The 54456-nt window shown below is 64.6% G+C and carries 62 protein-coding genes (2 of these 62 running past the window's edge); 29 read left to right on the forward strand and 33 right to left on the reverse strand.

The genetic code is table 11. The features are described from left to right. Positions 1-560, reverse strand: partial view of a replication-associated recombination protein A gene (locus JF290_RS15680; protein ID WP_199025840.1) — the beginning only. It extends 754 nt beyond the left edge of the window; only the first 560 of its 1314 coding nucleotides appear in the window; its start codon is at positions 558-560; its stop codon lies off the left edge, out of view. A 3-nt stretch (positions 561-563) separates the two neighbouring features. Beyond that, complete coding sequence (locus JF290_RS15685) at positions 564-1943, reverse strand: trypsin-like peptidase domain-containing protein (RefSeq protein WP_199025841.1); 1380 nt, start codon at positions 1941-1943, stop codon at positions 564-566. 132 nt (positions 1944-2075) lie between these two features. Between JF290_RS15685 and JF290_RS15690 the strand changes: the two genes are divergently transcribed. Together JF290_RS15690 and JF290_RS15695 are read left to right on the forward strand one after the other, a co-directional pair. After that, positions 2076-2285, forward strand: a complete 210-nt coding sequence (locus JF290_RS15690; RefSeq protein ID WP_199025842.1) for a hypothetical protein — start codon at positions 2076-2078, stop codon at positions 2283-2285. Beyond that, positions 2282-2743 carry a host attachment family protein gene (locus tag JF290_RS15695; protein ID WP_199025843.1) on the forward strand — a complete coding sequence of 154 codons (462 nt, stop codon included), beginning with the start codon at positions 2282-2284 and terminating at the stop codon, positions 2741-2743. The genes JF290_RS15690 and JF290_RS15695 overlap by 4 nt, the downstream gene beginning before the upstream one ends. Before the next feature lie 94 nt (positions 2744-2837). On the opposite strand, the gene rplQ is transcribed toward JF290_RS15695, so the two are convergent. The 9 genes from rplQ to JF290_RS15740 all read right to left on the reverse strand — a co-directional run bounded on the left by rplQ (position 2838) and on the right by JF290_RS15740 (position 9293). Continuing rightward, positions 2838-3257, reverse strand: a complete 420-nt coding sequence (gene rplQ, locus JF290_RS15700) for a 50S ribosomal protein L17 (RefSeq protein ID WP_199025844.1) — start codon at positions 3255-3257, stop codon at positions 2838-2840. 151 nt (positions 3258-3408) lie between these two features. After that, positions 3409-4425 carry a DNA-directed RNA polymerase subunit alpha gene (locus JF290_RS15705; RefSeq protein WP_199025845.1) on the reverse strand — a complete coding sequence of 339 codons (1017 nt, stop codon included), beginning with the start codon at positions 4423-4425 and terminating at the stop codon, positions 3409-3411. 114 nt (positions 4426-4539) lie between these two features. Further along, positions 4540-4929, reverse strand: a complete 390-nt coding sequence (gene rpsK / locus JF290_RS15710; protein WP_199025846.1) for a 30S ribosomal protein S11 — start codon at positions 4927-4929, stop codon at positions 4540-4542. 15 nt (positions 4930-4944) lie between these two features. Then, positions 4945-5313, reverse strand: a complete 369-nt coding sequence (gene rpsM, locus JF290_RS15715) for a 30S ribosomal protein S13 (RefSeq protein WP_199025847.1) — start codon at positions 5311-5313, stop codon at positions 4945-4947. Between the two features lie 159 nt (positions 5314-5472). Continuing rightward, on the reverse strand, positions 5473-5823 hold the full coding sequence (locus tag JF290_RS15720; protein WP_199025848.1) for an alpha/beta hydrolase: 351 nt from the start codon (positions 5821-5823) through the stop codon (positions 5473-5475). A 73-nt stretch (positions 5824-5896) separates the two neighbouring features. Beyond that, positions 5897-6538, reverse strand: a complete 642-nt coding sequence (locus JF290_RS15725; RefSeq protein WP_199025849.1) for an adenylate kinase — start codon at positions 6536-6538, stop codon at positions 5897-5899. Further along, positions 6535-7902 carry a preprotein translocase subunit SecY gene (gene secY, locus JF290_RS15730; protein WP_199025850.1) on the reverse strand — a complete coding sequence of 456 codons (1368 nt, stop codon included), beginning with the start codon at positions 7900-7902 and terminating at the stop codon, positions 6535-6537. The genes JF290_RS15725 and secY overlap by 4 nt, the downstream gene beginning before the upstream one ends. 110 nt (positions 7903-8012) lie before the next feature. Further along, positions 8013-8486, reverse strand: coding sequence for a 50S ribosomal protein L15 (gene rplO, locus JF290_RS15735; RefSeq protein WP_199025851.1), 474 nt, complete (start codon positions 8484-8486; stop codon positions 8013-8015). A gap of 369 nt (positions 8487-8855) precedes the next feature. After that, the gene (locus tag JF290_RS15740; protein WP_199025852.1) at positions 8856-9293 is read right to left on the reverse strand and encodes a GFA family protein; all 438 of its coding nucleotides are present in this window, start codon (positions 9291-9293) and stop codon (positions 8856-8858) included. Between the two features lie 198 nt (positions 9294-9491). Here JF290_RS15740 and JF290_RS15745 point away from each other — a divergent pair, with 198 nt between their 5' ends. The 13 genes from JF290_RS15745 to JF290_RS15805 all read left to right on the forward strand — a co-directional run bounded on the left by JF290_RS15745 (position 9492) and on the right by JF290_RS15805 (position 20054). Continuing rightward, entirely contained in the window at positions 9492-10361 is an 870-nt protein-coding gene (locus JF290_RS15745; protein ID WP_199025853.1) for a branched-chain amino acid aminotransferase, read from the forward strand. 59 nt (positions 10362-10420) lie between these two features. Continuing rightward, positions 10421-10876: a universal stress protein gene (locus JF290_RS15750; protein WP_199025854.1), complete on the forward strand. Its 456-nt coding sequence runs from the start codon at positions 10421-10423 to the stop codon at positions 10874-10876. A 1-nt stretch (position 10877) separates the two neighbouring features. Then, entirely contained in the window at positions 10878-11477 is a 600-nt protein-coding gene (locus tag JF290_RS15755; RefSeq protein ID WP_199025855.1) for a 2-hydroxychromene-2-carboxylate isomerase, read from the forward strand. A gap of 69 nt (positions 11478-11546) precedes the next feature. Beyond that, positions 11547-12110: a NifU family protein gene (locus JF290_RS15760; protein ID WP_199025856.1), complete on the forward strand. Its 564-nt coding sequence runs from the start codon at positions 11547-11549 to the stop codon at positions 12108-12110. Further along, entirely contained in the window at positions 12100-12684 is a 585-nt protein-coding gene (gene tsaB, locus JF290_RS15765; RefSeq protein ID WP_199025857.1) for a tRNA (adenosine(37)-N6)-threonylcarbamoyltransferase complex dimerization subunit type 1 TsaB, read from the forward strand. Before JF290_RS15760 ends, tsaB begins: the two co-directional genes overlap by 11 nt. Before the next feature lie 14 nt (positions 12685-12698). Further along, positions 12699-13097 carry a GNAT family N-acetyltransferase gene (locus tag JF290_RS15770; RefSeq protein ID WP_199025858.1) on the forward strand — a complete coding sequence of 133 codons (399 nt, stop codon included), beginning with the start codon at positions 12699-12701 and terminating at the stop codon, positions 13095-13097. Between the two features lie 158 nt (positions 13098-13255). Then, positions 13256-14254: a BMP family lipoprotein gene (locus JF290_RS15775; protein WP_199025859.1), complete on the forward strand. Its 999-nt coding sequence runs from the start codon at positions 13256-13258 to the stop codon at positions 14252-14254. Positions 14255-14318: 64 nt separating this feature from the next. Next, positions 14319-14609, forward strand: a complete 291-nt coding sequence (locus JF290_RS15780; RefSeq protein ID WP_199025860.1) for a hypothetical protein — start codon at positions 14319-14321, stop codon at positions 14607-14609. 9 nt (positions 14610-14618) lie between these two features. Further along, a complete protein-coding gene (locus JF290_RS15785) occupies positions 14619-16148 on the forward strand; it encodes an ABC transporter ATP-binding protein (RefSeq protein ID WP_199025861.1) in 1530 nt (509 codons plus the stop codon). A gap of 1 nt (position 16149) precedes the next feature. Continuing rightward, positions 16150-17319 (forward strand): ABC transporter permease, encoded by a 1170-nt coding sequence (locus JF290_RS15790; protein ID WP_199025862.1) that lies wholly within the window; start codon positions 16150-16152, stop codon positions 17317-17319. Beyond that, positions 17319-18284: an ABC transporter permease gene (locus tag JF290_RS15795; protein WP_199025863.1), complete on the forward strand. Its 966-nt coding sequence runs from the start codon at positions 17319-17321 to the stop codon at positions 18282-18284. The genes JF290_RS15790 and JF290_RS15795 overlap by 1 nt, the downstream gene beginning before the upstream one ends. 88 nt (positions 18285-18372) lie before the next feature. Then, positions 18373-19293, forward strand: coding sequence for a sulfite exporter TauE/SafE family protein (locus tag JF290_RS15800; protein WP_199025864.1), 921 nt, complete (start codon positions 18373-18375; stop codon positions 19291-19293). 2 nt (positions 19294-19295) lie between these two features. Then, positions 19296-20054 carry a TIGR02186 family protein gene (locus JF290_RS15805; protein WP_199025865.1) on the forward strand — a complete coding sequence of 253 codons (759 nt, stop codon included), beginning with the start codon at positions 19296-19298 and terminating at the stop codon, positions 20052-20054. Between the two features lie 2 nt (positions 20055-20056). On the opposite strand, the gene JF290_RS15810 is transcribed toward JF290_RS15805, so the two are convergent. The 7 genes from JF290_RS15810 to JF290_RS15840 form a co-directional block, all read right to left on the reverse strand. Further along, complete coding sequence (locus JF290_RS15810; RefSeq protein WP_199025866.1) at positions 20057-20794, reverse strand: SDR family oxidoreductase; 738 nt, start codon at positions 20792-20794, stop codon at positions 20057-20059. After that, positions 20791-22320, reverse strand: coding sequence for an ATP-dependent DNA helicase (locus tag JF290_RS15815; RefSeq protein ID WP_199025867.1), 1530 nt, complete (start codon positions 22318-22320; stop codon positions 20791-20793). The genes JF290_RS15810 and JF290_RS15815 overlap by 4 nt, the downstream gene beginning before the upstream one ends. A 60-nt stretch (positions 22321-22380) precedes the next feature. Then, positions 22381-23016: an acyl-homoserine-lactone synthase gene (locus JF290_RS15820; RefSeq protein WP_199025868.1), complete on the reverse strand. Its 636-nt coding sequence runs from the start codon at positions 23014-23016 to the stop codon at positions 22381-22383. An 82-nt stretch (positions 23017-23098) separates the two neighbouring features. Beyond that, positions 23099-23818 carry a helix-turn-helix transcriptional regulator gene (locus JF290_RS15825; RefSeq protein WP_199025869.1) on the reverse strand — a complete coding sequence of 240 codons (720 nt, stop codon included), beginning with the start codon at positions 23816-23818 and terminating at the stop codon, positions 23099-23101. Beyond that, positions 23757-23975 carry a hypothetical protein gene (locus JF290_RS15830; protein WP_199025870.1) on the reverse strand — a complete coding sequence of 73 codons (219 nt, stop codon included), beginning with the start codon at positions 23973-23975 and terminating at the stop codon, positions 23757-23759. The genes JF290_RS15825 and JF290_RS15830 overlap by 62 nt, the downstream gene beginning before the upstream one ends. Positions 23976-24189: 214 nt before the next feature. After that, positions 24190-25476 carry a crotonyl-CoA carboxylase/reductase gene (gene ccrA, locus JF290_RS15835; RefSeq protein ID WP_199025871.1) on the reverse strand — a complete coding sequence of 429 codons (1287 nt, stop codon included), beginning with the start codon at positions 25474-25476 and terminating at the stop codon, positions 24190-24192. A gap of 109 nt (positions 25477-25585) precedes the next feature. Then, entirely contained in the window at positions 25586-27001 is a 1416-nt protein-coding gene (locus JF290_RS15840; RefSeq protein WP_199025872.1) for a 1-acyl-sn-glycerol-3-phosphate acyltransferase, read from the reverse strand. 44 nt (positions 27002-27045) lie between these two features. Here JF290_RS15840 and JF290_RS15845 point away from each other — a divergent pair, with 44 nt between their 5' ends. The 4 genes from JF290_RS15845 to deoD all read left to right on the forward strand — a co-directional run bounded on the left by JF290_RS15845 (position 27046) and on the right by deoD (position 30877). After that, a complete protein-coding gene (locus JF290_RS15845) occupies positions 27046-27657 on the forward strand; it encodes a GNAT family N-acetyltransferase (RefSeq protein WP_199025873.1) in 612 nt (203 codons plus the stop codon). Positions 27658-27757: 100 nt separating this feature from the next. Continuing rightward, a complete protein-coding gene (locus tag JF290_RS15850) occupies positions 27758-29725 on the forward strand; it encodes a protein meaA (protein WP_199025874.1) in 1968 nt (655 codons plus the stop codon). Positions 29726-29833: 108 nt separating this feature from the next. Continuing rightward, positions 29834-30154 (forward strand): H-NS histone family protein, encoded by a 321-nt coding sequence (locus tag JF290_RS15855; protein ID WP_199025875.1) that lies wholly within the window; start codon positions 29834-29836, stop codon positions 30152-30154. Positions 30155-30172: 18 nt separating this feature from the next. Continuing rightward, positions 30173-30877, forward strand: a complete 705-nt coding sequence (gene deoD / locus JF290_RS15860) for a purine-nucleoside phosphorylase (protein ID WP_199025876.1) — start codon at positions 30173-30175, stop codon at positions 30875-30877. A 62-nt stretch (positions 30878-30939) separates the two neighbouring features. On the opposite strand, the gene JF290_RS15865 is transcribed toward deoD, so the two are convergent. Continuing rightward, complete coding sequence (locus tag JF290_RS15865; protein ID WP_199025877.1) at positions 30940-31788, reverse strand: urea carboxylase-associated family protein; 849 nt, start codon at positions 31786-31788, stop codon at positions 30940-30942. 287 nt (positions 31789-32075) lie between these two features. Next, a complete protein-coding gene (locus JF290_RS15870) occupies positions 32076-33260 on the reverse strand; it encodes a type III PLP-dependent enzyme (RefSeq protein WP_227362053.1) in 1185 nt (394 codons plus the stop codon). 366 nt (positions 33261-33626) lie between these two features. Here JF290_RS15870 and JF290_RS15875 point away from each other — a divergent pair, with 366 nt between their 5' ends. Together JF290_RS15875 and JF290_RS15880 are read left to right on the forward strand one after the other, a co-directional pair. Next, positions 33627-33851 carry an adenylate/guanylate cyclase domain-containing protein gene (locus tag JF290_RS15875; RefSeq protein WP_199025879.1) on the forward strand — a complete coding sequence of 75 codons (225 nt, stop codon included), beginning with the start codon at positions 33627-33629 and terminating at the stop codon, positions 33849-33851. Positions 33852-33877: 26 nt separating this feature from the next. Continuing rightward, positions 33878-34336 (forward strand): hypothetical protein, encoded by a 459-nt coding sequence (locus tag JF290_RS15880; RefSeq protein WP_199025880.1) that lies wholly within the window; start codon positions 33878-33880, stop codon positions 34334-34336. 437 nt (positions 34337-34773) lie between these two features. Here JF290_RS15880 and JF290_RS15885 read toward each other — a convergent pair whose 3' ends face one another. The 12 genes from JF290_RS15885 to JF290_RS15940 all read right to left on the reverse strand — a co-directional run bounded on the left by JF290_RS15885 (position 34774) and on the right by JF290_RS15940 (position 44253). After that, positions 34774-34923, reverse strand: coding sequence for a hypothetical protein (locus tag JF290_RS15885; RefSeq protein ID WP_199025881.1), 150 nt, complete (start codon positions 34921-34923; stop codon positions 34774-34776). 119 nt (positions 34924-35042) lie between these two features. Further along, a complete protein-coding gene (locus JF290_RS15890; protein ID WP_199025882.1) occupies positions 35043-35759 on the reverse strand; it encodes a ZIP family metal transporter in 717 nt (238 codons plus the stop codon). Between the two features lie 23 nt (positions 35760-35782). Next, positions 35783-36562 (reverse strand): succinate dehydrogenase iron-sulfur subunit, encoded by a 780-nt coding sequence (locus tag JF290_RS15895; RefSeq protein ID WP_199025883.1) that lies wholly within the window; start codon positions 36560-36562, stop codon positions 35783-35785. A gap of 184 nt (positions 36563-36746) precedes the next feature. Continuing rightward, a complete protein-coding gene (locus JF290_RS15900; RefSeq protein WP_233155448.1) occupies positions 36747-37979 on the reverse strand; it encodes a glycosyltransferase family protein in 1233 nt (410 codons plus the stop codon). A gap of 57 nt (positions 37980-38036) precedes the next feature. Further along, on the reverse strand, positions 38037-39842 hold the full coding sequence (gene sdhA, locus JF290_RS15905) for a succinate dehydrogenase flavoprotein subunit (protein WP_199025885.1): 1806 nt from the start codon (positions 39840-39842) through the stop codon (positions 38037-38039). A gap of 49 nt (positions 39843-39891) precedes the next feature. Then, on the reverse strand, positions 39892-40263 hold the full coding sequence (gene sdhD, locus JF290_RS15910) for a succinate dehydrogenase, hydrophobic membrane anchor protein (RefSeq protein WP_199025886.1): 372 nt from the start codon (positions 40261-40263) through the stop codon (positions 39892-39894). A 10-nt stretch (positions 40264-40273) separates the two neighbouring features. Beyond that, positions 40274-40660: a succinate dehydrogenase, cytochrome b556 subunit gene (gene sdhC, locus JF290_RS15915; RefSeq protein ID WP_199025887.1), complete on the reverse strand. Its 387-nt coding sequence runs from the start codon at positions 40658-40660 to the stop codon at positions 40274-40276. Positions 40661-40861: 201 nt separating this feature from the next. Continuing rightward, a complete protein-coding gene (locus JF290_RS15920; protein ID WP_199025888.1) occupies positions 40862-41527 on the reverse strand; it encodes a DUF1194 domain-containing protein in 666 nt (221 codons plus the stop codon). Between the two features lie 48 nt (positions 41528-41575). Then, positions 41576-42622 carry a MaoC family dehydratase gene (locus tag JF290_RS15925; RefSeq protein ID WP_199025889.1) on the reverse strand — a complete coding sequence of 349 codons (1047 nt, stop codon included), beginning with the start codon at positions 42620-42622 and terminating at the stop codon, positions 41576-41578. Then, the gene (locus tag JF290_RS15930; RefSeq protein ID WP_199025890.1) at positions 42623-42829 is read right to left on the reverse strand and encodes a DUF1737 domain-containing protein; all 207 of its coding nucleotides are present in this window, start codon (positions 42827-42829) and stop codon (positions 42623-42625) included. Continuing rightward, positions 42826-43389 (reverse strand): NnrU family protein, encoded by a 564-nt coding sequence (locus JF290_RS15935; RefSeq protein ID WP_199025891.1) that lies wholly within the window; start codon positions 43387-43389, stop codon positions 42826-42828. Before JF290_RS15935 ends, JF290_RS15930 begins: the two co-directional genes overlap by 4 nt. A 6-nt stretch (positions 43390-43395) precedes the next feature. Further along, positions 43396-44253 (reverse strand): HpcH/HpaI aldolase/citrate lyase family protein, encoded by an 858-nt coding sequence (locus JF290_RS15940; RefSeq protein ID WP_199025892.1) that lies wholly within the window; start codon positions 44251-44253, stop codon positions 43396-43398. Between the two features lie 311 nt (positions 44254-44564). On the opposite strand from JF290_RS15940, the gene JF290_RS15945 reads away from it, so the two are divergent. Further along, complete coding sequence (locus JF290_RS15945; protein WP_199025893.1) at positions 44565-44885, forward strand: hypothetical protein; 321 nt, start codon at positions 44565-44567, stop codon at positions 44883-44885. On the opposite strand, the gene JF290_RS15950 is transcribed toward JF290_RS15945, so the two are convergent. Further along, on the reverse strand, positions 44886-45641 hold the full coding sequence (locus JF290_RS15950; RefSeq protein ID WP_199025894.1) for a sulfite exporter TauE/SafE family protein: 756 nt from the start codon (positions 45639-45641) through the stop codon (positions 44886-44888). Between the two features lie 158 nt (positions 45642-45799). Between JF290_RS15950 and mdh the strand changes: the two genes are divergently transcribed. From mdh to odhB, 7 genes are all read left to right on the forward strand, one after another. Continuing rightward, positions 45800-46762, forward strand: coding sequence for a malate dehydrogenase (gene mdh / locus JF290_RS15955; protein ID WP_199025895.1), 963 nt, complete (start codon positions 45800-45802; stop codon positions 46760-46762). 235 nt (positions 46763-46997) lie between these two features. After that, on the forward strand, positions 46998-47756 hold the full coding sequence (locus tag JF290_RS15960; RefSeq protein ID WP_199025896.1) for a VPLPA-CTERM sorting domain-containing protein: 759 nt from the start codon (positions 46998-47000) through the stop codon (positions 47754-47756). 242 nt (positions 47757-47998) lie between these two features. Next, positions 47999-49192 carry an ADP-forming succinate--CoA ligase subunit beta gene (gene sucC, locus JF290_RS15965; protein WP_199025897.1) on the forward strand — a complete coding sequence of 398 codons (1194 nt, stop codon included), beginning with the start codon at positions 47999-48001 and terminating at the stop codon, positions 49190-49192. Positions 49193-49250: 58 nt separating this feature from the next. Then, positions 49251-50132 (forward strand): succinate--CoA ligase subunit alpha, encoded by an 882-nt coding sequence (sucD, locus tag JF290_RS15970; protein WP_199025898.1) that lies wholly within the window; start codon positions 49251-49253, stop codon positions 50130-50132. Between the two features lie 4 nt (positions 50133-50136). After that, positions 50137-50679: a DUF805 domain-containing protein gene (locus JF290_RS15975; RefSeq protein WP_199025899.1), complete on the forward strand. Its 543-nt coding sequence runs from the start codon at positions 50137-50139 to the stop codon at positions 50677-50679. Then, positions 50676-53633: a 2-oxoglutarate dehydrogenase E1 component gene (locus JF290_RS15980; RefSeq protein WP_199025900.1), complete on the forward strand. Its 2958-nt coding sequence runs from the start codon at positions 50676-50678 to the stop codon at positions 53631-53633. The genes JF290_RS15975 and JF290_RS15980 overlap by 4 nt, the downstream gene beginning before the upstream one ends. Positions 53634-53636: 3 nt before the next feature. Beyond that, positions 53637-54456: the 5' portion of a 2-oxoglutarate dehydrogenase complex dihydrolipoyllysine-residue succinyltransferase gene (odhB, locus tag JF290_RS15985; protein WP_199025901.1), read on the forward strand. Its footprint extends 752 nt past the window's final position; 820 of the gene's 1572 nt are visible here — the first part of the coding sequence; the start codon lies at positions 53637-53639; its stop codon lies off the right edge, out of view.

Here is a 54456-nt window from a genome sequence, read left to right on the forward strand (position 1 = left end):
CCCAGTTCGCGTTCGGCGCGCTGGGTCAGCAGCTCCAGGTCCTTCGGTGCCAGCCGTTCCAGCACCAGAACCTGCGCCCGGCTGAGGAGCGCGGCGTTCAGCTCGAAACTTGGGTTCTCCGTGGTGGCCCCCACCAGAAGGATCGTGCCGTCCTCCATATGCGGCAGAAAGCCGTCCTGCTGGGCCTTGTTGAAGCGGTGGATCTCGTCGACGAAGAGCAGGGTGCCCTGTCCGTTCTGCCGCCGGATTCGCGCCGCCTCGAACACCTTCTTCAGGTCCGGAACGCCGGTGAAAATGGCACTGATCTGAACGAAATGCAGGTCGGTCGCATCCGCCAGAAGCCGCGCGATGGTGGTCTTGCCGACACCGGGCGGCCCCCAGAGGATCAGTGAGCCGAGACTGCCCGCCGCCAGCATCGCGCCCAGCGGCGCGTCGGGCCCGAGCACCTGGTCCTGACCGATCACCTCGTCCAGCGATTTCGGGCGCAACCGGTCCGCGAGCGGGCGGTTGCGGGCCGGCTCCTCGCCGCCCTTCGCGCCGCTGTCGAACAGGTCGGCCATCGCTCAGAGCCGGAAGCGCAGGCTGAGCCGCTGGCCGCGGCGCAGCAGGTCGAGCCGCAGGCTGCGTCCGGGCCGCGTGAGCGCGCGCACCACGTCGGCGCTGCGGGTCATCGTGTCACCGTTGATCTGCTGGATCACGTCGCCCGTCTGAACCCCGACCCGGCGGCCGAGCGGGCCGGGATCGGTGACGATCACGCCCTCGGTGGCGAGCGGCAGGCCGAAACGCGCGATCACCGCGGGGTTGGCCCGCGCAACGATCAGTTCGGGCACCACGGTGCCCTGGCCGAGCCGTGTTTCCTCGGCCGGTGGCTCGTCCGGCGCGGCGATCATGGCGACCTCGCTTTCGGCCTCTTCGGCGTCGCGCATCCAGGTGACGCGGGCGGCGTTATCGATGCCCGCCACGGTCATGCGGAAGATCATCTCCTGCGGCGAATTCACCGGCTGCCCGTCGACATGGGTGATGACATCCCCCACGCCCATGCCGGCCTTGGCGAAAGGGCTGGCCGGGTGCAGGTCGGATATCACGATGCCGTCAGGCACCGAGAGGCCGAGCGACTCGGCCAGATCGGAGTTGACCGGCTGGCCCGACATGCCTGCCCAGGGCCGCTCGAACAACTCGCGGCCTTCGCGCGCCTGCTTGACGAATTCGGCCACGAGGTTGGCGGGGATGGCGAACCCGATGCCGTTCGAGCCACCCGAGCGGCTGAGGATCGAGGTGTTGATGCCGACCAGCGCACCGTTCACATCGATCAGCGCACCGCCGGAATTGCCCGGGTTGATCGCCGCGTCGGTCTGAATGAAATAGCCGCGCGCCTGCCCCGTCGCCGCCCCCGACCGCGCCAGGCCCGAGACGATGCCGCTGGTCACGGTCTGCCCGATGCCGAACGGGTTTCCGATGGCGAGCACCAGTTCGCCGACCTGGACCTGATCGGAATTGCGCAAGGACAGAAACGGCAGGTCCTCGGCCCCTTCGAGCTGCAGGATCGCAAGGTCCGCTTCCTCGTCCCCCAGCAATACGCGGGCGTTGTATTCGCGTCGATCGGTCAGGACGACGTTGATCTCGGTCGCGGTGCCGACCACGTGATAATTGGACACGACAATACCGTCCGGAGACAGGATGACGCCTGACCCGAGCGAGTTCTGGACCCGCGGCTGCGGTGTGCCGAAACCGCGAAAGAAATCCTCGAAGAAGGGATCGTTCATGAAGGGCGTGCGCTGCGCCTGGATGACCCGGCGGGCATAGATGTTGACCACGGCGGGTGCGGCTTCCTGCACGAGGGGAACGAAGCTGAGCGCGATCTCGGCCTGACTCTGCGGCACGCGGGTTTCTGCCGAAAGCGGCGAAGCCAGCAGGAGCGCGACGAGATACAGACGAATGAGCATGGAAATCCTCCGGGATTGGCCCTGATTGGCGCGGCGCCGCGCAGAATGCAAGCGGCAGGGGGCAAGTGCAAGCGGCGGAACTTTCACCTGCCCCGCCCGTTGAGGTGGTACATCCAAGCAAAGGAGATCGAGATGGCGGAACGTCAACGCTCCACCGATGGAGTCCGTGAAACCCGAGAGTATCTGGACGGGGACCAGACACCCGCGCAGCAAGGCCGTTCCGGCGGCAACCTCGAACGTGCAGTCGGGACCCGCGACCTGCTGAAACGTGCCGAACAGGACCGACCGGGCGCGACCCGCGTGCGCGGGTCCGACCGGCGCTCGCAGGGAGACGCGTCATGAGCAAGGCGAAATTGACACGGGACACATGGGTCGTGGTAACCGACAGCGAGAAGGCGCTGTTCCTGCGCAACCTGACCGATCATGCTGATCCGAACCTCGAGATCATCGGGTCCGAAACACAGGACAACCCGTCGGACCAAGCCCAATCGGCCAACCGGCCGGGACGCAAGCAGGACACCGGTCCGGGGCAGAAATCGGCAATGGAGGATACCGACTGGCACCAGTTGGCCAAGGAACGGTTTGCCGCTGATCTGTCTGATATCCTTTACAAAAAAGCTTATGCGGGCGAATTTGACCGGGTCGTTCTGGTCGCTTCGCCGGAGGTTCTGGGCAACCTGCGGCAGGACATGCACAAGGAAGTTCTGGCGCGCGTCGTGGCCGAAGTACCGAAAACACTCACCAATCACACCGTGCGCGACATCGAGAAACTGGTGAAACAGGAGCTGGACGCCGCTTGAGGCACGGCAGACGTCAACCGGACAACGCAAAAACGGCGCCGCGAGGATATCGCGGCGCCGTTTGTCCTGGCGTCGATGCGCGCGCTTGCGAGGATCAGTCCTCGGCGGCCTCGGCCGCTTCGAGGCGGGCCTTGTCGGCGGCGCCCTTGGCGTCGCGGTCGCGGTCGACGAATTCGATGATCGCCATCGGCGCCATGTCGCCATAGCGGAATCCGGCTTTCAAAACACGGACATAGCCGCCCTGACGGTCCTTGTAGCGCGGGCCGAGAACGTCGAACAGCTTGGCGACGTCCTTCTCTTCCTTCAGCTTGGACGCGGCCTGGCGGCGGGCGTGCAGGTCACCGCGCTTGGCGAGCGTGATCAGCTTTTCGATGATCGGGCGCAGTTCCTTGGCCTTGGGCAGGGTGGTCTTGATCTGTTCGTGTTCGATCAGCGAACCGGCCATGTTGGAAAACAGGGCCTTGCGGTGTTCATGTGTCCGGTTGAGCCGGCGGTATCCACGTGCGTGACGCATTTTTCTATCTCCTTATGCCCTCTACGGGCGGTTTTGCTTTGTCCGGTTCCCGATGCGTGTCAGGAACTCTCCTTGGGGCGAGATCGCCCGAAAATGCGGTGTGCAGGGCGTACATACGCCGTGCATACCGCGTGCATACGAGGGTACGCCCTTAGAACGCGTCCTCGAATTTCTTGGCGAGATCCTCGATGTTGTCGGGCGGCCAGTCCTCGACATCCATGCCGAGATGCAGGCCCATTCCGGACAGCACTTCCTTGATCTCGTTGAGCGACTTGCGGCCGAAGTTCGGGGTGCGGAGCATCTCGGCTTCGGTCTTCTGGATCAGGTCGCCGATATAGACGATGTTGTCGTTCTTCAGGCAGTTCGCGGACCGCACCGACAGTTCCAGTTCGTCCACCTTCTTGAGCAGAAGCGGGTTGAACTCGAGACCGTCATCGTCGTCCTGGCGGCCAGCGGCCTCGGGCTCGTCGAAGTTGACGAAGATCGACAGCTGGTCCTGCAGGATGCGCGCGGCGAAGGCCACGGCGTCATCCGGCGTCAGCGAACCGTCGGTGTCGATCTTCATGGTCAGCTTGTCATAGTCCAGCACCTGGCCTTCGCGGGTCGGCTGCACGTCGTAGGAGACGCGCTTGACCGGCGAGTAGATCGCATCGATCGGGATCAGGCCGATGGGCGCGTCCTCGGGCTTGTTCTTTTCGGCCGAGACGTAGCCCTTGCCGGTGTTCACGGTGAGTTCCATGAACAGGTCGGCGCCGTCGTCGAGGTGGCAGATCACGTGGTCGCGGTTGAGGATCTCGATGCCCGAGCTTTCGCTGATGTCACCTGCGGTGACGACCGCAGGACCCTTTGCGTGGATCGACAGCCGCTTGGGGCCTTCGACATCCATGCGCAGGCTGACGCCCTTGAGGTTCAGGATGATGTCGGTCACGTCCTCGCGCACACCGGCGACCGAGGAGAATTCATGCAGCACGTTGTCGATCTGCACGCTGGTGATGGCGGCGCCTTGCAGGCTGCTCATCAGGATGCGGCGCAGCGCGTTGCCCAGCGTCAGGCCGAAGCCGCGCTCGAGCGGTTCGGCGACGACGGTCGCCTGACGGGCCGGGTCGTTGCCCGGCTTGACGTCAAGCTGGGTCGGCTTGATCAGCTCTGCCCAATTCTTGTGGATCATGTGTCCCTCCATTCCTGCCCGCATCCATGTCCGAGAAAATGCGTGCGCCCGAGGTTTCAGAATGACGTAGTGGGGCCGCGCGAAATGGCGCAGCCCCAGCAATGGTAAGTCGGATCAGACGCGGCGGCGCTTTGGCGGGCGGCAGCCGTTATGTGCCATCGGCGTCACGTCGCGGATCGACGTGATGTTGAAGCCGACAGCGGCCAGGGCGCGCAATGCGCTCTCGCGGCCGGAGCCGGGGCCCTGCACTTCGACTTCGAGCGTCTTGACGCCGTGTTCCTGGGCCTTCTTGCCGGCATCTTCGGCGGCCATCTGCGCGGCATAGGGGGTCGACTTGCGCGATCCCTTGAAGCCCATGGTGCCGGCGGAGGACCACGCGATCGCGTTGCCCTGCACGTCCGAGATTAGGATCTTGGTGTTGTTGAAGGAGCTGTTCACATGCGCCACACCGGCGGCGATGTTCTTGCGGACCTTCTTCTTCGCTACGCGCTTTTCACGTGCCATGATGTCAGCCCTCCCTTATTTCTTCTTGCCGGCAATGGCCTTTGCGGGGCCTTTGCGGGTGCGAGCGTTGGTGTGGGTGCGCTGACCGCGAACCGGCAGGTTGCGGCGGTGACGCAGGCCGCGGTAGCAGCCGAGGTCCATCAGGCGCTTGATGTTCATCTGGGTTTCACGGCGCAGGTCGCCTTCGACGCTCAGGTTGGCGTCGATGAACTCGCGGATCTGCAGCACTTCGCTGTCGCTGAGTTCGTTGACCCGGCGGGACTGGTCGATACCGACCGCGTCGCAGATCGACTTGGCGGTCGCGTTGCCGATTCCGGTGATGTAGGTGAGAGCGATGGGAACCCGCTTGGCAGTCGGGATATTAACGCCGGCAATACGTGCCACGTGTCACTTTCCTTTTCGTTGCGGACCCGTGATCCCAGGTCCTTTTTTCACAACGCCCGACCGTGGCAGTGTCGCCAGTGGGTCCGACATTTTCGAGGTGGTCATGCGGCAGGAGCGAATCCTGCACATGCAAATGATTCCCTTCCGGGATGGGGGTGGTTATGGCGGTTTGCCGGTGACGTCAAGCCCTTGCGGCGCAGCCCGACCGGATCGTCGGGGAAACAGCCGGCCCTGAAGGAATCCGCCGATGATTTCGGTGAGCTCCGCATGCACCTCCGCCCGGTCGCGGGTGCCGTGATCGGCGCTGATGTTGTCATCCCCGGCAAGCGCGATCACCGCCCAGCCGAGCGGGCTGCATTCCGCGAGAAAAGCGAAATGATAGGTGTCGGGAAGGCTGACATAGCGCACCTGCGCACCGGTCGCCGCCAGCGTGTCGGCGCGCATGCCGGGGGCGATGCTGTCGGGGGCGCCCAGGTTCACGAGCAGCGCCGAGTTGGTCAGGCCGCCCAACCCGCCGGGCTTGACCGCCAGCGGCAGAGCCGGATCGACGGCGACCGTGGCGTTTCACGACGCGGTCACTCCGTCAGTCGAGAACCGCCGCGATCGCGTTCTGGACCTCGGCGATCTCGCCCAGGCCGTTCACCGTCGAAAGCTTGCCCTTGGCATGGTAGTAGCCCAACAGCGGCGACGTCTTCTTGTAGTATTCCATCAGACGCGTGCGCAGCGACTCTTCGTTGTCGTCGGCGCGGCGCTTGAACTCGGTGCCGCCGCAGGCGGTGCACTTGCCATCGGCGGGGATCGGTTTGGTCAGGTCGTTATAGACCTCGCCGCAGGCGCCGCAGGTCGAGCGGGCGGTGATGCGCTGCACCAGCTCGTCGTCGTCGACCTCCATCGCGATCACGGCGTCGAGCGTCTGGCCGGTGCTGGCGAGCAGGTCGTCGAGCGCGTCGGCCTGGGCCAACGTCCGGGGGAACCCGTCGAAGATGAAGCCGCCCGGCGCGCCCTGTTCGAGCTTCTCGCGGATCAGGCCGATCACGATCTCGTCGGTGACGAGCTCGCCGCGGGCCATGACTTCGGCGACGCGCTTGCCCATCTCGGTGCCGCTGTCCTTGGCCTCGCGCAGCATGTCTCCGGTGGAGAGCTGCACCATGCCGCGGGAGTCGACGAGGTGACGGGCCTGCGTGCCCTTGCCGGCGCCCGGCGGTCCCAGCAGGATCAGGTTCATCGGCGCGCCGGGGTCCGCTTGCCCCGCTTCTTGCCGGACTTGCCGCGCAGTTGGGATTTCTCGATCAGGCCCTCGTACTGGTGCGCCAGGAGGTGGCTCTGGGCCTGCTGGATCGTGTCCATCGTGACGCTCACGACGATCAGCACCGAGGTGCCGCCGAAATAGAACGGGATGGCAAACTGGCCGCGCAGGATCTCGGGCAGCAGGCAGACCAGCGCCAGGTAGCCGGAGCCGAGTACGAGCACGCGGTTGACCACGTATTCGAGGTATTCCGCCGTCTTCTTGCCGGGACGGATGCCCGGGATGAAGCCGTTCTGGTTCTTCAGGTTGTCGGCCACGTCATCGGGTTTGAACGCCACGTTGAAAGTGTAGAAATAGGCGAAGAACACGATCATCGTGGTGAAGAACAGCAGGTAGAGCGGCTGTCCGGGGCCGAAATTGGCCAGCAGCCACGACATCACCGGGCCCGACGTGGTGCCCTGGCTGAAGGTCGAGATGGTGACCGGCAGGAGCAGCAGCGAGGAGGCGAAGATCGCGGGGATGACGCCGGCCGGGTTGACCTTGACCGGCAGGTGGCTGGAGCCGCCGTCATAGACCTTCATGCCGACCTGGCGGCGCGGATACTGGATGTGGATCTTCCTCAGAGCGCGTTCCATGAACACGACGAAGGTGATGGTGACGATCACCATGAGGATGACGCCCACGATCACCGCCGGGCTGACGGCGCCGGAGCGTCCGCTCGCGAAGAACTGCGCCAGCGCGGCGGGCACTTCGGCGATGATGCCGACGAAGATGATGAGGCTGATGCCGTTGCCGATGCCGCGCGCGGTGATCTGCTCACCCAGCCACATCAGGAACATGGTGCCGCCGACCAGCGTGATCATGCAGGCGATGCGGAAGAACATGCCCGGATCGGTGGCGAGATCGCCCGCCTCGAGCGACACCGCGAGCCCGTAGGCCTGCACCGTGGCCAGCGCCACCGTGCCGTAGCGGGTGTACTGGTTGATCTTCTTGCGGCCCTGCTCGCCCTCTTTCTTGAGCTGTTCGAGCGAGGGCACCATCGAGGTCAGCAGCTGCACGATGATCGAGGCGCTGATATAGGGCATGATGCCCAGCGCGAAGATCCCCATCCGGCCCAGCGCGCCGCCGGTGAACATGCTGACCATGCCGCCGATGCCCTGGCCCGCCTGCTCCATGAATTCGCGCAGGGCGGCGCCGTCGATGCCCGGAACCGGGATGAATGTGCCGAGGCGATAGACGATGAGAAGGCCGAGGGTGAACAGGATGCGATTGCGCAGGTCGGTCGCCTTGCCAAGCGCCGACCAGCTGGTGTTCGCGGCCATCTGTTCTGCTGCTGATACCATGAATGGGGTCTCTTTCATGCGAGCACCGCCCGAAACCGTTTTCCGGCTCGGGCGGCGTCATGGGAAAACTGAGGGTTATGTAAGCGGCCTGCACGCCGCTCACAACCCGCTTATTCTGCTGCGGTCGCGGTTGTGACCGTCAGTGCGCCGCCCGCTTTCTCGACCGCCTCGACGGCCGACTTGGAGGCGCCGGTGACTTCCAGCGTGATCTTGCTGGTGACATCGCCCTTGGCGAGCACGCGCACGCCATCGAGCTTGCGGCGCACCAGACCGGAGGCGACGAGCGCGTCCTCGGTGATCGGCTGGCCCGCGTCGAGCTTGCCGCCGTCGATGAATTTCTGGATCAGCCCCAGGTTCACGACCGCAAAGGACTTGCGGTTGGGCTTGTTGAAGCCACGCTTGGGCAGGCGCTGGTAGAGCGGCATCTGGCCGCCTTCGTAGCCATTGATCGCAACGCCCGAACGGGATTTCTGACCCTTGATGCCGCGCCCGGCGGTCTTGCCGGTGCCGGACCCCGGACCGCGGCCGACCCGCTTGCGTTTCTTGGTGGCGCCTTCGTTGTCGCGCAGTTCATGCAGTTTCATGTCGCTTCTCCTTTGGCCGGATGCGGCCCCCAGCGACGGGAGCGGCCGAACGCGGCGTTTCATACGGTGAGTCGTGCGGACCCGTCAGGTCCACCGGGGGCGTATAGGCGAGGATGGGCGGCGGTTCAAGCGGGGATGTGGACCGGAGCGGGCGGCAGATCGCGCCCGTCCGTCCGAAGGTCGGCGGGCGCGATCCCTGCCACAAGCGACCCGGACGGTCGGGAGCCACGCAACCCGGGCCGGGGCAGCCACGCCGGCTTTGGACCGCCTTGACGCAGGCGGGCCAGACGCCCGGCATGGACGTTCAAGCAGAATGGCCCGGTGCCGCCTGTCAGGATTGCGGGGCAGCGCCGGGCGGATCAGTCCGGCCTAGTGCCCCTGCGGCCAGACGAAATCGGGGCGCAGGGCCTCGTGCACGGGCTTGCCGTCGTCGGGGCGCGGGACGCCGGTCGCCGGGTCGTAGAAGGCGTGGTAGGTCGTGTCGGGGAAGGAGGGATCGTATCCCATGAGGTTGGGTACGATCACCCTGATGCGGTTCTGCTTGTCGTCGAGCATGATCGGGGTGCCGCAGTCCGCACATGTGCAGAGTTCGAGCGGGCCGTCCGGGTTGTTGGCGTTGAACGGCTGGCGGTTCAGCTTCTCGGGGTGGTCCACCTCGAGATCATCATGCCTGAAGAAGGCGACATGGGTCGTGGGCTGGCCCGTCACGCTCTTGCAGACGGAGCAATGGCAGGTGTGGTTGTCGATCGGGTCGTGATCGGCGTGCGTGTGCACATGGTCACAACCTCCGGAAAAGCTGTGTGACATGACGTCCTCCCGTTCTTGATTGGTGTCGGCGGCGGTGCCGACCATGGCATTAGGGCCGATCCGGACCCGTCTGCCAAGCTAGACATGGGTCTGTGTTGCAGGCGGTGGCGGGCGCGGCAGAGTCGCGCTCTGGTGCGGAACAGGTCTGGACGCCTGACCTAGTCGCGCCTAGTCTCGCGGCAGGGAGGACCTTCAGACATGGCGACCGGCAGCAATATCCGCACCTATTTCAACGGCACCTGGCATGATGGCGACGTGCCGATCATGTCGGCGGCCGATCACGGCGCCTGGCTGGGCAGCGGGGTGTTCGACGGGGCGCGCAGCGTCGACGGCATGACCCCCGACCTCGACAAGCATTGCGCGCGGGTCAACCGCTCGGCCGAGGCGCTGATGGTGACGCCGACGGTCAGCACCGAGGACATGGTCGCGCTGGTGCATGAGGGGCTGGCGGCCTATCCCAAGGATGCCGCCATCTACATCCGCCCGATGTACTGGGGCATCGACGGCGACATGACCGCGATTGTGCCGAATGCGGACAAGACCGGCTTCGCGATCTGCCTCGAGGAGATTCCGCTGGCGCCGCCGACCGCCAGCGCGACGCTGACACGCACCCGGTTCCGCCGCCCGGTGCTGGAGGATGCGGTGGTCAACGCCAAGGCCGGCTGTCTCTATCCCAACAACGCGCGGATGCTGGTCGAGGCGCGCCGCAAGGGATTCAGCAACGCGCTGGTCGCGGATGCGATGGGCAACGTGGCCGAGACCGCCACCGCCAACATCTTCATGGTGAAGGATGGCGAGGTCTTCACCCCGATTCCCAACGGCACCTTTCTGGCCGGGATCACCCGCGCGCGTCACATCGCCAACCTCGAGGCGGACGGGACCGCGGTGCACGAGACCGTGCTGAGCTTCGAGGATTTCGCCGGTGCGGACGAGGTGTTCATGTCGGGCAACATGTCAAAGATCACCCCGGTCACCGCGTTCGACGACACGCAATACCAGGTCGGCCCGGTCACCCGGCGGCTGCGCGAGATGTACTGGGACTGGGCCGCCAGCGACGCCGCGCGCTAAGCGATTGCCAGCGGACCCGGGCTGCGGCAAGATCGCGGCGAAACGGGGGTGGAGCCGATATGCGCAAGTTTCTGGTCGTTCTGGACGACAGCCGCGAATGTCTGAACGCGATGCGGTTCGCCGCGATGCGCGCGGCCAAGACCGGCGGCGGGGTCGCGATCCTGTCGGTGATCCCGCCGGACGAGTTCAACCACTGGATCGGCGTCGGCGAGGTGATGCGCGAGGAGGCGCGGGAGCGGATCCACGCGCATTTCGAGGTCTTCGCCAAGTGGATGCGCGACAAGCAGGGTGTCGATCCCGAGCTGGTGATCCGCGAGGGCGAGGCGGTGCCCGAGATTATCGCGCAGATCAAGGAAGACCCCGATATCGGCGTGCTGGTGCTGGGCGCCGGCACCGACAACAAGGGGCCCGGGCCGCTGGTGACGCAGCTCAGCCGGTCCGCCGGGTCGCTGCCGATCCCGATCACCATCGTGCCGGGCGACCTGAGCAAGGAAAAGCTGGAAGCGATCACCTGAGATGGCGGCGCGGATCGATTTCTGGTTCGATTTCGCATCGACCTATTCCTATCTGTCGGCGATGCGGATCGGGGACGCCGCACGGGATGCGGGCGTCACGGTGACATGGCGGCCCTTCCTGCTGGGGCCGATCTTCGCGGCGCAGGGCTGGACCACCTCGCCGTTCAACCTGTTCCCCGCCAAGGGCCGCTACATGTGGGAGGACATGGCGCGGCTGTGCGCGGCGCGGGGCCTGCCGCTGGTGCAACCGCCCGGCTTTCCGCAGAACGGCCTGCGCGCGGCACGGGTGGCGCTGGCGGCGCTGGAGCACGACGCGGGGCCGGCGTTCTGCCGCGCGGTGTTCGCGGCGCAGTTCGGCGAGGGGGCCGACATCGCACAGGACGCGACCATCGCCGCGTGCCTGGCGCGGGCCGCTCTGCCCGAGTCGCTGCTGGCCGCAGCCGACGATCCGGCGCGCAAGGCGGCCTTGCGCGCGCAGACCGAGGCGGCACAGGCGCTGGGGCTGTTCGGCGCGCCGAGCTTTACCCTGGGCACGGCCATATACTGGGGCGATGACCGGCTCGACATGGCGCTGGCGGCGGCGCGCGCGGACAAAGATTAGAATCGTTCCAAACCTTGACTCGGGCGACGCGCGGGCGCATATCCTGACGTAATCAATCGGAGATACGCCATGTTCATCCAGACCGAATCCACGCCGAACCCCGCGACGCTGAAATTCCTGCCCGGCCAGACCGTGCTGGAGGTGGGAACGGCCGATTTCCCGAGTGCCGACACCGCCGGCAAGTCGCCGCTGGCCAAGCGCATCTTCGCGGTCGAAGGCGTGACGGGCGTGTTCTTCGGCAACGATTTCGTGACCGTGACCAAGGCCGACTCGGTCGATTGGGACCATATCAAGCCCTCGATCCTGGGCGCGGTGATGGAGCATTACCAGTCCGGCCAGCCGGTGATGGACGACGGGCACACCGCCGCGTCGGGCCATGCCGAGCACAGCGGCGAGGATGCCGAAATCGTCGGTCAGATCAAGGAGTTGCTGGACAGTCGCGTGCGCCCCGCCGTGGCGCAGGACGGTGGCGACATCACCTTTCACGGTTTTGATCGCGGCGTGGTCTACCTGCACATGCAGGGCGCCTGCGCGGGCTGCCCCTCCTCGACCCTGACGCTAAAGATGGGCATCGAGAACCTGCTGCGCCACTACATTCCCGAGGTGACCGAGGTACGCCCGGTTGCCGTCTGAACACCTGGTTCTGGGCTTTGACACATCGGCCGCGCATTGCGCGGCCGCTTTGCTGTCGGGCGAGCGGCTTCTGACCGAGCGGCTGGAGCCGATGACCCGGGGGCAGGCCGAACGGCTGATGCCGCTGCTGGAGGACGTGCTGGCCGAGGCGGGCATCGAGTGGGCCGACCTGACCGCGATCGGTGTCGGCGTCGGCCCGGGCAATTTCACCGGTATCCGCATCGGCGTCTCGGCGGCGCGCGGGCTGGCGCTGGGGCTTGGCATTCCGGCGGTCGGCGTGACCGGCTGCGCGGCGCGCGCGCGTCTGGCGCCGGGCGCGACGGTCGGCATCCCGGCCCCGCGCGACCAACTTTATCTGTGCGACGCGGCCGCGCCCGACGCCGTGCCCCGCCTCGTCGATCGCACCGAGGCGGGCGACGTGTTGGCCGAGCCCAGCCCCGCCGGGCTGGCCGAGGCCATCGCCCGGATCGCGGCCGAACGCTGGCGCGACGTGACGGCACCGCCCGCACCGCTCTATGCGCGGGCCGCAGATGCGGCCCCCTCGCGGGACGCGCCCCCGGTGCTGCTGGATTGATGACGCCCGCCCAGATGGCCGAAACCCACGCGGCGGCCTTCGCCGAGGCGCGGCCCTGGAGCGAGGCGGAATTCGCGGCGCTGCTGGCCCAGCCCCATTGCCATGCAATCGGCGATGCACGGAGCTTTGCGTTGATCCGGGTGATCGCGGACGAGGCCGAACTGCTGACCATCGCCACCCGCCCCGACGCGCGGCGGCAAGGGCTGGCGCGGGCCCGGATGGAGGCGTGGCAGGCGCGCGCCCGCGCGACGGGCGCGGACCGCGCGTTCCTCGAGGTCGCGGCGGACAACGTGGCGGCGCTGGCGCTCTACAAGACATGCGGATTCGCCGTCGAGGGACGGCGCAAGGGCTATTACCCGCGCGCCGGGAGCGCGGCGGTCGACGCGATCGTGATGGCACGCGCGCTGACCTGACGGCAGCGGCGCGACTCCGCGGTTGCCGCGGGCAGAAAGCGGTTGACCCTGTGCGGGCTCTGCGGCCTTATTCTGGGCATCACGGCCGACATGCGCGCCGGACCGGGCCGACCGGGAACCTGGCGGCCTGAGACACAAAACCAACCGGGAGACGACACATGACATTGATGAAGACTCTGACGGGCGCGGCCGCGGGCCTGGCCCTGACCACGGGCGCCGCGCTGGCCGAACCGGCGCTGATCTTCGACCTCGGCGGCAAGTTCGACAAGTCCTTCAACGAGGCGGCCTTCAACGGGGCGCAGCGCTGGGTCGAGGAAACCGGCGGCTCGTTCCGCGAGATTGAACTGCAATCGGAAGCCCAGCGCGAGCAGGCGCTGCGCCGCTTCGCCGAGGCCGGGTCGAACCCGGTGATCACCATGGGCTTTGCCATGGCCGATCCGCTGTCGTCGGTGGCGCCGGATTACCCGGACACGAAATTCGTCGCGATCGACGTGACCTGGCTTGAATCACCGAACATTCGCCAGATCGGCTTTGCCGAGCACGAAGGCTCGTACCTGGTCGGGATGATGGCGGCGATGGCGTCCGACTCCGGCACGGTCGGCTTCATCGGCGGCATGGACATCCCGCTGATCCGCCATTTCGGCTGCGGCTATGCGCAGGGTGCCAAGGCGGTCAACCCGGACATCACCGTGATCGCCAACATGACCGGCACCACCCCGGCCGCCTGGAACGACCCGGTGAAGGGCAGCGAACTGACCAAGGCGCAGATCAGCCAGGGCGCCGACGTGATCTATGCCGCCGCCGGCGGCACCGGCGTGGGCGTGCTGCAGACCGCCGCCGACGAGGGCATCCTGTCGATCGGCGTGGACAGCAACCAGAACCACCTGCATCCGGGCCAGGTGCTGACCTCGATGCTCAAGCGGGTGGACGTGGCCGTCTATGACGCGCTGAAGGCGGGCGAGAACGTCGAGACCGGCGTCTTTACCCTGGGCCTGGCCGAGAACGGCGTCGGCTATGCGCTGGACGACAACAACGCGCCGCTGGTCAGCGACGAGATGAAGGCCGCCGTGGACGAGGCGCGCCAGAAGATCATCGACGGCGAGATCGAAGTGGTCAGCTACTACGCCAACGACAGCTGCCCGGCTCTGAGCTTCTAGGTGATGCAGCAACACTCTTCAGCCAGGTGCGCAAGGATCTGGCTGGATTGCCGTGGGGGCTAAGATGCGCAATTTGCTTGCAATATCCGCCTTGCTTTTAGGGTTCGCGTCCGCGGCCGGCAGTCAGGTCATCGAGTTTCAGGCTGACGGTGACGTTGTGATTGTCCGAACGGTTGAGATGTTCGGATCAGCCAAAACGGAATTCATCGGCCAGCCCGGTCAGTATTACCAATGTGTCGCCTTTGACCAGGATGACAAACCTCTCGGTGTAACGACTGCAACAACGGAGCTCGGCGCGATTTTTCAAGACCTTCCGGCTGCCGATGTTGCCAAAGTCGTTTGTCGGAAAGTGTAAGGTAATGCTGTGACGTCCCCGGCGATTGAACTCAAGGGCATCTCGAAGGCCTTTGGCCCGGTGCAGGCCAACAAGGACATCTCGATCCGGGTGATGCCGGGCACGATCCACGGCATCATCGGCGAGAACGGGGCGGGCAAGTCCACCCTGATGAGCATCCTGTACGGCTTTTACAAGGCGGATGCGGGCGAGATCTTCATTTCCGGTCAAAAGACGGAGATTCCCGACAGCCAGGCCGCCATCGCCGCGGGGATCGGCATGGTGTTCCAGCACTTCAAGCTGGTGGAGAATTTCACCGTGCTGGAGAATGTCGTGCTGGGGGCCGAGGACGGGCGGCTTCTGAAGCCGAGCCTCGCCAAGGCGCGGGCCAGCCTGCTGGACCTGGCCGAGGAATACGGACTGAACGTCGATCCGGACGCGCTGATTCAGGATATCGGTGTTGGCAAGCAGCAGCGGGTCGAGATCCTGAAGGCGCTGTATCGGCAGGCGGACATCCTGATCCTGGACGAGCCCACCGGGGTTCTGACGCCCGCCGAAGCGGACCAGCTGTTCCGCATCCTGCACAGGCTGCGCGAAGAGGGCAAGACGATCATCCTGATCACCCACAAGCTGCGCGAGATCATGGATACGACCGACACCGTCAGCGTGATGCGGCGCGGCGAGATGACCGCGACGGTCAAGACCAGCGAAACCAGCCCGGAGCACCTGGCCGAGCTGATGGTCGGGCGCAAGGTATTGCTGCGCGTGGACAAGGCGCCCGCGACGCCGGGCCAACCGGTGCTCGAGATCGAGAACCTGCGGGTGGTGGACGAAAAGGGCGTCGAGCGCGTAAAGGGCATCGACCTGACCGTGCGCGCGGGCGAGATCCTGGGCATCGCCGGGGTGGCCGGGAACGGGCAGTCCGAATTGCTGGAAGTTCTGGGCGGGATGCGGCCGGGCACCGGAACGATCCGCCTGAACGGCATGCCGCTGGCCCTGTCGGGGCCGGGATCGGACGCGCAGGCGCGCCGCGCGGCACACATCGCCCACGTGCCCGAGGACCGGCAGCGCGAGGGGCTGATCATGGACTTCCACGCCTGGGAGAACGTCGCCTTCGGCTATCACCGGGATGCGCGCTACAGCAGCGGGCTGCTGATGAACAACCACGCGCTGCGCGCGGACACCGAGGCGAAGATCGCCAAGTTCGACGTGCGCCCCGCCGACCCCTGGCTGCCGGCGAAGAACTTCAGCGGCGGCAACCAGCAGAAGATCGTCGTGGCGCGCGAGATCGAGCGCAACCCGGACCTGCTGCTGGTCGGGCAGCCGACGCGCGGCGTCGATATCGGCGCGATCGAGTTCATCCACAAGCAGATCGTGGCGCTGCGCGACGAGGGCAAGGCGATCCTGCTGGTCAGCGTCGAGCTGGAGGAGATCTTCGGGCTCGCCGACCGGATCGCGGTGATGTTCGACGGTCACATCATGGGCGAGCGGATGCCGGACGCCACCGACGAAACCGAACTGGGCCTGCTGATGGCCGGGGTCGCCGGGGAGGCCGCCTGAGATGGACGTGATGCCGAAATGGGCCGATGTCGTCCTGATCCCGCTGATCAGCCTGATCCTGGCGGCGATCCTGTCCGCGCTCGTCATCATCGGGATCGGCGAGGACCCGGTCGCCGCCGTCAAGCTTATGGTGCAGGGCGCGCTGGGATCGACCTATGGCTGGGGCTACACGCTCTATTACGCGACCAATTTCATGTTCACCGGGCTGGCCGTGTCGGTCGCCTTTCACGCCCGGCTGTTCAACATCGGCGGCGAGGGCCAGGCGATGCTGGGAGGGCTCGGCGTCGCCATCGCCTGCCTTTACGTGCCCTGGCCGCACTGGTCGCTGGCGCTGATCGCCGCGACGCTGGCGGCGGCGCTGTTCGGGGCGGCCTGGGCGGCGATCCCGGCCTGGCTGCAGGCCAGGCGCGGCAGCCATATCGTCATCACCACGATCATGTTCAACTTCATCGCCGCGGCGGTGCTGAACTATGTGCTGGTCAACCTGATGCGGCCGCAGGGCTCGCAGGATCCGGCCAGTGCGCGGTTTCCAGACGCGGTCCACCTGCCCACCCTGCACGAGATGCTGGCCCCTGTCGGTATCGAGTTCTCGAAGGCGGCGCCGGCCAATATCAGCCTGCTGGTGGCGATCGGCGCCTGCATCTTTGTCTGGCTGCTGATCTGGCGCACCCGCCTGGGCTATGAGATCCGCGCCTATGGCCATTCGGAAACCGGGGCGCTTTATGCCGGGATCTCGGCGGTGCGGATCACCATGGTCGCGATGCTGGTCTCGGGCGGGCTTGCGGGCATGATGGCGATCAACAACGTGATGGGCGAGGCCGAGCGTCTGGTCATGAACGCCACCGAGGGGGCCGGGTTCATCGGTATCGCGGTGGCGCTGATGGGGCGCAGTCATCCGTTCGGCGTGTTCCTGGCGGCGATCCTGTTCGGCTTTCTCTACCAGGGCGGCGCGGAGCTGGCGCTGTGGACGACCATCCCGCGCGAGCTGATCGTGGTGATCCAGGCGCTGGTGATCCTGTTCACGGGCGCGCTGGACAACATGGTGCGGATGCCGCTCGAGCGTCTGTTCCTGGCGATGGGGCGTCGTCAGGGCGCGGCACAGCCCGCCCCGCTGCCCGCACCGACGCATCCGCCCTCGGTCGAGCGCAAAGACGGCCGGGAGGAACCGTGATGGATTTCCTGACGCTGATCCAGGTGCTGGACAGCACGATCCGGCTGGCGACGCCGTTGCTGCTGGCCTGCCTCGCCGGGCTGTATTCCGAGCGCGCGGGCATTTTCGACATCGGGCTGGAAGGCAAGATGCTCGCCGCGGCCTTCTTTTCCGCCGCCGTGGCCGCGGTGACCGGATCGGTCTGGCTGGGCCTGCTGGCGGGGATCGCGGCCTCGCTGGTGCTGGCCGGGCTGCACGGGCTGGCCTCGATCACCTTTCGCGGCAATCAACTGATCTCGGGCGTGGCGATCAACTTCCTGGCGGCCGGCATGACGGTGCTGATCGCGCAGGACTGGTTCAGCCAGGGCGGGCGCACGCCGTCGCTGATGGGCGGGGCGCGGTTCGAGCCGATCACCCTGCCCTTCGCCGAGGCGCTGTCGGGCGTTCCGATCCTCGGCCCGATCTATTCCGAGCTGCTGTCGGGGCATTCGATCCTGGTCTACCTGGCCTTCGCGGCGGTGCCGCTGACCTGGTGGGTGCTGTTCCGCACCCGCTTCGGCCTGCGCCTGCGCGCGGTGGGCGAGAACCCGGCCGCGGTGGACACGGCGGGGGTTTCGGTGGTGGGCTTGCGCTATGCGGCGGTGGCGATCTGCGGCGTGCTCTGCGGCATCGCCGGCGCCTATCTGGCCACGGCTCTGCAGGCGGGCTTCGTCAAGGACATGACCGCGGGGCGCGGCTTCATCGCGCTGGCGGCGCTGATCTTCGCCAAGTGGCGGCCCTGGCATGCGATGTATGCCTGTCTGCTGTTCGGCTTCCTGCAGGCGGTGGCGCTGCGCTATCAGAACATCGACCTCGGCGGGATCGTGATCCCGGTGCAGGTGATGGACGCCCTGCCCTATATCCTGACGGTGGTGATCCTGGCCGGCTTCGTCGGCAAGGCGATCCCGCCGCGGGCAGGTGGCGAGCCCTACGTCAAGGAGCGGTAAGGCCAGTCTGAGGTTTGTGATCGGTCCTGAGGGCCACCGAGCGGCATGATCTGTTGATTTCCGTCGATCCGGCGGTCTAACAAGGACCATGCAGATCTACCTTCCCATAGCCGAGGTTTCGGTCAACGCCTTCCTTCTGCTCGGCCTTGGTGGGATGGTGGGCATCCTGTCGGGCATGTTCGGGGTCGGCGGTGGCTTCCTGATGACGCCGCTGCTGTTCTTCATCGGCATTCCGCCGGCGGTCGCTGTCGCCACCGAGGCGAACCAGATCGTCGCCTCGTCCTTTTCCGGCGTGCTGGCGCATTTCAGGCGCAAGACGGTCGATCTGAAGATGGGCACGGTGCTGCTGGTCGGCGGCCTCGTCGGCGCCGCGCTGGGCGTCGTGGTGTTCAACTACCTCAAGAGCATCGGCCAGGTCGATCTTCTGGTGCGGCTTTGCTATGTCGTGTTCCTGGGCGTGGTCGGCGCGCTGATGTTCGTCGAGAGCCTGAACGCGATCCGCAAGTCGCGCAAGCCGGGCGGCGCGCCCGTCGCACGGCGGCAGCGGACCTGGGTGCATGTGCTGCCCTTCAAGATGCGGTTCCGCACCTCGGGGCTCTACATCTCGGTCATCCCGCCGCTCGTCGTGGGTGTTCTGGTCGGCATCCTGGCCGCGATCATGGGGGTCGGCGGCGGTTTCATCATGGTGCCCGCGATGATCTATATCCTGGGCATGCCGACCAAGGTGGTCGTCGGTACCTCGCTGTTCCAGATCATCTTCGTCACCGCCTTCACCACGATGCTGCACGCGACCACCAACTACACGGTCGACATCGTGCTTGCGGTGCTGTTGCTGGTCGGCGGCGTGGTCGGCGCGCAGATCGGCACCGTGATCGGCGTTCGGATGAAGGCGGAACAGCTGCGCATCCTGCTGGCGTTGATGGTGCTGGCGGTCTGCGGCAAGCTGGCGCTGGACCTGTTGCTGCAGCCCGGCGAGCTTTACTCGCTCGGCGCGCCGGGCGGGCATTGAGCATGCGCGCCTTCCTCCTCGCCCTGCTGATGCTTCTGCCGGGACTGGCCATGGCCGAGGAGGTCGTGCTGGGCCTGAGCAGCGACCAGGTGGCGATCACCACCAGTTTCGACGGCTCGGAGATCCTGATTTTCGGCGCGGTCAAGCGCGAGCGCCCGATCCCGGCCGGCGAACCGCTGGAAGTGGTGATCACCGTGGCGGGCCCGTCGCGCCCGGTTATGGTGCGGCGCAAGGACAGATGGTTCGGCATCTGGGTCAACACCGACGCGGTCGAGGTCGACCGCGCGCCGAGCTTTTACGCGGTGGCGACCACCGCGCCGATGAACGAGGTGTTGAGCAACACCGAGGACCTGCGCCACAGGATCACGATCGACCGGGCGATCCGGTCGGTGGGCGCGCCGGATTCGGTCAAGGATTCGGCCAGTTTCACCGCCGCGATCATCCGCATCCGGCGTGACAACGGGCTCTACCAGATGCTGGAAGGCCAGGTGGCGCTGGACCAGCAGACGCTGTTCCGCACCGCGATCCGGATGCCGGCCAATCTGACCGAGGGCGATTACATCACCCGCATCTACCTGACCCGCGGCGGGCAGGTCGTGTCGAGCTACCAGACCTCGATCGACGTGCGGAAGGTCGGGCTGGAGCGCTGGCTGTTTGGCATGTCGCGCGAACAGCCGATGCTGTACGGGCTGATGTCGCTGGCCATCGCCATCGCCGCTGGCTGGGGCGCCTCCGCCGCGTTCCGCCTGTTGCGGAACTAGGTTCAGCCGCGCCCGATATAGGGCATCTTGGTCGCCATCACCGTCATGAACTGGACATTGGCCGAGAGCGGCAGGCTGGCCATGTGCAGCACCGAGTTCGCCGCGTCCCGCACCTCCATCACGGGCTGCAGGTCGGCGTCGGGGTTCTCGGCGAGCGCCCGGTCGTTCAGGCTCTGCACCATCGGGGTCAGCGCGTTGCCGATGTCGATCTGCCCGCAGGCGATGTCGAAGGGACGCCCGTCCAGCGACAGGCTGCGGGTCAGGCCGGTGATCGCGTGTTTCGTGGCCGTGTAGGGCACCGAGCCCGGGCGCGGCACATGAGCGGCGATGGAGCCGTTGTTGATGATCCGCCCACCCTGCGGCCGCTGCGCCCGCATGGCGGCGAAGGCCGCGCGGGCGGCGAGGAACATGCCGGTCAGGTTGACGTTCACGGCGCGCAGCCAGTCATCGATCTCGATCTCGTCGATGTTGCCCTGCGGGGTGAAGATGCCGGCATTGTTGAACAGCACGTCGAGCCGCCCGGTTTTGCCGACGAAGCTGTCGAAGGCCGCCGGAAGCGCCGTTGCGTCGGTGACGTCGGCCACCAGAGGCTCGACCTGGTCGGGGTAGCTGTCGGCCAGGGTCTGGAGCGGCGCCGCGCGGCGGGCCAGCGCGCCGACATGCCAGCCTGCCTGCAGGAAGGTTTCGGCGGTGGCGAGGCCGATGCCCGAACTCGCCCCGGTGATGAGGATGGTTTTCATGGGGTCTCCGCTTCAAGGGTGAGGGGAGCGGGCGCCGGGCGGCGCAGGTCGTCGACCTGCAGTGGACGGGTCGGCCGCGCCAGGCGGTTGCGCACGACCCAGATCAACCGGTCCTGCGCCCGCGTGATCGCCACGTAGGCAAGGCGTTTCCACAGCGGTTGGCCGGCCTCGACCCGGCCCATGCGCGCCGCGACGAAAAGATCGGGGGCAAAGACCTGCACCGTTTCCCATTGCGAGCCCTGCGCCTTGTGGATCGTGACCGCCGCGCCGTGCAGGAAGGTCGCACCCATGCGGGCGGCGTAGGGAATGAACGGCTCCTCCTCGTCGGGCTTCTCGATCTTGACGATCGAGGCTGCGCTGACCTGCGGGTCTTCGGCGCCGATCACGTGAAGCCGCGAGAATCCCGGCTTGTTGCCGGGGCCGAGATAGACGACCTGCGCCCCCTTGATGAGACCGCGCGCCTCGAGATCGAGCCGTTTCTTGCGGTGTTTCAGGGGCAGTTCGATGCCGTCGCAGACCAGTGGCTCGCCCTCCAGCAGCGCATCCTCGGGCGCGCCATGGACCGACCGGAAGGCGTTGATCAACCGGATGCGCGTGGCGTTGCGCCAGACCAGAACCGGGCTGCGCGCCATCAGGTCGACCTCGACACGCTGGCCCCAGACCACCCTGTCGTCACGACGGGCGGTCTCCTCGACCATGCGTTCGAAATCGTGGAACTCGAGTTGCGGGTCCGCCAGAGCGTGGGCGAGATCCAGGATCGGGTTGTCGGCCTCCTGCCGGTGGATGCGGCTGAGTTCGAGCTTGCGGGCCTTGGGCAGCCCGTCGAACACCATGCTGCCGGACTGGTTGACCGGCGCAAGCTGTGCCGGGTCGCCGAACAGAAGGAGCGTGGGAAAGATCTCTTTCAGGTCCTCGAACTGCCGGTCGTCGAGCATCGACGCCTCGTCGACAAAGCCGATGTCGAGCGGATCTTCGCGCCGTTTCCAGCCGGTGATGAAATCCGAGCCGCGCAGGCCGGCTGCGGCGAGCGCTCCGGGGATCGAACTGTTGGAGGCATAGAAGGCCGCAGCGCGATCCAGCGCCTGTTCGGTCAACCCCTCGATCACGGGCCGTTCACCATTGCCGGCCAACCATTCGGCAATGCGCTCGTATTCCGGGTCATAGACCGGTGTATAGAGGATGCGGTGGATCGTCGTCGCCGGCACCCCGCGCAGGCGCAGGACGCTCGCCGCCTTGTTGGTCGGGGCGAGGATCGCCAGCGTCCGGCGGTCCTTGCGGCGGCGGCCCTCGTAGTCGCCCGAGACGATGTCGACACCCGCGGCCTTGAGGTTCCTGTAGAATTCCGCCAGCAGCAGCGTCTTGCCCGAGCCGGCCTTGCCGATCAGCGCCGCGACCCCTGCACCCGCCTCGCGCGGCGGCAGCAGCAGGCCGTCGTCGAGGTCGATGCCCGCGCCGCGCAGCATCTCGGTGACGCTGTCATGGGCAGCGGCCTGGTCCTCGGACAGGGTGACGGGTTGGTCGGTCATGGCGCGACCCTACAGTCGCGCCCATGGCTTCGCCAGTCGGGAAAGCGCCCCGGTGTCTGATCAGGCCGACAGGGCGACCTGCGGCCGCGCGCCCGCACCAAAGGCGCGGTCGAACCAGAGGCGCGACAGTTCGGGCGAAATCCCCGCGCGGCGGGCGATGGTCGCCTTGGCTTCGGGCGTGAATTCCCAAAGGCCGACGCTGATCTTGTCGCGCCCTTCGCCTTCGCTGCCCAGAACTTCGGGCGACGATCCGATCAGGCGGTAGATGCGCACCATGCGGGCGTCGAACACGCCGACGAAATGACGGATGCCGAAGCCGGTCATGATTTCGCCACCGGCGAGCATCAGGGCCGCGGCCACGTTGGAGGCCGCGTTGCGTGACAGGCAGAAGCGGGTGCACTCCCAGATCAGCGCGCTCGAAATCACGGCACCGGTCAGGTGGCCGAATACATCGTTGACCATCACCGGGCCGGTGGTCGGCAGGAAACGCATCGAGCCGCCATGGCTGCCATCCGCGTTCTCCCAGATCACGTAGAGCGGGTTGAGCCGGTCATACTGATCGCGTTCCTGGCCGTTGGCGTCGACATCGACATCCCAGCCGAGGCGCGTCTTGAACTGGTCGGCGCGGTCCTCGAACATGGTCCGGGCCAGTTTCGGGTGATTGTGAAGGTCGTTTGCGTAGATGTAGCGCAGCATGAGCATGTCCCCTTGTCGTCCTGCATGAGAACAAACGTAGGACAAAGAAGGTTAATACCGCGTCAGCGGCGCGCGCGGTTCATCAAACCACGATTAACCCGCGGCTCATCGCACGGGCGACCGCGTGGGTTGTGTTGAGCGCACCGAGCTTGAATCGGGCGCTTTCTATATAAACTCGCAACGTGTGTTCGGAGATCGAAAGCGTCTCGGCGACCTGTGCCCTACTGTAGCCCATGGCCAGCAACGTCATCGCATCCACTTCGCGCGGGGACAGCGCTCGGGATTGTTCAGGTTGCCGGTTGGGCTCGAATTCCAGGGCCTTTCGATTGAAGTAATGCGCGATGAGAATCAGGTCGCGGCTGTGTTCCTCTGTGAATGCCTCCCACGTGGCGTCGTCGCAATTGTGGCTGACCGTGAAAAGGGCGAACTGCCCGTTCGGTCCGCGAATCGGAATCGAGAAGCCCTGGTTTCCGACCCCGTATTTGAGGGCCTCGCCGAAAAAGTGCCGTGAGGCTTTCGAAGACCAGTCGAGCCGTTTCCAGTCCACCGGATGAAATCTCTGGAAGCATCCGGCGATGACGGGGTCGATTCGGTGATAGTTGAGCTCCAGATAGCGGTCGCGCCATTCGTCGGAATAGGTGCCGCAGCCATATTGGTCGCCTGCGCTGTCGACCCAATGATAGACGATGTGGTCAACACTGAACGCGTCGCGCAGGGCCTCGGTAATTCCCTGCAGTTCCTCAAGCGCGCTGGTGGCGTCCAAGTCCTCCAAGATCTGGTTCAAGTTGACCGTGTTCACCATTTAAACGCGCCTGCGCCTTTTCGTTCTGGGACGCGATTTCTGCAGCCGCGATCAGCTTGGTGTCATCGAGCTGTTCGGCCAAGGCCCCCAGGCCATTTGCCGAGGCAAATGATTTGAGGTCCGCGAGAACGTCCAGTATCCAGTCATTGTGCGTCATCAGAATCGTCTCACAGTAGTTAACGAAAGATTAACACAACTTTAGCACGAGCCGATTTGTTAGGAAATTCGCCGCTTTCAACTCCCCAGAAACAGCGAGGGCGGATTTTGCAAGCCACTGATCCCGAAAGGACCGCTCCAAACACGACGACACCCGCGACGCCGGTGAGCGATTCGCGGGTGCCAGAGTTCAGGTCGAGACAGCGAGTCGCCGGTTAACGGCGGGCCTCCAGAACTTCCTCCAAGGTGCGCAGCCCGGTGGTGGGGGACTGGACCAGCACCGACATGTTGCCGGGCTTGTGCTCGTTGCGCAGCATCTTCATGTGCGCCTGCGGCAGGTCCGCCCAAGAGAACACTTCGGACATGCAGGGATCGAGCCGCCTTTCGAGCATCAGCTTGTTCGCCGCCGAGGCCTGCTTGAGATGTGCGAAGTGGCTGCCCTGCAGGCGCTTCTGATGCATCCACATGTAGCGCACGTCAAAGGTCAGGTTGAAGCCGGTTGTCCCGGCACAGATCACGACCATGCCGCCCTTCTTCACCACGAAGGTCGAGACCGGGAAGGTGCTCTCGCCCGGGTGCTCGAACACCATGTCGACATTGACGCCCTTGCCGGTGATGTCCCAGATCGCCTTGCCGAACTTGCGCGCTTCCTTGAACCATTCGGCGTATTCCGGCGTATTGACGGTCGGCAATTGGCCCCAGCAGTTGAAGTCCTTGCGGTTGATCACGCCCTTGGCGCCCAGATCCATCACGAAATCACGCTTGGATTCATCCGAGATCACGCCGATCGCATTGGCACCGGCGGTATTGATCAGCTGGATCGCATAGGAGCCCAGCCCGCCCGACGCGCCCCAGACCAGCACGTTCTGGCCCGGCTTCAGGTCATGCGGTTCGTGCCCGAAGAGCATCCGATAGGCGGTGGCGAGCGTCAGGGTATAGCAGGCCGATTCCTCCCAGGTGAGATGCTTGGGCCGCGCCATCAGCTGCTGCGCCTGCACATTGGTGAACTGTGCGAAGGAGCCGTCGGGCGTCTCATAACCCCAGATACGCTGGCTGGGCGAATACATCGGGTCGCCGCCGTTGCATTCCTCGTCGTCGCCGTCGTCCTGGTTGCAGTGGATGACGACCTCGTCGCCGACCTTCCAGCGCTTGACCTTGTCGCCCACGGCCCAGACGATTCCCGACGCGTCCGAGCCAGCGATGTGGTAGGGCTGCTTGTGACCGTCAAACGGGCTGATCGGCTTGCCCAACGACGCCCAGACGCCGTTGTAGTTCACACCGGCCGCCATGACGAGGACGAGCACTTCGTGGCTGTCCAGCTCGGGCACGTCGACGACCTCCTGCACCATCGCGCTGTCGGGTTCGCCGTGGCGTTCACGCCGGATCGCCCATGCGTACATCTTCTTGGGGACATAACCCAGCGGCGGGATTTCTCCCATTTCGTAGAGATCCTTTTCGGGAGCTTCATACGGAGCGATGTCGCTGTGGGTATCCAAAGCCATTGTGGCCTCCTTTTATCCTATGTTCGCCGCAATGCAGAATCGCGTATCTGACACCGGGATATGAAGAGGCGCGCAACAATGCAACATCAAATGAGACCGTTTTGAAACTTTATGACCCAGCAGGCGCAGAAAGTTGCGCTGCGTCCGCAGCATGATCCGCGCCGTACGGCCCCAGTATGTGCCGGATCGAATTGGCGTAGAACCTCAGAAGCTCGGTCTCTTCCGGCACCACTTCGTAGCGATCACCGCGCAGGACCAGAACCCGCCGCTCGATCAGGTGCCGCAGCCCGGTCTCGGCGGCGTAGTCGCGATTGTGGCGCGGCAGATAGACGTGGGAGTCCGGGTGCGCGCGCATCGTCGCGCTGAACCCGGTTTCGACGTCCGCACGAGTCATCGGCCCGTTCTTCAGGATCAGCCACGCGACAAGCGGGACCGGCAGAATCGGCACGATGGCCCCGATCTCGCGACTCAGGCGCCGCGCCAGCGGAACGGTCGGATCCGAGGCACCCGCCCCGCCGACGACCTCTTTCAGGGACAGCGGCGTCCCAAAGCTGACGGCCGCATATCCGAAACGGTGATACCGTCCCGTGACCCGCAGCCAGACCTGTTTCACCGCGTTGCCGGCGATCACTCCGATGCGGGCATTGAAGCGTCCGTTGGGATCGTGCGCCGCGGCCACGAGGATGCGATCCTCCAGCACCCTGTCGTAGTTCAGCGCCACCGGCACGAACACCACGTCACGCCCGCCGGGGTCGAAATCGTCGACGATGTATTTCAGCAATCCCAGCTTGGGCCGCATCAGCGCGCCGGACTGGCTCAGCCCGCCTTCGGGAAAGATCGCCTGGGTCACACCGGCATCCGTCGCCAGCCTCACATAGCGCGCCAGCACCTTGCGATAGAGTTCGTTGCGGGACTTGCGCCGGATGAAATAGGCGCCCATCGCCCGGATCAGACCGCTCAGAGGCCAGACCCGCGCCCATTCGCCGACGGCATAGGACAGGGCGGACCGCTCGGCGGCAAGATAGGTGACCAGCACATAATCCATGTTGCTGCGGTGGTTCATCACGAAAATCACCGTCGCGTTGGTGTCGATCGCCTTCAGCCCATCCTCGTCCTGGTATCCCAACCGCACCCGATACAGCGCGTTGGACAGAAAACGCGCCGCCCGGATCGCAAAGCCGAAATAGGCCGAAGCGGAGAAGGACGGCACGATCTCGCGCGCGTACCTGCGGGCCTCCTCGAAGGCGACGCTTTCGGGGATACCTTCGGCTGCTGCGTGATCGGCCACCGCCTGGCTGACCTGCGGATCATAGATCAGGCGCTGGATCATGTCGTGACGGCGGGCAAGCTTGAACGGCTGGATCGGACGCTCCAGCTTTTCGTTCAGCCGCGCAACCGCCCGCTCCAGACGACGCCGGAAAAACCAGCGGACCGACGGCACCATGACACGGTCGAAGGCTGCGATCACGGCGAACCCGATGATCAGAACCAGAAGCCAGAGTGGGATTTCGACGATCGAAGACATGACCGATCCTTGCAGGACGTGCCTGCAAGGTAAATATGTCATTGATGACCGGATCACACGCCTCTCCCAAGATCGAAATCTCACCGGGTTTTCACGATTCGGAACGAGACTTCGCCGCGACACTGTTCTGGCAGGCGTTTCAGGCCAAGCTGGCGCCGCTCATGAGACCGCAAGCGAAGGCGCTGGCGTTTCTTGCGCGCACGATAGACCCCGCGTTCTGCCTCGCCGCACGATCAGAGGATGGGCAATTGCTGGGTCTGGCCGGTTTCAAGACCGACAAGGGCGCTCTGGTGGGCGGCACCATGTCCGATCTGGCCGAGACCTACGGCTGGATCGGCGCGCTGTGGCGTGCGCCCCTCTTGGCCCTCCTCGAGCGCGATACAAGGCCCGGCGTGTTCCAGATGGACGGTATCTTCGTCGCACCGCAGGCGCGCGGTCTCGGTGTCGGGACGGCGCTACTCGGAGCGATCCGGGAACATGCCCGCGATCTTGGCATGGGGGAAATCAGTCTCGACGTGATCGATACCAACCCGCGCGCGCGGGCACTCTATGAACGGTTCGGGTTCACCGCCACGCAGACGACCGACATCGGCCCGCTGCGCCATTTGTTCGGATTCCGGAGCAGCACGCAGATGCGGATGCACATCATGGAATGACTCGGCGGATGCCGCATCGCAGCGAATTGACATATGTCGAAAATTTCTGTTTAGACACTTGGGACGAAAGATAATTGCTCACTTCACTTGCGAGGCCGCCATGTCACAGACGCAGAAAGACCGCCCCTGGCTGATCCGGACCTATGCCGGACATTCCACCGCAAAGGCCTCGAACGCACTCTATCGCGGCAACCTCGAAAAGGGCCAGACCGGGCTTTCCGTCGCCTTCGACCTGCCGACCCAAACCGGCTATGACAGCGATCATACGCTGGCGCGCGGCGAAGTCGGCAAGGTCGGCGTGCCGATCTCGCATCTGGGCGACATGCGCACGCTGTTCGACCAGATCCCGCTGGACCAGATGAATACATCGATGACGATCAACGCCACTGCGCCGTGGTTGCTGGCGCTCTACATCGCCGTGGCCGAGGAACAGGGTGCGGATGTCAGCAAGCTGCAGGGCACGGTCCAGAACGACATCATCAAGGAATACCTGTCGCGCGGCACCTATGTCCTGCCGCCCGAACCGTCGCTGAAGATGATCGCCGACGTGGCCGAATATTGCTACTCCAACGTGCCGAAATGGAACCCTATGAACGTGTGTTCCTATCATCTGCAGGAAGCAGGCGCGACGCCCGAGCAGGAGCTCGCTTTCGCACTGGCGACCGCCATCGCGGTCCTTGACGAATTGCGCCCGCGCGTTCCCGAAAAGGATTTTCCGACGCTCGTCGGCCGGATCTCGTTCTTCGTCAACGCAGGCATCCGTTTCGTCACCGAGATGTGCAAGATGCGCGCCTTCGTCGACCTTTGGGACGAGATTTGCGAACAGCGCTATGGCGTGACCGACCCCAAGATGCGGCGCTTCCGGTATGGCGTGCAGGTGAACTCGCTGGGCCTGACCGAGCAGCAGCCCGAAAACAATGTTTATCGCATCCTGATCGAGATGCTGGCCGTGACCCTGTCCAAGAAGGCCCGCGCCCGCGCGGTGCAGCTTCCGGCCTGGAACGAGGCGCTCGGCCTGCCCCGTCCCTGGGATCAGCAATGGTCGATGCGGATGCAGCAGATCGTCGCCTATGAAACCGACCTGCTGGAATACGACGACCTGTTCGACGGCAACCCGGCGGTCGATCGCAAGGTCGAGGAGCTGAAAACCGGCGCCCGCGCGGAACTCGCCAATCTCGACAGCATGGGCGGCGCGGTGTCCTCGATCGAGTACATGAAATCCCGCCTCGTGGAATCCAACGCCGACCGTCTCAACCGTATCGAATCGGGCGAGACAACCGTCGTGGGCGTCAACAAGTTCACCACCACCGAACCTTCGCCGCTGATGAGTGCGGATGGGGGCATCCTGGTCGTCGACCCCGCGGTCGAGCAGGACCAGATTGCACGCCTCAAGGAATGGCGCGACAGTCGCGACGCCGAGGCGGTGGCAAACGCCCTCGCCGCGCTGCGCGAGGCCGCCCGCAGCGGCAGCAATGTCATGGAACCGTCGATCCGCGCCGCAAAGGCCGGAGTCACCACCGGCGAATGGGCCGAGGAAATGCGCCGCGTCTTCGGCACCTACCGCGGCCCGACTGGCGTTTCGGCCTCGGTGTCCAACAAGACCGAAGGCCTGGACCACATCCGCGATGCCGTGAACGCCGCCAGCGACCGACTGGGTCGGCGGGTCAAGTTCCTCGTCGGCAAACCCGGGCTTGACGGGCATTCCAACGGCGCAGAGCAGATCGCCTTCCGCGCCCGCGATTGCGGCATGGACATCACCTATCAGGGAATCCGGCTCACACCCGAGGAAATCGTCGCTGCCGCACAGGCCGAAAACGCCCATGTGGTCGGCCTTTCGATCCTGTCCGGCAGCCACGTTCCGCTTGTCGAAGAGGTGATGGAGCGTATGAAAACGGCAGGAATGGCGCACATTCCCGTCATCGTAGGCGGAATCATACCGGAAGAAGACTCCCAAAGGTTGCAAAACCTCGGCGTATCAAAAATATACACGCCGAAGGATTTCGAGTTGAACACGATCATGATGGATATCGTGTCGCTTGTGGATCCTGGGCAAATCGCAGCCCAGTAAGGGTTTTTTTGCCGATTTTGAAAATTGACGCTGAAGCGCTTTACATTGCACGCTATTGTGCCAATGTTGACGCTATTGTGCGTCAAGTTGACCTATTTGGAGAAAACGATGGCGATAGACCTTAAGACCATGTCGCGCAGCGAATTGAAGAAACTGAAAGACGACGTGGTAAAGGCGCTGAATGACGCTGAAAAGCGCGAACGCCGTGAAGCCCTTAAGGCGGCCAAGAAAGCGGCTGCGGAATACGGCTTTGCCCTCGACGAACTGTCCGGGGATGTCCGCCGACTCGACAAAGTCAAAACCAAAAATCCCCCCAAATACCGAAACCCGGACAATCCGGAACAAACCTGGACCGGCCGTGGCCGCAAACCGCAATGGGTCCACGATGCCCTCGCCCGGGGTATCGACGTATCCGATCTTGAAATCTGACCGGATCGGCAATCTTTCATGACAATTCACATTGGCGCGAAACCCGGCGAAATTGCCGAAACCGTTCTCTTGCCCGGCGATCCCTATCGCGCGAAATGGGCGGCCGAAACCTTTCTCAGCGAGGTTCGGCTGATCAACGAGGTCCGGGGAATGCTGGGCTTCACCGGTTTCTGGAACGGGCATCGCGTGACGATTCAGGGCAGCGGCATGGGGATGCCGTCGCTGTCGATCTATGTGAACGAACTGATCCGGGACTATGATGCAAAGACGCTGATCCGCATCGGGTCATGCGGCGGCATGCAGGATCACGTCGGCTTGCGCGACGTGATCCTTGCCATGACCGCCAGCACGCTCAGCACACCGTCCCGCGGCATTTTCCGCGAGCTGTCCTTTGCGCCTTGCGCCGACTGGTCGCTTCTGCGCGCGGCGGCAAAAGCCGCGGAAGACAAGGGCACTGCGACCCATGTGGGCGGCATCTATTCCTCGGACGTCTTTTACGACGAACGCCCCGATCTCAACGAACAGATGGTGCGGCACGGAATTCTTGGCGTCGAGATGGAAGCGGCCGAACTCTATACGCTGGCGGCGCGCTACGGAAGGCGTGCGCTCGCGGTTCTGACCGTGTCAGACCATCTGGGGACCGGCGAGGCCCTCCCGGCAGCCGACCGTGAGACCAGCTTCGCCGACATGGTCGATATCGCGCTGCATGCCGCCTTCGCATGATCCGGCGGAACGTGCGGACAGGGCGCGATCGGAATGATCTTCTGGATTTGTGACGCGGAGCCCTAAAGCCCGTGGCTTCCGTCATAGCCGTTGCGGTCAGGGCTGCGCCATCCGGCGAGCGCTCCGATCCGTGGCGTGAACACATCGACCAAGAGCGGATAGCAGACCGCCGTATCACTGGAATGCTCCGCGCTGCAATCGCCCCCGGGGCACGCACTGAGGGCTCCCAGCAAGTCGATCTCGGCGAAAAACTCGAGAAAATCGCCGGGTCGGACCGGGCTGGCTTTCATGAAATACTGCCCGGTGTCTCGTGTGAAGCCGGTGCACATGAAAACGTTCAGCACGTCATGCACATGCGGCTCGGCCTCGCGTATCGAAGCGCCCAGATGACCCGCCAGCGCCCGGGTCAGGTTTGAGTGGCAGCAGTGATGATACTGGCTGCCGGACAACAGATTGCCGGTATAGGGGTCGCAGCGGGTTCCGATGACGTCATGAACGCTGCCTCCGAACGCATCCCGGCCGTACCAGTCCAGGCTGTCTTCGATGATCGTCGCCATCGGTCGAAGATGGGGAAAGCTGCTCCACATACGACGCCCGGTGGTCAGATGCGTGCCGTGCAGAGCGCGCGTCTTGCCGGAATAGAACCGCTCGGACAGGTCGGTCGCGTTCCAGAGATTGAGGTCGCCGACCTGCGGCCCCTCGACGGAGGTAATCCGGAAGAACGAGCCCGCCGGAACGGAAAAGCAGCGTGCCTCACGCGGAGGAACCGTCACAGAGGCGGTCTCGTGCGCCCCCTCGCGCGCAGCCCGGTAGAGATCAAGATCCGGCGCGGGCAAAGTCTCGGTCGGATAGCAGATGACAGGATCGATCGCGCGGCGCAGATCGGCATCGGCAGGGGGATTTCGGGTCATGCAAAGCACTCCTTTTCTGCGCAAGACTGCGTCAGGAAAGGCACGGTTGAAAGACCCGGTCTGTGGCGGCCTTCCCAAACGCTGCAGCCAGTGCGTGTCAGGTCATCGTGGCGATGCTGGGGCTCTGCCCCAGACCCCGGAGTATTTGAACGAAGATGAAAAAAGGACCGGAAAGGCGTTTCACCTCGATGGAAATACTCCGGGGGAGACTACCAAAGGTAGTCGGGGGCAGCGCCCCCAACTCCTGTTCAGAGTATGCCCGTTACGACATTCCGGGCACCGAACTGTCAGAGAACGACGATATCCAGCGGCGGGAAACCGTTGAACCCGACCGAGGCATAGGTCGAGGTATATGCACCGCAGTTGCGGATCAGGAACCGGTCTCCGGCACGCAGACCCAGCGGCAGCGCGACCGGACGCTTCTCGTACAGAACATCGGCACTGTCACAAGAGGGTCCGGCAAGGATGCAGGCTCCAGTCTCTTCGTGGTCCCGGTCGGTCACGAACTGGTAGCGGATCGCCTCGTCCATGGTTTCGGCCAGGCCCGAGAACTTGCCGATGTCCAGGTAGACCCAGCGATACATGTCGTTGTCGGACTTTCGGCTCACCAGCAGCACTTCTGCCGCGATCATGCCGGCCTCCGCGACCAGCCCCCGGCCCGGCTCGGCCATGATCTGGGACACGTCGCCGAAACGGGCGGAGATGAGCTCCATCACCTTGGCGGCGTAGGGCGTCGGCGCTTCGATCTCTTCACCGTAAAAGGCCGGAAATCCACCGCCGATGTTCAACAGGGTGAGGTCGTGGCCGGCGGCGCGGGCGGCATGCCAGATTTCCGCCACCTGATCGAGCGTCGTGGTCCACATCTCGGCGCGCCGGGTCTGGCTGCCGACATGGAAGGAGAAACCGACCGGCGACAGCCCCAGTGCAACGGAGAGGTCGAGCAGTGCGATCGCCTTGTCCCGGGCGCAACCGAACTTGCGGCTGAGCGGCCAGTCGGCCTCGGAGGCATCGACGATCAGGCGAATATAGACCCGCGCGCCGGGGGCGTGCTCGGCGATCTTTTCCAGCTCTTCCTCGGCATCGGCGGCGAACAGGGTCACGCCGGCATGATGCGCGAAGGCAATGTCGGAGGCCCGCTTCACGGTGTTGCCGAAGGAAATGCGCGCCGGCTCGGCCCCCTGCGACAGGCACAGTTCGATCTCGGCCCGGCTGGCTGCATCGAAGCCCGAACCGAGGTTGACCAGTTCCTCGATGATCTCGCGCTGCGGGTTCGCCTTGACGGCGTAGTGGATATGCGCACGGCCGAGACCCGCTTTCAGAGCGCGATACTGGCGCGCGACGGCATCGATATCCAGAACCAGCGTCGGACGATCAAACCGTGTGGTGCGCAGAAAGGCTTCGATGCGGGAGGCGGGCGATGCAGCAGGCGCAACAGTGGTGACAGCCGACAAGTCGGTTACGATAGCGTTCATGGTCATCTCCAATAGACCCGGCCATATATGACCGCTCAGTTCCATTCAGAGACGTTACCGTCGCTACGTAACCATGGGGGTTTCACCCTTGGGACAGAGGCGCGTGCGTTGGCGTCTTATCCGCGCATATCGGATCAAACCCGATTCCGATCAAGAGGAAAAATGCGAAGCTGTCTAATTATTTTGGCACACGGGCTTTGCGACAGGGCACGTTGCGCTTGCGCCACAGAGTCGCGGACCGATTGCCGGTTTTTCGTGGACCCATCCACCGAAAGCACCGCGGCGACAAGACCGTTCGCCCTGCGTGCGATACGCCCGAAACGGAAAACCTGCAGGATTCATCGCAAAACATGCTAAAGTTGAAACGTGTCCGATACCCCGGCCCATTCCCGGCGTCTTGCAGCCATCGTCGTATCCGACGTCGTCGGATATTCGCGGCTGGTCGGACAGGATGAGGCGGGCACCGTCGCCGCCTTGCGGGACCTGCGCCGCGACCTGATCGAACCGCTTCTGAAGCAGCACAACGGGCGGTTCGTGAAACTGATGGGCGATGGCGCGTTGGCGAGTTCGCCTCCATCGTCGATGCGGTGACGTTTCCCGTCGACTTGCAGCGCGCGATGGCCCCGCGTAACGTGCCACTGCCCGAGCCACGACACATCACTCTGCGCATGGCATTTTCCGGCGATTGGGATGGCGGCGTGGCCTTGATCGACAAGGCATTTGCATTCAACGTCTCGGTGGTTCCAAACGTCGCGTACTACGCGACGGCCAAGCACCACTACGTGCGTGGAGAATACCCCGAGGCCATCGCCGAGTTCCGCAAGACCTTCATTCCGGGCTTCTGGCTGAATGACCTCGTATCGGCCTGTACCTATGCCGCCTGGGGCAAGCAGGAGGAAGCCGAGACAGCCGCCGCCGAACTGCTGAAGAAGCGCCCCGACTTCGTGATCGAGGATGCGCTGGTCTTCTATCGGAAATGGCAGGTCCAGAACAGCTATCTTGAGAAGATGGCCGCCGTTCTGCGCCAAGCCGGCCAGCCCTCACGCGCGGACCCGGCACAGCAGGCCAGAAACTGACGCCGGTTAGACCGTGCCGTCGAGCATCATGGTCTTGATCCCGGCAATCGCGAGGAGTGGATTCAGGATCTTGAAGCAGAGATGCGTGCGTTGGTGCCGTGCTCGCGCACATCAGAACCAAGCCGATTGCGATCAAGAGGATATATGTGGAGAACTGTAGGCACCTGTCATCGGTCGTTCCGCGGCGATCCCTGTGGCGGACGCGCAACGCATTCGCGGGGCGGCTCGCCATCCGACGTGCGCATCTCGCCGCCGCAGGCGACACAGTTGAAATGTCCCGGTCCCGCGGCTCGGTTCGCCCGCCAGCGGCAGTGCCGCGTCAGGGTGCTGTCACGGTTTCGCCAGTAGACATACGCGATCAGGGCGACGACCAGAGGGACCAGCAGGATCAACATGGTGCAATCCCGCTGGCCCTGATGTCGTTCGCATCATGCCGATCAAGCCGCCGGCGCATGTTCGTAGTATTCAGGCGTCTCTTGCCGAGAGTCCCCGTGCATCGCGTCCGGCGTGTAGTAGGCATAGGCCTGCTCAAGCAGTTCAAGGGCTTCACGGGCTTTGGCGTTGGGCAGTTTTACCAGGGTTTTCATGGACTTCTCCGAGGGTTTGTCTCCCTCCCCACGGACTAGGTAATACGCTCATTCGCGCTTTGCACCCTCTGTTCGGGCAAAAACTGCCCTTGTGACCCAAGGTCACAAATCGGAACGGATCAGGGCAGCATCAGGTGACCGGCCAACCCCAGGGCGAACCCTGCAACCGCGCCCAGCGGCGGCGACCAGTGACGTTCCAGCGGAACCTGCGGAGCGACATCCTCGAACAGCAAGTAGAGGATGCCACCGCTCGCGAACATCATCATCGCGCCCAGGACGCTGGGATCGTCGACCAGGTAAACTTGTCCCAGATACGCCGCGAGGGGGCCGACGGGCACCATCAACAGGAACAGCAGGAACAGCCGACGACGCGACGCGCCCCAGGTCTGGGCCATTTCGCGAAATGCGTTGAACCCTTCCGGCAGGTTCTGCAAGGCGATCAGCGCCGCCATCAGGATCGCCAGAGACAGGTTGTCGGCCAGCAAGGCTCCGAGCGCCATCGCCTCGGGAACATAGTCGAGCATCATCGCCAGGAACTGCGCCGCATGCCCGCCCCTTGCCGCAAGAAGGCGGTCGATCGCGAAGAACACCACCCCGCCCAGAACGAACCAGATGAGTGCGGGCGTCGCGGCCAGCCGGTGGCTACCCTCGGGCACCAGCACAAGCGCGACCGCCGAGATCAGCGCCCCGGCCCCGAAGGCGACAACGGTATGGCGGAATTCTTCCTGCAGCCAGCCGGGCAACAGGCGGTCATAAGTCGAGAGGGCGGCACCAATGGGGATTGAAGCGCCGGCCAGCGTGGCCAGCGCCATGGCGATGTAGAATTCGTCGTTCATCCCCAGCTCCGGCTGGCCAAGGCTTATATGGTGCGCTCGACCATCATCTTCTTGATCTCGGCGATAGCCTTGGCCGGGTTCAGACCCTTGGGGCAGGTCTTGGCGCAGTTCATGATCGTATGGCAGCGATACAGCTTGAACGGATCTTCCAGGTCGTCCAGCCGTTCGCCGGTCGCCTCGTCGCGTGAATCGATGATCCAGCGATAGGCATGCAGCAGCGCCGCCGGGCCCAGATACCGGTCGCTGTTCCACCAATAGCTCGGGCAGGCGGTCGAACAGGACGCGCACATGACGCATTCATACAGACCGTCAAGCTTCTTGCGGTCTTCGATCGACTGCTTCCACTCCTTCGCCGGGCGATTGGTCTTGGTTTCAAGCCACGGCATGATGCTCGCATGCTGGGCATAGAAAAGCGTGAGGTCCGGGATCAGGTCCTTGACCACTTCCATGTGCGGCAGCGGATAGATCTTCACGTCACCCTTGATCTCGTCCAGCCCGTAGATGCACGCCAGCGTGTTGATCCCGTCGATGTTCATCGCGCAGGATCCGCAGATGCCTTCGCGGCAGGACCGGCGAAAGGTCAGGGTGGGGTCGATCTCGTTCTTGATCTTGATCAGCGCGTCCAGAACCATCGGGCCGCACTTGTCCATGTCGATGAAATACGTGTCGACGCGCGGATTCTGTCCATCATCCGGGTTCCAGCGGTAAATCTGGAACTTGCGGATATTGGTCGCGCCCTCGGGCTTGGGCCACGTCTTGCCGGTCGTGATGCGGCTGTTCTTGGGCAGGGTCAGTTGAACCATGGAAATGCCTCCTGGTAGATGGCGACCTCTGGGACCAGAGGTGAGAATGAGAGCGGCGTGGACGGGACGAAACTGGGGCGAGAGCAGGCAAAGCGGCGATGTACCGATGACGGAACCACACCCGCCGTCACCGGCGTGGCCTCATGAACGGAAAAAAGCATGTCACGGGATTGATCGATCTGACTCATGGAGCTGCAGACCTCGCTACATCGACGGTTTCGGTTCGGCGTTGCAAGTTCCATGACATCTTTATCGGATAGGTCGGCGGTTCACGGAACGTCCACCTGTTAACTCGGGCCTGTTTCCGAAGTTTTCTCGCTGTCTTGTCGCGAGTGTCCGCAAACGAGATCCGAGCATGGTCGCGATACATGGATGTAAGCGTCCGTTCGAGGCGTATCTGCTTTCGGAACTCGACATCCTTGGATGCTTTGCGGAACCGCAGCGTTCGGTCGGGACTGTTCTTCATATCCGACAGCTCGCGCAGGATCTTTCTTATCCCGGCTTCCAAACGAAACCGCTCCGGAAAGTCAGCCTGCATTTTCAGCGCAAAATCCCTTGCCGCTTCATAGCCATCAAGGATTTCCTTGCACAGCGCGTCCGCCGAACGCCTTTGACGACTGTCACGACCGCTGAAATTGTACCACTCGGCCTTGTCCATGATTTGCGCGTCATGCAACCAGCCACACCCACCGAAGCAGTCGTAACACATCACAGCGCGCCCCGCGCGCAGGGCGTATTGGACGGTCTTTCCAATGGTCAGCACGGCATCGTGCTCGACCAGAAGTTCTGGCGTCAGCCGCCGCTGTTGCCCTTCGAACCCTAGAAAACTGACCTCGACACCGCTTTCCGCAAGCATCGAAATCGCCTCCGTCACTTCTTCGGGTGGATGATTGGAAACCAGAAGCAAACGCTTCAGTTTCCGGGATGGCGCGGGCGTTGCCGCCGCAAAACTTTCCGGGGCAGGGTTTGGAAATACCCGAAGCCGATCATCTTCCAGACCGAATTCACGCATCGCCACAGTCGTTTCCGGTGAATTCGTCAGAATCAGATCCGCGAGGCGTTGTTCTGCAAAAGGCCCCGGGGCTTCCAACGGGTGAAACGCCGACAGGTGCATGCACAGGAGCGCCGGCCATGAATCCGAAGCCAGACCGGCGTCCAGAAGATCTTCCGAGATCATACCGACCATTTGATGCAAACAGATTACCAGGTCAGCCTTGGAAAAATCCACGGTGCCTGGCTGGAACTCCGCGACCCTGAAGCCATCGACGCGATCGGGGCACATGCTCTCGTCCAGCAAGACGGCATAGAATTCAACGGTCCATCCCTCTCCGAAAAGCCATTCCGCAATTTCGGCCAGCACGATTTCCGATCCAGCAAGCTGGTGGAACTGGTTCGTCAAGAGCACTGCGTGCGGCATTAATTCAGAGGTCCTCGCGACGCGTCATTCGGCACGCCTGGAAATGGCCAATACTCGTCAGAACGTCCGCGCCTTGGGCGCGATCTTCTTCAGTTCGATGCCGCCCTCGGATTCGGTCGTCAGCGGGTCGACAACGACGGGGCGATAGGACAGCGAAACGTCCTTGCCGTTGACACGGCTGATCGTGTGCACGCGCCAGTTCTCGTCGTCGCGCTTCTCGAAATCCTCGTGCGCGTGGGCGCCGCGGCTTTCGTGCCGCGCCTCGGCCCCGGCGATGGTCGCCAACGCGTTCGGCATGAGGTTGGTCAGTTCCAGCGTCTCCATAAGGTCGCTGTTCCAGACCAGGCTGCGGTCGGTGACCTTGAGATCGCCAAGCCGCTCGGCGATGGCATCCATCTTCTGTACGCCCTCGGCCAGCGTCTTGGAGGTGCGGAACACGGCGGCGTCGGCCTGCATCGTCTTCTGCATCTCCAGCCGCAAGTCCGCGGTCGGTGTTCCCCCATCGGCGTAGCGCAGCCCGTCGAAGCGGTCAAAGGCGGCATCGACAGAGGCCTGGTTCAGCCTGGGATTGGGCGCATCGGCGTCGACCACCTTGCCCGCGCGGATCGCCGCGGCGCGCCCGAACACCACGAGGTCGATCAGAGAGTTCGACCCCAGCCGGTTGGCCCCGTGCACCGAGGCACAGCCTGCCTCGCCCACGGCCATCAGGCCCGGCACCACGGCGTTCTGGTCCTTCTCGGTCGGGTTCAGCACCTCGCCCCAGTAGTTCGTCGGAATGCCGCCCATGTTGTAATGCACGGTCGGCAGAACCGGGATCGGTTCTTTCGTCACGTCGACACCGGCAAAGATCTTGGCGCTTTCCGAGATGCCCGGCAGGCGTTCATGCAGCGCCTCGGGCGGCAGGTGCGACAGATTCAGGTGGATGTGATCGCCATCCGGCCCGACTCCACGTCCTTCGCGGATTTCCATCGTCATCGACCGGCTGACATAGTCCCGCGGCGCCAGATCCTTGTAGTTGGGCGCGTAGCGTTCCATGAACCGCTCGCCCTCGGAATTGGTGAGGTATCCGCCTTCGCCCCGCGCGCCTTCGGTGATCAGGCAGCCCGACCCGTAGATGCCGGTCGGATGGAACTGCACGAATTCCATGTCCTGCAAGGGCAAACCGGCCCGAGCCACCATACCGCCGCCATCGCCGGTGCAGGTATGCGCCGAGGTCGCGCTGAAATAGGCGCGGCCATAGCCGCCGGTGGCCAGCACGACCATCTTGGCGTTGAACACGTGCATGGTGCCGTCATCCAGCTTCCAGCAGACGACACCCTGGCATTGCCCGTCCTCGGACATGATCAGGTCGATGGCGAAATACTCTACATAGAACTCGGCCTTCTGCTTCAGGCTCTGTCCATAGAGCGTGTGCAGGATCGCATGGCCGGTGCGGTCGGCGGCGGCGCAGGTGCGCTGCACCGGCGGGCCTTCGCCGAATTCAGTGGTGTGGCCGCCGAAGGGGCGCTGATAGATCTTGCCCTCCTCGGTGCGCGAAAACGGCACGCCGTAATGCTCCAGCTCATACACCGCCTTGGGCGCTTCGCGGGCGAGGTATTCCATCGCATCGGTATCGCCCAGCCAGTCCGACCCCTTCACGGTGTCGTACATGTGCCACTGCCAGTTGTCCGGCCCCATGTTCGACAGCGACGCCGCGATGCCGCCCTGCGCGGCCACCGTGTGGCTGCGGGTGGGGAACACCTTGGTCACGCAGGCGGTGCGCAGGCCCTGTTCGGCCATGCCGAGCGTCGCGCGCAGACCGGCGCCCCCGGCCCCGACAACAACCACGTCATATTCATGTGTTTCGTATTCGTAAGCAGCCATGATGTTCAGCGTCTTTCGTTCGGAGTGACAGCGCGAAGCGCCTCAGCAGTTAGAGCGCGATCCGCGCGATGGCAAACAGACCGGTGGCCGCCGCCGCGTAGGACAGGCAGATGACGCCGATGATCAGCACCTTCTGGGCCAAACCATGGACGTAGTCCTCGATCAGAACCTGTGCGCCGTCCTTGAAGTGCATGAACCCGACCACGATGGTCAGGGCGGCGACGATGGCCGGGAAGGGGCGGGCGAAATAGGCGACCACCTCGGCATGGGGCCTGCCCAGCATCGACCCGACCATGAAGACGAACAGCGGGACCAGAACCAGCAGCCCGACCGAACTGACCTTCATCGCCCAGGCGTGGGCGGTTCCGGATTTCGCCGAGCCCATGCCCTCGGCGCGTTTGCGATCCGTGAGATAATGCATTGATCGCTCCTTACTGGATGGCGAAGAGGGTGACCGCGGTCAGGATGAACGACCCGGCGATGACGGCATAGCCGAGCTTGTAGGCGGTCGGGATGTCGAGACCGACCGCGTTGTCCCAGATCAGGTGACGCACTCCGGCCAGCAGGTGATACCAGAGCGCCCAGACCGACGCCGCCATGATCAGGTCGCCGATCAGCGACGTGATCACCGCGTCCGCCAGCTCGAAATATTCCGGCGAGGTCGCCGCGGCGAGGAACCACCACACGATGAGCAGCGATCCCACCAGCAGCGCATTGCCGGTGATCCGGGTCAGGATCGACGTGATCGAGGTCAGCTGCGGGCGATAGATCGTCAGGTGCGGCGAAAGCGGGCGATTGCTCTTCGTGGCTCCGGCCATGGTCGGTCCTTCCGTCAAAAACTCTTGGTTGGTTTTATACCTTTTTTTCCGTCTGTCACCCGCGCGGGAGGGGGAGAGGCGCGGTTTTTTGGCGCGGGTGGACACAAAATTCGGCCGATTCACCATAACTGTGATCACACGCTGGCAAGCCGTGATCACAATATCGATTCCAGCGATTCGCCCAGCGGCCAACCGGCCGAGTCACTCCGGCAGGGCCGCCGATTGCTTCGTGACCTCGCGCAGCAGCTTGCGACGGATTCGCGCCGGGTAATCCCGAAAGCTCGCCGCAGTTTCCACAAAGGCGCCCTCGCCGGTGATCACGTTCTCGAAGAAATACGCGGTCAGATCCGGCTCGCTCGCCTCGATCGCGAGGGCGTTGACGGTGACCTCGGCGCGGTTCAACTGCGTATGCACCGCACCCGGCGCGACACCCTCATTGGACAGCCCGTCCCCGGACAGGTCGATCAACCGGCGCGCACAGTGATCAACCCGCTCGAAGGCCGGCAGCACGAACTGCAGCGCCTCGCCGATGGCGGTGGAATAGTTGCGCCAGGCGCGCGGCGCGGCCGCAACCTCCGCGGCGAACCGGTCAAGCGCCGCGAAACTGTCGATCCGGGTCCAGGGGAGCGTCACCTCCTGCCGCGACGAGCCGGTCCATTGCACCAGCATCACCTCGGCCCGCGCGCGCACCAGCGCTTCCGAGATCACGCCATCGCGCAGCGCCTCGGCCAATCCGTCCATCTGCAATCGATATTCCTCGGCGTCGACCGATCCCGATACATCGACCGCCAGGGCCAGCGCCAGGTCGCAGCCCCGTCCGGGCAGCGGCAGCATCAGAACGATCAGGGCGGCGAAGACCAGGCGCATGGCCCACCCTAGCAACCAGCCCCCGCCCCGCCTATCCCGTTGTCCGGGTCAGAGCGGCATCAGGGCCCAGTAATCGAGGTCCAGCAACACCTCAGAGCGGTACTTTCCATCCTCGCCACGCAGCACAAAGGGCGCATGACCCTTGGTCGCGACCAGCCGCAAGCGGATCGCGCCGACGCCCGGCGCGTCCGTTTCGGCCTTGTCCAGAACTTCCGACCAGGCGTGGATCGTGTCACCCGCAAGACACGGGTTTGCATGTGCCCCGGCATTCAGACCCACTATCATCTGCGCGTTCGCAAGACCGTTGAACGACAACGCCCGCGCCATCGAGATCACGTGCCCGCCATAGATCAGCCGCGTGCCGTCGGGCCGCGCACCGGTGTCGAAATGCACCTTGGCAGTGTTTTGCCACAGGCGTGTGGCCATCATGTGCTCGGCTTCCTCGACGGTGACACCGTCGACATGGTCGATCTGCTCACCAATCTGGTAGTCGCCCCAGCGATGCGGCTCGCCGGCCAGCGTGAAATCGTATTCGGCGAAACTCAGCCCCTTCGGGATCGCCAGCGTCGCCGGGTCGACCACCTTGGCCAGATCCGGCACCACCGGCGCGGGCGCGGGCGCGTCCAGGTCGCGTTTGCGCACCATGACCCAGCGCACGTAGTCCATCACCGTCTCGTCGTGCTGGTTCAGACCCTTGGTGCGCACATAGACCACGCCGGTCTTGCCGTTGGAGTTCTGCTTGACCCCGATCACTTCGGACACGGACCGCAGCGTGTCGCCCGGCCAGACCGGCGCCAGCCAGCGCCCCTCGGCATAGCCCAGGTTGGCCACCGCGTTCAGCGACACGTCGGGCACGGTCTTGCCAAAGACGACATGAAACGCCACCAGATCATCCAGCGGGCTGAACGGCAATCCGCACCCCTGCGCAAACTGATCCGACGAATGCAGCGCATGACGCGCGGGATAGAGCATGTGGTAAAGCGCGCGTTCGCCCATCTTGACCGTGCGCGGCACCGCGTGGGTCAGCACATCGCCCACCGCGTAGTCTTCGAAGAACCGGCCCGGGTTGGTCTTCTGGGTGGTCTGCGCAGTCATTCACTGGTCTCCAAGTTTCATGTCGGGAGTGTAGTCGGCCGCGACTTCCTTGATCACGGCCTGGCCGCAGCGCATCACGCCGCTGGCCGCGTCGAACGTCTGGGTTGGCGACCCGTAAAGGCTCCACCCGTTGGCAAGTGCCGCGCTGACCTTGTGGCAGAAGGCCGACGTGTCCTCTTCCGAGAGGAACCGGTAGAGCGTCGTCATGACGGGAAGGGCCAGTAGCCCAGCCAGATATGGATCGCCGCCACCGCCCCATACAGCACCACCGTGATCACCAGCAGGCGCACCTTGGTCGCCGTGCCGGCGGTTCCGGGCGGGGTCCAGTCCGGGTCCGCCCGATTGATCAGGATCACCTCGCCCACGGCCCAGGCCAGCAGACCGCCGAACAGCACGATCGCGGCCAGGTCGCCATTGACCAGCAGGTGCGCCAGCGCCCAGATCTTGACGGCGGTCAGCTGCGGGTGACGGATCTTGTTGGCGGGCCAGACCTTGGCCCCCTTGGCCATGCTCGACCCATAGACCCAGAAGGCCAGGATCATCAGCGTGTTGTTGACATGGGTCAGGAAGGCCGGCGGAGACCAGACGTGGACATAATCGGTCCAGCGATAGCCCAGGATCATCAGAACCAGCCCGAGGACGATCCCGACCGCGACCACGCCCTTGCCGGCGTCGCCCATCGCCGCGCGCTGCTCCGGCATCAGCCGCTTGAAGAAATGCGCCGCCGTCCACAGCGCCAGACCCAGAATCAGTAATACCCAGCCCATGTCGGACTACCCCGCTTGCAATGCTTCGATCATCTCCGCTTTTGCCAGCAATTCACGGGCCGTGGCAACGTGAAGGTTCTCGACGATCTTGCCGTCGACCACCGCGACCCCCTGCCCCTGCGCCTCGATTTCCTCGAAGGCGGCGATCTGGCGGCGGGCCAGGTCGATTTCTTCCGGCGAGGGCGCGAAGGCGGTATTGGTCACCTCCACCTGGGCCGGATGGATCAGCGACTTGCCGTCAAAGCCCATGTCGCGGCCCTGGTCGCATTCGCGCTTTAGGCCCTCGTCATCCTTGAACGCGTTGTAAACGCCGTCGATCACGATGACGTCATGCGCCTTCGCGGCCAGCAGGCACAGGCCCAACGAGGTGACCAGCGGCGCGCGGTCGGCGCGGAACCGCGTGTTCAGCTCCTTGGCGAGATCGTTGGTGCCCAGCACGAAACCGGTGATCAGCGGATGCGCCGCGATCGCGGCGGCGTTCAGCATCCCCTGCGGGGTTTCCATCATCGCCCAGATCGGCCGGTCGCCGGTGATCTCGGCCAGCGCGTCCACGTCCTCCGGGCGCCCGACCTTGGGCAGCAGGATCACGTCGGCTTCCATGTCGCGCGCGGCTTCGGCATCGGCCCGGCCCCATTCGGTGTCCAGCCCGTTGATCCGCACGATGCGCAGCCGGGGACCATAGCCGCCCTGCGCCAGCGTCTCGGCCAGCAGCGCACGGGCGTTGGCCTTTTCCTCGCCCGTCACCGCGTCCTCGAGATCGAAGATGATCGCGTCCACCGGCAGCGTCTTCGCCTTCTCCAGCGCGCGGGGCTTGGACCCCGGAATATAAAGAACGGACCGATACGGGCGGGCGCTGGATACCATGAGTCTCTCCACAGGACATAATGTTGCGCGGAAAGGGGCATTTTTGGTCGGAAAGTTCAAGCGGAAATCGCCGCATTGCAGCAATTCCGCCCATTTCTCCACCCGCCACCGGCCCTGCGAACGGACCGTTAACCATTTTTCAGCACCAGATGGAGCAGTGTTTCCTCGTCGGATCGGAGCAGGCTGGCCCGGCAACGCGGCCAGCAGACCACAGCCACCGAACCGGCGAGCGAGCAACCACTGGGCAGGTCGCCCCGCACCCCGAACGGGGTTGCCCCGGGCACGCAGGCCACAGCGAAAGGGCAAGACCCATGAACAAGGCACTGTTGAACATGACGATCGGACTGGGCGTGATGGCGCTGGCGGCGCAACAGGTCGCGGCCGAGCCGCAGACCCGGAACTGCGCCCCGCGCGACACCGTGATCGACCGGCTCGCCACCGGCTACGGCGAAACCCGCCAGAGCATCGGGCTCGGCTCCCAGGGCAGCGTGGTCGAGGTCTTCGCCTCCGACGACACCGGCTCGTGGACGATCACGGTCACCCTGCCCAACGGCCTCACCTGCCTGATCGCCTCCGGGCAGTCCTTCGAGACCCTGGCCGAGGCGCTGCCGCCCAAGGGCAACGACGCCTGATCAGGCCAGCGCGTCCCAGATCAGCTTGCTGCCGGTCAGCCCCAGCAGCACATAGGTGATCGCAAAGAACAGCGGCTCCGGCACGACCCGGTGCGCGCGCACCCCGATCCAGGTCCCCGCCAGCGCAAAGGGCGCCAGCGCCAGATCGGCCAGAGCGGTTTGCACCGTGAACATCCCGAGAAACGCGTAAGGCACGAACTTGGCGATGTTCAGAACCCAGAACACCAGCACCGTCGTGCCCTGGTACCCCGTCTTGGTCAGTCGCTGCGACAGCAAATAGACAGCCGCCGGCGGCCCGCCCGCGTGGCTCACGAAACTGGTAAAGCCGGTGACGATGCCGGACAGCATCCCGGCCCAGCCCGGCAGGCGCTGCGCGAAGGGGCGGATCAGCCCGTTGCGCTGCGCCAGTTGCCAGCCGACGAAGCCCAGCGCGATTCCCCCGATCAGCAGCCGCAACAGGTCGGCATCCGCCGCGCGATAGAACAGCGCGCCCAATGCCACCCCCGGCACGCCGCCGAGGATCAGCACCCGTGCGTCGGGCCAGCTCCACTTGCGCCAATAGGGCCTGAGCGAGGCGGCATCGATCAGCATCAGCAGCGGCAGCATGATGCCCAGCGCCTGACCCGGCTCCAGGATCAGCGCCAGAATCGTGGCCGAGGCAAAGGCCGCACCCGACCCGAACCCGCCCTTCGATATGCCCGCGAACATCACGGCCGGCGCCGCCACCGCGAAAAACGCGGCGTTCAATTCCAGCATCGCGACGCCCCTAACCCGCTTTCCGGAAAGTGCTTTAGCCGATCCGCCCCGGCCCCGCCAGCCGCGCCGCGCGATCACGCCGCATCGCCAAGCCTTGCACGAACACGGTTTACACACTACGCAACGCGCAATTTTCATCGGATCGGAGACTAAATCCAATGGCCAGACCCAAGATCGCGCTGATCGGCGCAGGTCAGATCGGCGGCACGCTCGCCCACCTCGCAGCGCTCAAGGAACTGGGCGACGTCGTCCTTTTCGACATCGCCGAGGGTACGCCCGAAGGCAAGGCGCTCGACATCGCGGAATCCGGTCCCTCCGAAGGCTTCGATGCCGCCATGTCCGGCACCCAGTCCTATGCGGACATCGCCGGGGCGGATGTCTGCATCGTCACCGCCGGCGTGCCGCGCAAGCCGGGGATGAGCCGCGACGACCTGCTGGGCATCAACCTCAAGGTCATGAAATCGGTCGGCGAAGGCATCCGCGACCACGCGCCCGACGCCTTCGTGATCTGCATCACCAACCCGCTCGACGCGATGGTCTGGGCCCTGCGCGAGTTCTCGGGCCTGCCGCATGAAAAGGTCTGCGGCATGGCCGGCGTTCTGGACAGCGCCCGCTTCCGTCACTTCCTCAGCCTCGAATTCGGCGTGTCGATGCGTGACGTCACCGCCTTCGTGCTCGGCGGACATGGCGACACGATGGTGCCGCTGGCGCGCTATTCGACCGTCGCCGGCATCCCGCTGCCCGACCTGGTCGACATGGGCTGGACCACGCAGGAAAAGCTCGACAGCATCATCCAGCGCACCCGCGACGGCGGGGCCGAGATCGTCGGCCTGCTGAAGACCGGCAGCGCGTTCTACGCCCCCGCCACCAGCGCCATCGAGATGGCCGAGGCTTACCTCAAGGATCAGAAACGCGTCCTGCCCTGCGCCGCCTATGTCGATGGCGCGCTGGGCCTCAAGGGCATGTATGTCGGCGTTCCCACCGTGATCGGCGCCGGCGGGATCGAGAAGGTCATCGACATCAAGATGACCAAGGACGAGCAGGCGATGTTCGACAACTCGGTCAAGGCCGTGAAGGGTCTCGTCGAGGCCTGCAAGGGCATCGATTCCTCGCTGGCGTAACCCGCGCCCGGCATCGCATTGTATGGGCCGGCGCAACAGCCGGCCCTTTTTGTTTCAATTCCGGACATATCCGACACGATTTCGGTCCATGCGACGCAATCCAGATTGATTTGACTAAAAATGCGCGTATGATTTTCGCGTGGAAGTAACTATCTTGCGGCGCTTGCGTCTTGGTCGGTGTTTTTGCCCAGTCCTCGCGGTGTCTGCCTGTAGTTTTTATTTAGAGGACTAGTAAATGTTCGGAAAAGTAACCGCGGCCGCCTTTGCGGCAGCACTCCTGTGTACCGGGGCAAACGCAGCATCCGTTTCGTGGTCGTCTTACAGCAGCGCGAATCTGGCGCAGGCCAAGACGGACCGTGCGGCCCTTGATGTCGACTTCCAGGTCGCCTTCGAGGATTTCGAAAGCTTCAGCCCGGTCCTGGGCAACACGGGCACGGGATCGTTCACACCGCTGAACACGGCCGTCGGCGTGTTCACGACAACGCCCGGCGCGACCTGCGGCGGGTCGTGCAACCAGCCCAATGACCAGAGCCTCGTTCGCAACGCCTCGTCTTTCGGGCGCTACAACACGACCGATTCCGGCGCCCAGTGGCTCGACAGCAATGACAACGCGGCGATCAACCTCGCCGGGTCGGCCGGATCGAACTTCGACTCGATCAGCTTCTTCCTGACCGATATCGACGATGTGGGTCTCGTCACGTTCAACATCGACGTCGATGGCCAGAACTTCGATATCGCGGCCGACATCTTCAACGGCCTGAAACAGCAGAACGGCGACCTGTTCCTCGTGCGGATCGAACTCGGCGGACCGGTGGCGTCCTCCGCCCTGTCGCTGAACATCGATACGGGTGACGGATTCGGCCTCGATGATGTGCGCCTTGGAAGCAGCACGGCCCCGGGGCCCTCGCCGGTTCCGGTCCCGGCCTCGCTGCCTCTGCTGCTCGGTGGCCTGGGCGCGATCGCCTGGGCGAAGCGTCGGCGCAAGGCGGCCTGAGCGCCCCCCGATATCGAATCACGCCGAAAGGGCCGCCGGACATCCGGCGGCCCTTTTGATTCGCACCGCCTTTCCCGGCCCGAAAAAGGCGCGGGACAGCTTTGTGATCACGCATTTTAAAGCCGTGATCACAAATGTCGCTTTTCCGCCGAAAATTCTAGCCTGCGTCAATATTTCGTTTATCGGCTATGTAAAGTGGAGCGTATACGCGCTCCAATCGCAGCAAGACGGGACAGCATTCGATGAACATCCACGAATATCAGGCCAAAGCGCTCCTGCGCAGCTACGGTGCTCCGGTTTCCGACGGACGCGTGGTTCTCCGCGCCGAGGAAGCCAAGACCGCCGCCGGAGAAATGGACGGACCCGTCTGGGTGGTCAAGGCACAGATCCACGCCGGCGGCCGCGGCAAGGGCAAGTTCAAGGAGAGCGATGCCGGCGACAAGGGCGGCGTGCGCCTGACCAAGTCGGTCGAGGAAGCCGCCGAGGAAGCCCGCAAGATGCTGGGCCGCACCCTCGTCACCCACCAGACCGGCCCCGCCGGCAAGCAAGTCAACCGCATCTATATCGAAGACGGCAGCGGCATCGAGACCGAGATGTATCTCGCCCTCTTGGTCGACCGCCAGACCAGCCGCGTCAGCTTCGTCTGCTCGACCGAGGGCGGTATGGACATCGAGGAGGTCGCCGCCAGCACCCCCGAGAAGATCCTCAGCTTCTCCGTTGATCCGGCCACCGGCTACCAGCCCTTCCACGGCCGCCGCATCGCCTTCAACCTCGGCCTGACCGGCAAGCAGGTGAAGCAATGCGTCAGCCTGATGGGCACGCTCTATCGCATGTTCATCGAGAAGGACATGGAGATGCTCGAGATCAACCCGCTGATCGTGTCGGACAGCGGCGACCTCAAGTGCCTCGACGCCAAGATGGGCTTTGACGGCAACGCGGTCTACCGCCACGCCGAAATCGCCGAACTGCGCGACACCACCGAGGAAGATCCCAAGGAGCTCGAAGCCTCCAAGTTCGACCTGAACTATATCGCACTGGACGGCGAAATCGGCTGCATGGTCAACGGCGCGGGCCTCGCCATGGCGACGATGGACATCATCAAGCTCTACGGCGCCGAGCCCGCCAACTTCCTTGACGTGGGCGGCGGCGCGACCAAGGAAAAGGTCACCGAGGCGTTCAAGATCATCACCTCGGACCCGCAGGTCAAGGGCATCCTGGTCAACATCTTCGGCGGCATCATGCGCTGCGACGTCATTGCCGAGGGCGTGGTCGCCGCGGTCAAGGAAGTCGGCCTCAAGGTCCCGCTGGTCGTCCGGCTCGAAGGCACCAATGTCGACAAGGGCAAGGAGATCATCAACACCTCCGGCCTCGACGTGATCGCCGCCGACGACCTCAAGGACGGCGCGCAGAAAATCGTGAAGGCCGTCAAAGGCTGATCCTGGGGTGGGTGCCAACCCACCTTCCCCAAAGCAATATTTCAAGGAGAACGCCAAGATGGCAGTCCTCATCGACGAAAACACCAAAGTCATCTGCCAGGGCCTGACCGGCTCGCAGGGCACCTTCCACACCGAACAGGCCATCGCCTACGGCACCAAGATGGTCGGCGGCGTGACGCCGGGCAAAGGCGGCATGGAACATATCGGCCTGCCGGTGTTCAATTCCGTGCACGAAGCCAAGCACGCCACCGAAGCCAACGCCACGGTCATCTACGTGCCGCCCCCCTTCGCGGCCGACAGCATCCTCGAGGCGATCGACGCCGAGATGGAAGTCATCGTCGCCATCACCGAAGGCATCCCGGTTCTGGACATGATGCGCGTCAAGCGCGCGCTCGAAGGCTCCAAGAGCCGCCTGATCGGCCCCAACTGCCCCGGTGTCATCACGCCCGATGCCTGCAAGATCGGCATCATGCCCGGCCACATCCACAAGCGCGGCTCCTGCGGCGTCGTCTCCCGCTCGGGCACGCTCACCTACGAGGCGGTCAAGCAGACCACCGATGTCGGCCTCGGCCAGTCCACCTGCGTGGGCATCGGCGGCGACCCGATCAAGGGCACCGAACATATCGACGTGCTGGAATGGTTCCTGGCCGATGACGAGACCCACAGCATCATCATGATCGGCGAAATCGGCGGCTCCGCCGAGGAAGAAGCCGCCCAGTTCCTCGCCGACGAGAAGAAGCGCGGCCGCTGGAAGCCGACCGCCGGCTTCATCGCCGGGCGCACCGCCCCTCCGGGCCGGCGCATGGGCCACGCGGGCGCCATCGTCGCCGGCGGCAAGGGCGGCGCCGAGGACAAGATCGAAGCGATGAAATCCGCCGGCATCGTCGTCGCGGAAAGCCCCGCCAGCCTGGGCGAGGCGGTCCTGGAAGCCATAGGATAACGCCATGGGCTTTGCGCAGTCGGTCAAGACCTGTCTCCGGAAATACGTGACCTTCTCGGGTCGGGCCTCGCGCGCCGAATACTGGTGGTTCGCGCTGTTCATGATCCTCGTCAGCCTGGTGACGGGCCTGATCGACTTCGCCCTCTTCGGTCAGGCGGTCAGCGTGACCACCGAGACCGGCACCGCCGTCGCCGCCGAAACGCAGGGGCCGTTGCAATCGATCGCGGGCCTCGCGCTGTTCCTGCCCCATCTCGCCGTCGCCTGGCGGCGGATGCATGACAGCGGGCGCAGCGGGCTCTACGCGCTGTTTCCGCTGCTGCTGATCCTCGGCGCCGGCGCGGTGCTGCTCTTCGGCATCGGCATCGCCGGCTCGTTCGAGCATGGCGGCACGATGGACCTGCTGTTCACCCGTGCGACCCTGCTGGTCTCGATCCCGGCGCTGATCCTGCTGCTGATCTCGCCGCTTCTGATGCTCTGGTGGCTGACACGGCCCAGCCAACCCGGCCCAAATGCCTATGGCCCCAACCCGCATGAGGTTCCGTCATGACCGACCAATCCCCCAACGACCAGTTCCATGCCTCGAGCTTCATGCAGGGGCACAACGCCGAGTATCTCGAACAGCTCTACGCCCAGTATGCCGGCAACCCGGACGCGGTCGATGACGCCTGGGCCGAATTCTTCCGCGCCCTCGGCGATGCCGAAAGCGACGTCCAGGCCGAGGCGCAGGGCCCCAGCTGGGCGCGCCGCGATTGGCCGCTCGTGCCCGCGGATGACCTGACCGCGGCGCTGACCGGCGAATGGCCCGACGCCGAGGCAAAGGCCGCCGGCGGCAAGATCGCCGCCAAGGCCGCCGAAAGCGGCGTCGCGCTGTCCGAAGACCAGATCAAGCGCGCCGTGCTCGACAGCATCCGCGCCCTGATGCTGATCCGGGCCTACCGGATCCGCGGCCATCTCGTCGCCGATCTCGACCCGCTGGGGATGCGCGACGAGACCCCGCATCCCGAACTCGATCCCCGCACCTACGGCTTCTCCGACGCCGACATGGACCGGCCGATCTTCATCGACAACGTGCTCGGCCTGCAGGTCGCATCGATGCGCCAGATCGTGGACATCGTGAAACGCACCTATTGCGGCACCTTCGCGCTGCAATACATGCACATTTCCAACCCCGAGGAAGCCGGCTGGCTCAAGGAGCGGATCGAGGGCTTCGGCAAGGAAATCAACTTCACCCGTGAAGGCCGCAAGGCGATCCTGAACAAGATGGTAGAGGCCGAGGGCTTCGAGAAGTTCCTGCATGTCAAGTTCATGGGGACCAAGCGCTTCGGCCTGGATGGCGGCGAAAGCCTGATCCCGGCGATGGAGCAGATCATCAAGCGCGGCGGCGCGCTCGGCGTCAAGGACATCATCATCGGCATGCCCCACCGGGGCCGCCTGTCGGTGCTGGCCAACGTGATGGCCAAGCCCTACCGCGCCATCTTCAACGAATTCCAGGGCGGCAGCTTCAAGCCCGAGGACGTCGACGGCTCGGGCGACGTGAAATACCACCTCGGCGCCTCCAGCGACCGCGAATTCGACGGCAACTCGGTACACCTGTCGCTCACCGCCAACCCCAGCCACCTCGAGGCGGTCAACCCGGTCGTGCTGGGCAAGGCCCGCGCCAAGCAGGACCAGAACAACGATTCCCAGCGCACCTCGGTGCTGCCGATCCTGCTGCATGGCGACGCGGCCTTCGCGGGCCAGGGCGTCGTGGCAGAATGTTTCGGCCTGTCGGGCCTCAAGGGCCATCGCACCGGCGGCACCATGCATATCGTGGTGAACAACCAGATCGGCTTCACCACCGCGCCCCACTTCTCGCGCTCCTCGCCCTACCCGACCGATATCGCGCTGATGGTCGAGGCGCCGATCTTCCACGTCAACGGCGACGACCCCGAGGCGGTGGTGCACGCCGCCAAGGTGGCGACCGAGTTCCGCCAGAAATTCCACAAGGACGTGGTCATCGACATCTTCTGCTATCGCCGCTTCGGTCACAACGAAGGCGACGAGCCGATGTTCACCAACCCGATCATGTACAAGCGGATCAAGACCCACAAGACGACGCTCAGCCTCTACACCGAGCGCCTCGTCAAGGACGGCCTGATCCCCGAGGGCGAGATCGAGGACATGAAGGCCGCCTTCCAGGCCCATCTGAACGAGGAGTTCGAGGCCGGCAAGGACTACAAGCCCAACAAGGCCGACTGGCTCGACGGACGCTGGTCGCACCTGAACCGCGAGGGCGAGGAATACGTCCGCGGCGAAACCGCCATCCAGCCCGAGACCATGTCCGAGATCGGCACCGCCCTGACCAGCGCGCCCGACGGGTTCCCGCTGCACCGCACGGTGGCGCGCCTGCTCGAGTCGCGCGGCGAGATGTTCAAGTCCGGCAAGGGCTTTGACTGGGCCACCGGCGAGGCGCTGGCCTTCGGCTCGCTTCTGACCGAAGGCTACCCGGTCCGACTCTCCGGGCAGGACGCGACCCGCGGCACCTTCAGCCAGCGCCACTCCGGCCTGATCAGCCAGGACACCGAGGAACGCTACTACCCGCTCAACAACATCCGCGCCGGGCAGTCCAACTACGAGGTCATCGACTCGATGCTCAGCGAATACGCCGTGCTCGGGTTCGAATACGGCTACTCGCTGGCCGAACCCAACGCGCTGGTGCTGTGGGAAGCGCAGTTCGGCGATTTCGCCAACGGCGCGCAGATCATGTTCGACCAGTTCATCAGCTCGGGCGAAAGCAAGTGGCTGCGCATGTCGGGCCTCGTCTGCCTGCTGCCGCACGGCTATGAGGGCCAGGGCCCGGAACACTCCTCCGCCCGGCTGGAACGCTTCCTGCAGATGTGCGGCCAGGACAACTGGATCGTCGCCAACTGCACGACGCCCGCGAACTATTTCCACATCCTGCGCCGCCAGATCCACCGCTCCTTCCGCAAGCCGCTGATCCTGATGACCCCGAAGTCGCTGCTGCGCCACAAGCTGGCCGTGTCGGATGCCGAGGATTTCACCACCGGGTCGAGCTTCCACCGCGTGCTCTGGGACGACGCGGAAAAGGGCCATTCCGACACCAAGCTGGTCGCCGACGACAAGATCAAACGCGTGGTGCTGTGCTCGGGCAAGGTCTATTACGACCTGCTCGAGGAACGCGACGCCCGCGGCATTGACGACATCTACCTGCTGCGGGTCGAACAGTTCTATCCGTTCCCGGCGATCTCGATGGTCAAGGAACTGGAACGCTTCAAGCAGGCCGAAATCGTCTGGTGCCAGGAAGAGCCCAAGAACCAGGGCGCCTGGACCTTCATCGAGCCCAACATCGAATGGGTGCTCGGCCGGATCAACGCCAGCCACAAACGGCCGGTCTATGTCGGCCGCGCCACCTCGGCCTCGCCCGCCACGGGCCTCGCCAGCCAACACAAAGCCCAACAAGAAGCGCTCGTGAACGACGCGCTGACGATCGAAGGAAACTGAACCATGACCACCGAAGTCCGCGTCCCCACGCTCGGCGAATCCGTCACCGAGGCGACCGTCGCCACCTGGTTCAAGCAGCCCGGAGACAGCGTCGCCGTCGACGAGATGCTCTGTGAGCTGGAAACCGACAAGGTCACCGTCGAAGTGCCCAGCCCCGTTGCCGGCAAGCTGGCCGACATCGTCGCCGCCGAGGGCGAGACCGTAGGCGTCGACGCGCTGCTCGCCAACATCGCCGAAGCGGGCGATGCCGGCGCCACCACGCCCGAACCGCGCCCCTCCGCCAAGCAGGCCGAGGACTCGGGCGACGGCACGTCCGACGCGGGCGGCGGCGGCAAGTCGATCGACGTGATGGTGCCGACGCTCGGGGAATCGGTCTCCGAGGCCACCGTCAGCACCTGGTTCAAGGCGGTCGGCGACAGCGTCGCCCAGGACGAGATGCTCTGCGAACTGGAGACCGACAAGGTCAGCGTCGAAGTGCCGGCTCCCGCCGCGGGCACCTTGACCGAGATCGTCGCCGCCGAGGGCGCGACCGTGCAGGCCAACGGCAAGCTCGCGGTCATCGCCTCGGGCGATGCCGCCGGCGCGGACACCACGCCGCCGCCCGAGGGCGGCAAGGACGTCGCCGCCCCCAGGGCCCCCGCCGCCGCCGATGCCGGCGAAGGTGCGGATGTGGAAAACGCGCCCTCCGCCAAGAAGGCGATGGCCGAGGCCGGTCTCTCCGCCGACCAGGTCACCGGCACCGGACGCGACGGGCGCATCATGAAGGACGACGTCGCCCGCGCCATCGCGGCCGCAGGGCAGGCCCCGGCGGCTTCGCCGACCG

The sequence above is a fragment of the Sedimentitalea arenosa genome (assembly GCF_016428585.1).
Taxonomy (GTDB): domain Bacteria; phylum Pseudomonadota; class Alphaproteobacteria; order Rhodobacterales; family Rhodobacteraceae; genus Sedimentitalea; species Sedimentitalea arenosa.

Bases quoted from the DNA above. Each gene is read 5' to 3' on its own strand.
- JF290_RS15685 (WP_199025841.1), bottom strand. From the start codon at position 1,943: ATGCTCATTCGTCTGTATCTCGTCGCGCTCCTGCTGGCTTCGCCGCTT.
- JF290_RS15690 (WP_199025842.1), top strand. From the start codon at position 2,076: ATGGCGGAACGTCAACGCTCCACCGATGGAGTCCGTGAAACCCGAGAG.
- JF290_RS15695 (WP_199025843.1), top strand. From the start codon at position 2,282: ATGAGCAAGGCGAAATTGACACGGGACACATGGGTCGTGGTAACCGAC.
- rplQ (WP_199025844.1), bottom strand. From the start codon at position 3,257: ATGCGTCACGCACGTGGATACCGCCGGCTCAACCGGACACATGAACAC.
- JF290_RS15705 (WP_199025845.1), bottom strand. From the start codon at position 4,425: ATGATCCACAAGAATTGGGCAGAGCTGATCAAGCCGACCCAGCTTGAC.
- rpsK (WP_199025846.1), bottom strand. From the start codon at position 4,929: ATGGCACGTGAAAAGCGCGTAGCGAAGAAGAAGGTCCGCAAGAACATC.
- JF290_RS15725 (WP_199025849.1), bottom strand. From the start codon at position 6,538: ATGAACCTGATCCTGCTGGGACCGCCGGGCGCCGGCAAGGGCACGCAG.
- secY (WP_199025850.1), bottom strand. From the start codon at position 7,902: ATGGTATCAGCAGCAGAACAGATGGCCGCGAACACCAGCTGGTCGGCG.
- rplO (WP_199025851.1), bottom strand. From the start codon at position 8,486: ATGAAACTGCATGAACTGCGCGACAACGAAGGCGCCACCAAGAAACGC.
- JF290_RS15740 (WP_199025852.1), bottom strand. From the start codon at position 9,293: ATGTCACACAGCTTTTCCGGAGGTTGTGACCATGTGCACACGCACGCC.
- JF290_RS15745 (WP_199025853.1), top strand. From the start codon at position 9,492: ATGGCGACCGGCAGCAATATCCGCACCTATTTCAACGGCACCTGGCAT.
- JF290_RS15750 (WP_199025854.1), top strand. From the start codon at position 10,421: ATGCGCAAGTTTCTGGTCGTTCTGGACGACAGCCGCGAATGTCTGAAC.
- JF290_RS15755 (WP_199025855.1), top strand. From the start codon at position 10,878: ATGGCGGCGCGGATCGATTTCTGGTTCGATTTCGCATCGACCTATTCC.
- JF290_RS15760 (WP_199025856.1), top strand. From the start codon at position 11,547: ATGTTCATCCAGACCGAATCCACGCCGAACCCCGCGACGCTGAAATTC.
- JF290_RS15770 (WP_199025858.1), top strand. From the start codon at position 12,699: ATGGCCGAAACCCACGCGGCGGCCTTCGCCGAGGCGCGGCCCTGGAGC.
- JF290_RS15775 (WP_199025859.1), top strand. From the start codon at position 13,256: ATGACATTGATGAAGACTCTGACGGGCGCGGCCGCGGGCCTGGCCCTG.
- JF290_RS15780 (WP_199025860.1), top strand. From the start codon at position 14,319: ATGCGCAATTTGCTTGCAATATCCGCCTTGCTTTTAGGGTTCGCGTCC.
- JF290_RS15790 (WP_199025862.1), top strand. From the start codon at position 16,150: ATGGACGTGATGCCGAAATGGGCCGATGTCGTCCTGATCCCGCTGATC.
- JF290_RS15795 (WP_199025863.1), top strand. From the start codon at position 17,319: ATGGATTTCCTGACGCTGATCCAGGTGCTGGACAGCACGATCCGGCTG.
- JF290_RS15800 (WP_199025864.1), top strand. From the start codon at position 18,373: ATGCAGATCTACCTTCCCATAGCCGAGGTTTCGGTCAACGCCTTCCTT.
- JF290_RS15805 (WP_199025865.1), top strand. From the start codon at position 19,296: ATGCGCGCCTTCCTCCTCGCCCTGCTGATGCTTCTGCCGGGACTGGCC.
- JF290_RS15810 (WP_199025866.1), bottom strand. From the start codon at position 20,794: ATGAAAACCATCCTCATCACCGGGGCGAGTTCGGGCATCGGCCTCGCC.
- JF290_RS15815 (WP_199025867.1), bottom strand. From the start codon at position 22,320: ATGACCGACCAACCCGTCACCCTGTCCGAGGACCAGGCCGCTGCCCAT.
- JF290_RS15820 (WP_199025868.1), bottom strand. From the start codon at position 23,016: ATGCTGCGCTACATCTACGCAAACGACCTTCACAATCACCCGAAACTG.
- JF290_RS15825 (WP_199025869.1), bottom strand. From the start codon at position 23,818: ATGGTGAACACGGTCAACTTGAACCAGATCTTGGAGGACTTGGACGCC.
- JF290_RS15830 (WP_199025870.1), bottom strand. From the start codon at position 23,975: ATGACGCACAATGACTGGATACTGGACGTTCTCGCGGACCTCAAATCA.
- ccrA (WP_199025871.1), bottom strand. From the start codon at position 25,476: ATGGCTTTGGATACCCACAGCGACATCGCTCCGTATGAAGCTCCCGAA.
- JF290_RS15840 (WP_199025872.1), bottom strand. From the start codon at position 27,001: ATGTCTTCGATCGTCGAAATCCCACTCTGGCTTCTGGTTCTGATCATC.
- JF290_RS15845 (WP_199025873.1), top strand. From the start codon at position 27,046: ATGACCGGATCACACGCCTCTCCCAAGATCGAAATCTCACCGGGTTTT.
- JF290_RS15850 (WP_199025874.1), top strand. From the start codon at position 27,758: ATGTCACAGACGCAGAAAGACCGCCCCTGGCTGATCCGGACCTATGCC.
- JF290_RS15855 (WP_199025875.1), top strand. From the start codon at position 29,834: ATGGCGATAGACCTTAAGACCATGTCGCGCAGCGAATTGAAGAAACTG.
- deoD (WP_199025876.1), top strand. From the start codon at position 30,173: ATGACAATTCACATTGGCGCGAAACCCGGCGAAATTGCCGAAACCGTT.
- JF290_RS15865 (WP_199025877.1), bottom strand. From the start codon at position 31,788: ATGACCCGAAATCCCCCTGCCGATGCCGATCTGCGCCGCGCGATCGAT.
- JF290_RS15870 (WP_227362053.1), bottom strand. From the start codon at position 33,260: ATGAACGCTATCGTAACCGACTTGTCGGCTGTCACCACTGTTGCGCCT.
- JF290_RS15880 (WP_199025880.1), top strand. From the start codon at position 33,878: ATGGCCCCGCGTAACGTGCCACTGCCCGAGCCACGACACATCACTCTG.
- JF290_RS15885 (WP_199025881.1), bottom strand. From the start codon at position 34,923: ATGAAAACCCTGGTAAAACTGCCCAACGCCAAAGCCCGTGAAGCCCTT.
- JF290_RS15890 (WP_199025882.1), bottom strand. From the start codon at position 35,759: ATGAACGACGAATTCTACATCGCCATGGCGCTGGCCACGCTGGCCGGC.
- JF290_RS15895 (WP_199025883.1), bottom strand. From the start codon at position 36,562: ATGGTTCAACTGACCCTGCCCAAGAACAGCCGCATCACGACCGGCAAG.
- JF290_RS15900 (WP_233155448.1), bottom strand. From the start codon at position 37,979: ATGCCGCACGCAGTGCTCTTGACGAACCAGTTCCACCAGCTTGCTGGA.
- sdhA (WP_199025885.1), bottom strand. From the start codon at position 39,842: ATGGCTGCTTACGAATACGAAACACATGAATATGACGTGGTTGTTGTC.
- sdhD (WP_199025886.1), bottom strand. From the start codon at position 40,263: ATGCATTATCTCACGGATCGCAAACGCGCCGAGGGCATGGGCTCGGCG.
- sdhC (WP_199025887.1), bottom strand. From the start codon at position 40,660: ATGGCCGGAGCCACGAAGAGCAATCGCCCGCTTTCGCCGCACCTGACG.
- JF290_RS15920 (WP_199025888.1), bottom strand. From the start codon at position 41,527: ATGCGCCTGGTCTTCGCCGCCCTGATCGTTCTGATGCTGCCGCTGCCC.
- JF290_RS15925 (WP_199025889.1), bottom strand. From the start codon at position 42,622: ATGACTGCGCAGACCACCCAGAAGACCAACCCGGGCCGGTTCTTCGAA.
- JF290_RS15930 (WP_199025890.1), bottom strand. From the start codon at position 42,829: ATGACGACGCTCTACCGGTTCCTCTCGGAAGAGGACACGTCGGCCTTC.
- JF290_RS15935 (WP_199025891.1), bottom strand. From the start codon at position 43,389: ATGGGCTGGGTATTACTGATTCTGGGTCTGGCGCTGTGGACGGCGGCG.
- JF290_RS15940 (WP_199025892.1), bottom strand. From the start codon at position 44,253: ATGGTATCCAGCGCCCGCCCGTATCGGTCCGTTCTTTATATTCCGGGG.
- JF290_RS15945 (WP_199025893.1), top strand. From the start codon at position 44,565: ATGAACAAGGCACTGTTGAACATGACGATCGGACTGGGCGTGATGGCG.
- JF290_RS15950 (WP_199025894.1), bottom strand. From the start codon at position 45,641: ATGCTGGAATTGAACGCCGCGTTTTTCGCGGTGGCGGCGCCGGCCGTG.
- mdh (WP_199025895.1), top strand. From the start codon at position 45,800: ATGGCCAGACCCAAGATCGCGCTGATCGGCGCAGGTCAGATCGGCGGC.
- JF290_RS15960 (WP_199025896.1), top strand. From the start codon at position 46,998: ATGTTCGGAAAAGTAACCGCGGCCGCCTTTGCGGCAGCACTCCTGTGT.
- sucC (WP_199025897.1), top strand. From the start codon at position 47,999: ATGAACATCCACGAATATCAGGCCAAAGCGCTCCTGCGCAGCTACGGT.
- sucD (WP_199025898.1), top strand. From the start codon at position 49,251: ATGGCAGTCCTCATCGACGAAAACACCAAAGTCATCTGCCAGGGCCTG.
- JF290_RS15975 (WP_199025899.1), top strand. From the start codon at position 50,137: ATGGGCTTTGCGCAGTCGGTCAAGACCTGTCTCCGGAAATACGTGACC.
- JF290_RS15980 (WP_199025900.1), top strand. From the start codon at position 50,676: ATGACCGACCAATCCCCCAACGACCAGTTCCATGCCTCGAGCTTCATG.